The sequence below is a fragment of the Pseudomonas bohemica genome, assembly GCF_002934685.1.
Taxonomy (GTDB): Bacteria; Pseudomonadota; Gammaproteobacteria; order Pseudomonadales; family Pseudomonadaceae; genus Aquipseudomonas; species Aquipseudomonas bohemica.
The window spans coordinates 113,938-156,169 of record NZ_NKHL01000120.1 but is presented as its reverse complement, the minus strand read 5'-3'; the positions used below and the strand labels follow the sequence as shown (position 1 = coordinate 156,169).

Sequence of the window (42,232 nt, the reverse complement as noted above, 5' to 3'; positions counted from 1 at the left end):
TTGCTGATGACAAATCGGCAATCTGCCCTGGGTCAATTTTCAATCGGCAGGGTGGGTCAGTTTTCAATCAGCGCCAACAACTTGAGAAAAAGACGAACGTGTCGAACTCTCGATAATCACCTGGAGCCGCTGCCCGAACGACCTCAGCGGTCTGGCCTCCAATCCCATGCTGTATCCCCTTCACCAGTTCGACTTGATCGCAGCGCAGTGTACCGTTCATCAGCACGGATAAATCTCCGGAATTTTCAGAAAGTGGATCGACTCCACATGCACAAGCAGCCGAGAAAGTTCTAATGATAAAGCACAAAAATACGCAGTCGTTTGCCCTATGTATTATGTCCATGCTGCTCATGCAAGTTGGCCTCGCGTATTCGATTCCCATCATACGTTCAACGGGGGCCATCCATACATCTGCATATCGCTTGACTGTCGCAGCTCTTATTGTCACCGTTGTATGTGCTTCTAAGAAACGCAAGAAGATTCGTCGGTTATTTAATGCCGACACCTTTCTTTTAGGAATAGCCATGGCAGGGATGGCAATCTTTTTTTCGATAGCAATAGCCAATATGCCCTTGGCTCTTGCAACGTGCATAGAATTCATGCCCCCCCTGGCAGTTGTATGCTTATACCAAAAAACGACAAGGTCATTAATGCTAGTGGGTGGAGCATTGCTGGGAATCTACCTCATGCTCGCTAACACTCAAGAACATGAGCCAGCCACGCATATCTGGTCGGCTTTCGCTGCAGCTTCATGCTGGGCAGGTTATATCGTATTCGGTAAGCGAGTAAGCCAAAATAATTCGAGCATGTATGGCATCTGCCCAGCATTGCTAACCGCAGCCTGTACAAGTCTGATATTCAGCGCATGGGAACCAGGTACAACCCTGAGCATTCAGGAAGTCCCGCAAATTCTCCTGATCGCCCTGCTGTATCCTCTTGCCCCGTACATTTTAGACTTGCTAGCGTTGAAAACACTCAAGCATTCTACGTTCGGAATGCTGACTAGCGCAGAACCTGTATTAGCATTGGCTATCGGGGTTATCACGCTGGGTCAGACCCTGACCTACTTCCAGCTAGCCGGCTTATCTCTAGTTGTGTTTGCCAATGCTGCCAGTTTAACTGAACCTAAAAGGGCAGAAGAGGTATAAATGGATTACCTTAACGTTTTGGATCAACTAATACGCAACCAGTACCGGTGACGTGCTACGCCAACTAACAGATACACACCTGATAGCACGGCATCGCGTTGCGGCAGGCAACGAAGTTGATGCCATCCACAGAGCTACCCTCTTAGCGCGCCCAGTCGTAAAACCCCTGCATATACATTTTTAGTGGAAAGAAAAACAGTCAGTCGCAGCACTTCGAAGTCACCGCGTCGGCTGACACTACAACGGTGGGTTAAACCCAGGAAATCAAAAGTCTCCGGCTTTCTCAAACCTCGCTTCCTGCGATTCATCACAGCAAAACGACCGAACTCAATTAGTCGTATTTTCGAGGCGTTGAGCGATAGACCGAACCTGGCCAACCGTTCCTGCAACTGCATCAGAAACTGCTGAGCCTGCACTTTCGTCCTGAACTCCACCACGCTGTCATCTGCGTAGCGCACGATAACCATATCGCCACGGGCGTGGCGCGGGCGCCACTGCCTTGCCCATAAATCCAACGTGTAGTGAAGATAGATATTCGCGGCATCCCGAATTCCTGATTACGCGACTCAATGGCTGGCCAATCGGTTTCCCCTGTCAACGCTTCACCCTGCACCTCGCGGTGCAACATGCATGACTCGGGGCTTGGTTGATTCGCCATTTCTTACCAGTATCGAACTTTCATTGACTATCCTCTGCCAGCTTTAACTGGCGCTCTAAGCGTCCGGCGAAGCCACCTTCTCAATCCTGGACGTAAGGGCGATGGTGTCCGCCTCAAAATACGTGGACATCATCGCCCTTATTGTCAGATCACTCATTTCCTTTCAAAAGCGTCAATTCCGGTAAGTTGAGCAGATAGCGCCCAAAGGCGTTCGGCTTGATCAGGGTCTGCGGCATAGGGCCGGACGCCGACAAAGGATGGTGGTTCGCTTATGTCTAGCGATGCGATCTCACAGTCCTCGCAATACAAACCTCCCATGCCAGTTAACTCCGAAGCTGTTGCGGCCCAAACTTGGGTGGCCGCGCCCTGCTGCGTCGTCTTGAAAGTCGGATCTGCAAGGTGGCCGCTAACGTCTAGCCAGCCGGCGGCAATCATTTCTTTCTGCGCCAGATGACGCTGGAGCGGTGTGAGAATCTTGCCGGGATGAAGGGAGAAAGCACGGACACCCTCGCGTTGACCAAGCAGATCAAGGTGGACAGCAAACAATGCATTGGCCGTCTTCGACTGCCCATAGGCCAACCACTTGTCGTAGCCCTGCGTGAATTGCACATCGTTCCAGCGGATACCCGATTGGTGATGCCCTGCCGATGACACTACTACCACCCTTGCATGACCCTTGAGCGCAGGCCATAGCAAATTCACGAGCGCGTAGTGCCCCAGATGATTGGTAGCGAACTGTGCCTCCCAACCTGCCCCTACGCGGGTTTCCGGGCAAGCCATGATTCCCGCGCTGCCGATCAGGATGTCTATGTGTCGGTCGCTTGCCAGGAAACGCTGTGCGAAGTCATGCACGCTGGTCAGGTCGGAAAGATCCAGTCGCTCGATTTCCACATTGGGGATTCCACTAGTCTTCGCGCGAGCAGCTTCAACATCACGGGCTGCGACAACGACATGCGCGCCCGCATTGATCAGTGCTCGTGTCGTCTCCAGGCCCAGACCGGAATGGCCCCCAGTCACAATGGCGGTGGTGTTGGATAGATCGCGTCCTTGGAGTACCTCCGCTGCGGTGGTTGTCGCTCCAAAGCCGGAGTGAATGGGAGACTGTTTACCGTTCATGGCGTGTCCTTGAAAATCTGACAGGGAATAGGGGAAAAGCCCACGGCGACCATTATCTTGATTAGAATTAGGACCGTGAATGCAGCAAAGTCCAGTTATCTATCGAGATCGTCCTACACCTACGGATCCCCTGTCCGAAGCTCTCTCCCCCATGAATACTCATAGCTCTCTTTTTGCAGGTCTGAACGCTGGTGGAGACTTGCAATCGACTTCCCGCCGCCCGCAGGCGTCAAGTTCAATGCAATACTTGAAGGGACTTGTTGGCTAGCGGTGGAAGTCATGGAGCTACCTATCCTATTGACAGCCGGAGATTGCTTTCTTTTGCAACGCAAGCGGGCGTTTTCCCTGCGCAGCGACTTGTCATTTCCGGCCATCCACTCGGATGCGATCTATCGCCATGCCGTCCATGGCGTTGCCAGTTGTGGGACAGCCGATGCGTTTTTCCTCATTGGGGACCGCTTTGACTTCGGCGAGCAAACCCGCCTTCTATTTGACGGATTATGAATCGCACGGGTTTCGTAGACACAAACCAGCGCAGGTCCCGTTTGCTAGGGCAAGCCCAGCTACAACACCAGCGACTCCTCCCATGATGCGAGCCAAGGGCTACGTTTCTCGAGAGCAAGGTCAGAACTGGTACATGTCCGTGCTCCTCTCCTCCCGCCCGTATCTCACGCACGCCCCATACCCTCGTCGAGCCCACAAGCGTGGCAGCATCACCATAACCTCCTGATGTCCGAACAACGCAAATACTAGTTACTTAGATTTGCATTTGATATACATTCTCGTTCACTCTATTATTTCCTCAACTTGCAGAGCGTGGACGAGGCTTAGACATGACCAATGACACCCCTTATGACTTCATCGCAATAGGGCTGGGGCCTTTCAACTTGGGATTGGCGTGCCTCGCTGAACCGCTCGATGGTGTACGTAGCCTTTTTCTGGAAAAGAAGAATCAGTTCGCGTGGCACAGTGGCATGCTGCTGGAAGGCACTACCCTTCAAAACCCTTTCCTGGCCGACATGGTTTCCATGGCCGACCCCACCAACCCGCTGTCATACCTCAATTATTGCAAGCAGCAGGGCCGGCTTTACACCTATTACATTCGCGAAAACTGGTATCTCACCCGCCAGGAATTCGACCGTTACTGCAAATGGGCCGCCGCGCAACTGAAAAACGTGCGCTACCAACATAACGTGCAGGAAATCTGGCATGACCCCAAACGTGCCTGCTACGTCGTCGCCGGCGCTTGCGGGCCGCACAACACCGCGTTCCAACTACTGACTAAAAAGCTTGTAATCGGCATCGGCGGGGTGCCATACATACCCGCCTGCTTCACCAAGGCCGAGGGGGCTGTCGAGGCCGTACACACTTCGAACTATCTTAGCAACAAGGCCAACCTGCAACGTTGCAAGAACATCACGGTCATCGGCAGTGGGCAAAGTGGCGCCGAGGTCTATCAAGACTTGCTGCTGGAGTCCGAACGCCACCGTTATACGCTCAACTGGGTCACCCGCGCCTCGCGCTTCTTCCAGATGGAGAACGCCAAGCTGACCCTGGAACTGATCACACCCGACTATGGCAACTATTTCTACGGCCTCAAGCCTGAGGTCAAGCATAAGGTGCTGGACGACCAGCGCAGCATCTATAACGGCATCAACCAATCACTGATCGAACGCATCTACGAAACGCTGGACGAACGCAGCCACCGTGAAGCGCCAGCGACTCGCCAGATGACCAACCTGGCACTCAAGCACTGCGAATACGTGAGCGGCAGCGGCCAATGGGCGCTGACCTTCGAGCACACCCAACTGGGCCATCACTACATTCATTTCACCGACGGGCTGGTGTTCGCCACTGGCTATCGCTACCAGTTACCAAGCTTTATCGAAGGCATTCGCGAGCGGATTCGCTGGGACTCGGCTGGCCGCTACGATCCATCAAAAAGCTGGGCGGTAGACCACCAGAACCGCGAAATCTATGTACAAAACGTCGGCTTGCAAAGCCACGGGCTGACCAACCCCGACCTGGGCCTGGCCTGCTATCGAAACAGCCGTCTGTTAGCCGAACTGACCGGCCAGGACCCTTACCCCTGCGAGCCACATACCGCTTTCCAGGACTTCGCACCGGCCGCGGACAGCGGCTTCGAACTTCTCGACGGCCAAGGCACTTTCTCATGACGTTGCGCACTACCATCCTGATCATGTCGGCATTCGGCGTTATCAGTGATTCGATTCTGATCGCGTTTTACCCGCAGTTTTTCGAGGACCGCTACGGCATCACCAGCCCGGTGCATGTGGGTGCCTACATTGCCGCCATTTCCATCGCTGTGATGTGCATGCTGCCTGTGTGGGCACGGGTGGCTCGGCGAGTCGAGACTATGCACCTGCTCGCCTATACACAGCTCGCCGCCGCGCTGTTCTGCGTGATGTCGATCTGGGCACCCAACGCCCCGACCTATTGGCTGCTGACCATGCTCATGTTCATGACCAAGGCCAGCTACCTGTTGATGTTTCCGTATCTGATGCGTCTGCAGAAGCCCGATCAGCACAGCGTTACTATCGGCCTGCTGTCGGTCGTGGTGCACATCGGCGCCATCTTTGGCGCGGCGGTAGGCGGCCTGGTGCTTCAGCAATACGGACCGCGCCTGTGCATCGCCCTGATGGCCGCCGGCGACTTCATCCAGATGGGCCTATGCCTGTATCTGATCCGCAGTGGCAAAGTGGTCAAGGTCCTGACGCACGAAGAAAGGAACCGAAAGGCGCCTCCCTTCAAGCGCGCACCCGGCACCTTGGCACTGCTGCTCAAACTCAGCCTAGTGATGCTGATCTTCGATTTCAGCGCCTACCTGGTGCGGCCATTTTTCACCTTGTACTGGGAAGCCAGCACCGGGGTGCACAACCAGATGCTGACCGGTGTGATCTTTGCCATTCCCGGCATAGTCGCCCTGCTGGCGTTGATGATCAAACACTATGTGAAGAGTCCCCCGGCCTGGCTCGATCACACATTCGGCAACCTGCTGTTGGGCACCGTCGGGCTGTTGTTACAGGCTGCGCCGTCAATGCTGCTGATCATCGTCGGCCGCTGCCTGTATGGCTGGGCCATGTTCCAGGTGATCGTCAAGTTGGAGGTCACCCTGTTCAAGATCAGCACCCCCGACGCCTATGCCCGGGACTTCAGTATCACCAACTTTTTCCAGAACCTGGGCGTGCTGCTGTCGTCATTCGGCGCCGGCTACCTGGTGAGCCTGGTAGGCGTGCAAATGACCTTCGCCATTGCCGCCGCCGGCATGCTGCTCACAGCGGTCATCGACCGTTGGTCTTTGCGTGTTGATCGCTACCACCAGGTGCCCGCCCAGCTCGAAGGCGAAACTAGGGAAGAATGCCATGCGATATGACCTGATAACGCCCGCCGAGGGCCGTCCCGAACTCAGCCCAGACTTGAGCCTTCGACCGCTGGACCTGACAAGCGACATCGCAGTGATTCACCCCTGGTACCAGATGGACTACGCGCACTACTGGAACATGCAGCACATGACTGCCATTGCCACCCGCGACTTTTATGCCGACGGTGCCAGCAGTGGGCATCTGCATGCCTACATGGGCTTCTACCAAAACACCCCGGCGTTCGTGGTGGAGTGTTACGACCCGGCCGATGACGCGCTGGGCAAGCTCTACCCGGTACAAACCGGCGATAGGGGCATGCACTTTTTCGTCGGCCCCTGTGAGCAGCCCATCCGCCATTTCACCCGCGACATTCTGCGCGTGGTCATGGCCTTCGTCTTCGACCACCTGCACGCCCGGCGTGTGGTTGTCGAGCCGGACATCCGCAACACCAAAGTGCATCGACTCAACGCCATGGTCGGCTTCGTCAACCAGGCCGTTATCGAACTTCCCAGCAAAACGGCCCAATTGGCTTTTTGTACCCCAGAAGACTTCACCAACTCTCTGAGAGGATGAATCCACCGATGAACACGCAAATTTCAAATTCTCCCGCTACTGCCGTCGCCCACCTCACCCCGCAGGTGTGGGCCAAAGTCAATCGTTTGCTGGTACGCAAGGCCATCAGCGAATACGCTCACGAACAAGTCTTTAGCCCCACTTCCCTGGGTGCCGCCGAACGTGAAGGCTGGTCGCATTATGAATTGCAGGCCGACACCGAGCAGTGCCGCTATCAATTCCAGGCGCGGAACATGGCCCTGCGCCACTGGGCTATCGATCCGGCCAGCATCGTGCGTGAGCTACAAGGCCAGAAGCAGCCCATCGACGCGCTGACGTTCATCAACGACTTCAAGCACACCCTGGGAATTCCGGCGGACAAGCTGCCTGTGTACCTGGACGAAATCAGTAGCACCCTGTTTGGCGCCGCCTATAAGCACAGCCGCGACTATCTGACCAGCAAGGCGCTGGCCGATGCTGACTATCAGGACTTCGAAAGCGCCATGACCGAAGGCCATCCAGGCTTCGTCGCCAACAACGGCCGCCTGGGCTTCAACGCGCTGGACTATCAGGCCTACACCCCGGAGACCGGCGCGCGTTTTCCGGTTATCTGGCTGGCCGTGCACACCGATAACGCCCATTTCGCCGCTATTCCCGGACTGGACCACGACACGCTGATGCGCCAGGAACTGGGTAACGCGACCGTCGACGCGTATCGCCAGCAACTCACGACCCTGGGCCTGGATAGCAACGCCTATATTTTCATGCCGACCCACCCGTGGCAGTGGTACGAGAAGTTGAGCATCATGTTCGCCGCTGATGTTGCCAACCAGAAGATCATCGCTCTGGGCACCAGCTCAGATGAATACGTCGCTCAACAATCGGTGCGCACCTATTTCAACACCAGCAATCCACACAAATGCTACGTGAAAACCTCGCTGTCGGTCCTCAACATGGGCTTCATGCGCGGCCTCTCCCCGTACTACATGGCCGGTACTCCAGCCATAAACGCTTATCTGCACGAGCTGATTTCCAGCGACCCGGTACTCAACGACTATGGCTTCGGCATCCTGCGTGAAGTGGCCTCGGTGGGGTATCGCAACCGATACTACGAAGCGGCGCAGGAAACCGACAGCCCCTACAAGAAAATGCTGTCGGCACTGTGGCGCGAAAGCCCATTGAAACGCCTGAAGCCAGGCGAGCGCCTGATGACCATGGCCGCTCTGCTGCACATCGACCCTGAAGGCAATGCCTTGCTGCCTGAACTGATGCGCCGCTCGGGTCTGGAACCTGTGGCCTGGATGCGCCAATACCTCAAAGCCTTCCTGCAACCGTTGATTCACTGCTTCTATGCTCACCATCTGGTGTTCATGCCACACGGCGAGAACCTGATTCTGGTACTGGAAGGGTATGTACCGACACGGGTGTTCATGAAGGACATCGCCGAGGAATCGGCCATTCTCGACAAGAACGCCAAGATGCCCGAGGGCCTGGAACGCCTGGCCGTAGATGTACCTGAAGACTATAAGATCCTCGGTATTTTCATCGACGTGTTCGACGGCGTTTTCCGCCACATGAGTCAGATCCTCGAGGAAAACGGCTGCATGGTAGAAGAGACCTACTGGCGCACCGTGGCCGAATCGGTGATTGACTACCAGCAGGCTCATCCCGAATTGCAGCACCGCTTTGATCGGTACGACTTCTTCGCGCCCTCATTCCTGCATTCCTGCCTGAACCGTCTGCAGTTGAAGAACAACCTGCAGATGGTCGATCTGGCCAACCCTGCCGGCAGCCTGATCATGGCCGCCCCCCTGGATAACCCTGTCGCCCCTTTCGCGCCGCTACCCAGCCAATCCGCAGCGGTCATCCGCCGAGACAAACTACAAGCCTAAAAGCCCCACGTTTGGCCTTCACAAGAGGCCAAACGCCCCCACACCACCTGCAATACCGCGCCCCTGGGGCCCGTGCCGAGATGGCCTCAGTGAAATCAGCGCAAGGAGCAATTGAATGGTCAACTTCGGTCGCACAGCCCAAAAGGAAACTCTGCTGGCAGAGCTCCATGAGGAGTTACCTCAGCTACCGATTCACACCTATTGCGATCCTGAGATCTACAAGATAGAACAAGAGTTGATTTTTCAGAACAGTGCTCGGTACATAGGGCACGAAATGATGGTGCCCAATGTAGGCGACTGGTACGCCCTGCCCCACGACGACTATTCGCGAATTTTGGTGCGCAATGAAAATGGGATCGAGTTGCTGTCCAACGTCTGCCGTCACCGACAGGCCTTGATGCTCGGCGACTTCAGCCCCGACGCCCCGAATTCGATGATCCGCCGCGGCAACCTGCGCGCGACGGGGGGGCGCATCATGTGCCCGCTCCACGCATGGACCTACGACAACACCGGCTTGATCGTCGGTGCGCCGAAGTTTCCCGAGCGGCCCTGCCGCAACTTGCCTCGGTACCCCTTGCATAACGTCGGCGGCTTCCTGTTCGAAGGCCCGCGCGACCCTGTCAACGACATCGCCAAACTCTTCAACCACCCGGAAATGGACTTCAGCGGCTACGCCATGGACCACGTGGAAATGCACCCATGCAAGTGCAACTGGAAAACCTTCCTCGAGATATACAACGACGATTATCACATCGCCACCTTTCACCCGGGGCTGCGTAAATACGTGCGCAGTGAGGGTCTGAAATGGGAATACGACGATTGGTACAGCCTGCAACGGATCAATGTCACCAATAACCTGGAGCGCTCCGGCACAGATGCCTACAAAGCCTGGCACGACGGCCTGATAGCTGAATACGGCGATGGGGCGCCTGAGTTCGGGGCGATCTGGGCCAGTTACTACCCCACCCATATGATCGAAGTATTTCCTCAAGCCCTGGTGTTGTCGACGGTATACCCCAAGGGCGTACACGAATCGATCAACGTGGTCGAGTTCTACTACCCGCAGCACTTGATGGAAAACAACCGCGAACTAGTGGAATCCCACCGCGCGGCCTACATGGAAACGGCCATTGAAGATGACGAAATTGCCGAGCGTACCGACGCTGGGCGCCGGGCGCTCTACCAACGTGGGATCGACGACAGCGGCCCTTACCAAATCCCACTAGAAGAAGGCATGCAGCACTTCCACAGCTGGTACCGCGCGGTCATGGGGGGCGCTATTCATTCACGCTCCGCATGATTGCCCTCCAACTACACCGCTTTGCACATCTGCCAACCCACTAATCCATAACATAAATAGAAGCATCCACATGAACAGACACCCCAACCCACACGATCAACTTTCACGGGTACGACCTTTTCAATCGTCTTCAAGCTCTTTTACCCTGGCACTGGCATTAAGCGTGGGCCCGGTCGCTGGTCTGTTGACGCCGCTGTATGTACTGGCTGCCGAAACTGGGCAAACCGAGAACAGTAACGGATTGGTGCTCACACCGGTGAATATAAATGCCGAGCAGGCGCCGGTGCCCAGCATCACCGAACAAAGCGATTCGTACACCATCGGCGCGACCCGCACCGCTACGCGACTTGATCTCTCACCTCGGGAAACACCACAAACCACCACCACGCTCACGCGTCAGCAACTCAAGGACTTCAAACTCAATAGCGCAAACGACGCACTGCAGGCGGGCGGGGTGAGCGTACAACGGGTTGAAACCGACCGCACCTACTTCTCGGTACGCGGCTTTGATGTGTCCAACTTCCAGCTTGATGGCATTGGAATGCCATTCAGCTCCGAAGAACAGATGGGCGACATCGACACTTTTCTATACGACCATATCGAAGTGCTCAAGGGCGCCAACGGGCTGACCTCCAACCCTGGCAACCCGGCCGCGACCATCAACTTTGTGCGCAAACGCCCCACTCACGAATTCCAGGCCGAAGGCTCGATCGGCTATGGCTCCTGGCAGAACCGTCGCAGCGAGTTTGATGTCTCCGGCCCCATGAACGATCAGGGCACGCTCCGCGGGCGCGCGGTGTTTGCCGGCCAGGAAGGCAACTCCTACCTGGACCGCTACTCCACCAGCAAAACGGTGTTTTCCGGGGTACTGGAAGCCGACCTTACCGACAGCACCACCGCCACTCTGGGCTATTCGGAACAACGCAACCGGCCCGATGGCATCATGTGGAGCGCATTGACGCTGTACAACACCGACGGCTCCAAAGTGGACTACAGCCGCTCGCACAACACCGCGCCGGATTGGAGTTACTGGGACACCAACGACAAGCAGACCTTCGGCGAATTGCTAACTGACTGGGGCGGAGGCTGGGAGACCAAAGCCTCCCTCAACTACCGTGAAATCACTTCTGATGCCGAAATGCTCATGGCCGGTGGCGTGCCCGACGCTGTAACTGGCTTGGGGCTGACCACCTACGCTTCGAAATTCAATCGTGCTGAACGGCAAGTGCTGGGCGACATTTACTTGAAGGGCCCATTCGAGCTGTTCGGTCGTTCCCATGAGGTGGTGGTGGGCGCCAACTGGTCCCGTGACGACACCCACTGGACCTCCCGCGACGATGCTCTCAATATCGCCTTGCCGCCAGTATGGGAATACGACGGCGACTACGCGAAACCGGCCTTCGCCGATGTCACCAGCTCCGCAGACTACATAACCTACCGTCACGGCTACTACGCCGCGGGGCACTTCAACGTTACCGACGACTTGAAGCTGATCGCTGGCGCAAACTTTACCAAACTTGAAAGCAGCGGTGAGCGAACGGGTGCGGCCAATGACTACAGCAAGTCGAAAGTAACGCCGTACTACGGCGCCGTTTATGACTTTTTGCCCAACTATTCGGCGTATGTAAGTTACACCGAAATCTTCAATCCTCAGACGCAAATCGACGCCTCGCAAAAACTGTTAGCCCCTGTGGAAGGCAACAGCGTCGAGGGCGGGATCAAAGGCGAGTGGTTCGATAAACGGCTCAATGCCAGCATGTCCCTGTTCCGCACCAAGCAGGACAACACCGCCGAATATAGCGGCTACGACACCACCGGTGGCTTCTCTTACTACACCGCGGTCGATACCATTTCCGAGGGTTACGAGCTGACCGTGGCTGGCGAACTGGCCCCAGGCTGGGAAGTGAACGGTGGCCTGACCCACCTATTTTCATTGAAAAACGATGAGGGCGAAAAAACCCGCACCTACATACCGCAAAACTCGGTCTATTTGAGCACATCCTACAAAGTGCCGCAGGTCAAAGGGCTAAAAGTGGGCGGCAGCGTGAACTGGCAGAGCGATATCTTCCGCGAACAAGGCACCAGCACGAGTGGCGAAACGATCATCAGTCGACAGGGCTCTTATGCGGTAGCCAACGCATTAGCCAGCTACGACATCGACGCGCACTTCAACGTGTCGCTGAACGTTAATAACCTGCTAGATCGAAAGTACCTGACCAGCCTGTACTGGGCGCAGTCCTACTACGCCCCTTCGCGTAACGCGATGGTGACGCTGGCCTGGAAATACTAAAAACGCTAAGCAGCGAGCAGCCGGAAAACCTGACTGCTCGCAACTTAAAACTGCATTGCTTGAGCAATGGCGACCGCCAAGTTTTCTACACAGAATATACCGCCGTGAGTCCAGGTCGAACGAATTGCTGCCACTCGCCCCTCTTCTACAAACGGCATCCGCTGCCACAATCGAGTGCTGAACAAGCGCTCGCGTTGCGCAAACGGCTCGATATACAACACGACACCCTGTTTTATTTGCCCAAGTTCGGTAACAGGAACCTGCACACTCCCCCAACGACTTGCCGGAGTCGGGTAAGCCGGCTGTAACCCGAGTAACTGCATGGCGTGCTCGGGCATGGAGTTAGGCCCCATGATGAACACGGCCGTGGGCGAGGCGAAACGTACTACTGTGACCTTGGGTGGCTGACCGGCGAAACGCTCGGCAATAGAGCGGCGCAATCCGGCAATATGCGCGTCCATGGCGGCCAGCTGTTGTTGCGCGACCTCGACACGACCCAGACGCCAGGCCAGATCGAGAAAGTTACGTCGTTGCAGCAAGCGGTTGTTCTGAGCCTGGGTGAAGTCGCCATACACCACCACCGGTGCGATGCGCTGTAACTGCGGGCGGATGTCCTCAAGCAACGGTGTGATCAGAATGAGATCAGGTTTCAGTTGCGCCAGCAAGTCCATGTTCGGCTCATTGCGGCTACCGGCATCGGGCACCGAATCGGGCAGTTCAGGATGCACCACCCAGGTACGGTAATCTGGCGCTTCTGCTACCGCTACGGGAGTAATACCCAGTTTCAATAAGTGCTCGACCATCTCCCAACTCAGCGCAACCACCCGCGGCGATTCAACTGCTGTGGCCAACAGCGGACAAAGCATCAGCAAGCAACCCAGCCACACCGCGCGCAGCCGCTTCATAGCCAGCGCTGCCGAACTAGCAGGTACACGAAATACAGACCACAAAGCACTGAAGCGACGATGCCCACCGGTACTTGCAAGGGGAAAATCATAGTACGACCCAGCCAATCGGCGATCAGCATCAACAGCCCCCCAAGCACAGCAGCCAGCCACAACTGGGCAACCACCCGGCGGGCGCCAAACAGTGCCGCCATATGCGGTGCCAGCAGACCGACAAAAGCCACCGGCCCGAGCAGGCTGGTGACCAGGGCACACAGCAGCGCGGCCAGCACCAGCAATACCAGACGCACCCGCCGCACCTCCAGACCACGGCTGCGAGCAGTACCTTCGTCCATGGAAATCAGGGTCAAAGCCCTCTGGAACGACAAGCTCAGCACCGATAGCAACGCCACGCCCACAGCCAGCCCAACGGACTGACCAGCAGACACCCGATAGGTCGAACCGGCCAGCCAGCCGAGCAAGGCCAAGGAGTCACCGGATGCCTTGACCAGGCAGAATTGTAGACCTGTGTTGAGCAGCGCCCCCAGAGCAATCCCCACCAGAACCATCACGCCAGGGGCATAATCATGGCGACGGCCCAGCACCAGCAACAAGCCAAGCACGATCATACTGCCGCTGAACGCCGCCAGCGGTGCCTTGAGCCAAAACAGGTTGTTACCCGCCACCAGCAAGATCAGCATCACTGCCAGAGCAGCGCCGGCGGTGATGCCGAGGATGTCCGGACTGGCCAAAGGATTGCGTAACAGCCGTTGCAGCAGTAGCCCAGCCACCGCCAGCCCGCTACCGGCGGCAACCGCAGTCAGCACCCTTGGCCAACGCAGCGACCAGACCAGGGACGACGGCCATTCCAGTAGCCAACCGTCGAGGCTGCGATTGACACAAAGGCTCAGCAGCAACGTCAGGCACACCATTAGCGGCAGCGTCCAGCGCAGCCGCACCGCCAGTCCTCGCGTGGATGTACCCATCAGACTCAGGGAACGCAGGTCTTTGGCCGCCAGTTTTCGGCGCAACAGCCACAGCAAGGCTGGGGCACCGATCAACGCCGCAGTGGCACCGGTCGGTACCAGGTCGCCCAGGAAATTGGTCAAGAGCAAAGCCAGGATATCGCTGCCCAGCAGTACCAGCATGCCCACCAGACTGCTGTATAACAGTTCGTCGCGCGGCGTGCGCGCACCCAGCAGTCGTGCCAGGTTAGGCGCGATCAGGCCGATGAAACCAATCAGTCCCACCGCGGTGATCGACACCGCGCTTAGCCATAGGGCCGACAGAAACAGCCCCAGCAACACCGGCCAGAGATTCAAGCCTCGAGCTTGCGCGGCCCGACTACCCAGTTGCAGCAACGCCAGGGGCCGTGGCGCAAACATGATCAGCAGCGCCCCTACCGCCAATTTGGGCCAAAGCCAGCTCACAAAATACCAGTCTATTTGCCCCAGGTCGCCCGCGCCCCACACGGAAACCCCACGGCTTTGCTGGTGGTCGATCAGCAAAATAGCCGCCGCCACCGCGCCCAGCAGCAAATTCATCGCCATACCGGCCAAGACCATGGGCAAACCAGCAATACCGTCGCGCCCGGCAATCAGCAAAACCACGCCGACCGCCAGCACCGCACCGCACAGTGCAGCCCACTCGCCATGACTGGTGACCAGCGTCGGCGCCACAGCACTCAAGCACAGCAACCCCACCCAGGCGCCCGACGAAACACCGATGGTCATCGGCGATACCAAGCGGTTCTGGGTCAGCTGTTGCAATAAGCTGCCGGATAAGCCCATGGCGGCTCCCACCAACAAGGCCATAAGCAGCCGTGGAAGAACAGCGAGCGAAAAGGTCAGGTTTTCCAGGCTATCGTCACTGGGAGCCAGGGCCTGAGCCAACTGTTGGCTCAGGCTCAATGGCGTGCTGATCTGCAAATAAAGCAGCACCAGCACGGCAAGCAAACTCAGGCTGAGCAGGTAACGTCGCAGCACGGTATAGCCACTCCTGGGGCAAATATCCGGCGCCGCGCACTCGACCGCATCAGCTGACAACGGCAATCCTGTTTCTATGGTCGGGCTGATCCAGTAACTGGATAGCGACACCGTAGAGCTCGCTCAACACCTCAGTGCAAAGCAGTTGCGCGGGGCTGCCATCGAAAAATACCCGGCCCTGCTTCAGCGCGACAATGCGATCGGCATAGCGGGCGGCGAGATTGATGTCATGCAGGATGGCGACGATACCCCGCCCGGCCGAGCGGTTGAGCTGGCGCAATAGCGACATCAGTTCATATTGATGGGCCAGGTCCAATGCGGAGGTCGGTTCGTCCAGCAGAATCAACGGTGCCTGCTGCGCCAGTGACATGGCAATCCAGGCCCGTTGGCGCTCGCCGCCAGACAGGCTATCGGCCATGTGTTCAGCGTAATGGCCGATATCTGTTTGCTGCAGGGCCCGCTCGGTCAAACGGTAGTCCTCGGCTTGCCACCGCCCAAACAGACCACGCCAGGGGTAACGCCCCAACATCACCAACTCACGCACGGTCAGCCCCGGAGCTCCGGGAAAGTGTTGCGGCAAAAAGGCTACATGGCGGGCGAAGTCACGCACGCTGTACTGTTCCAGCGGTTTGTTGTGCAACTCGACATGACCTCTGTCGGCAGTGAACTGCCGGGCCATGAGGTTCATCAACGTCGATTTTCCTGAGCCGTTGTGACCCAGGATTACAGTGAACTGATCGCAGGCGATATGTAGCCGCTCTACGGCTAGAATAGTGCGCGCGTCACGCCTTACAGCAATGCCTTGCAGACTCAGCATTGCAGCGTGAACTCCTCGCGCAGACGCTGTAAACGCTCTTCCTGTTTGTGTTTGGGACATGTGTTGCACAATTCGCCATCGGCTCGGCGAAAATGCTGGCAGCACACCTTTCGGCCTAGCGCCAGACACTGGCGCCCATCATCGGTCTGCACCTCGATCAACGAACTGCCCGGCGACAAGGCCAACGCTTCCATCCATTGTCCCTCCAGGTCGCGTACCTGGGCATTGCCCATGGGTTGGCAGCGGTCGACCCACAATAATGCTGCCCGAGCGCAGTCGGCGGCCAGCAGACGGGCCATCTTCGGGTAAATCTGGCAGACGCTGTTGAAGTCGCTCAGTTGCCGGTCGACAAATTGGCACAACTGCTCGGCCGCAAAGCGGATCAAATCAGCCTGACGGCCTTCGCGCGGCCAGTGAGGGGGCAAGCAGAAGCCACCGACCTGTCCCTCGCTGACGGTCTGCCCCATCTTCGCCAGGCTCGGCACCTGATGGGACAAATGCACCGCCAACAGGCTCAAATAAATTGGCTGCCAGATCACCAGTGACCAACTGTGAATGGCCCAGTAATGCGGCCCGGCCTCGGGGTGCGCAGAAACCCAATGGGCATGCAATGCCGCGATCCTGAATGGGTTGCTGGCACAGCCGTCAACCAGTTGACCACTACGGGCCTCACCCACTCGACCAGCCATTCGGGGTAGCGCCTTGGTAGCAGTGTCGATCAATCGAGCAAGGTCTGTGTTGGCTTGGCACATGTCGTTCAACCTCTTAACCCTGCCGACGCAACGACGGTCAGATCTAGGAAGAAAGAGGCTTAGTAAAACATACAAATCTTAATGCTTCAAATTATCATTTGGTTACAGTTCTCAACTTGAATGCCTCCTCTCAGCCTCAGCTTATCGATGCAGAAGCTTCTGAGGCTTTTCGAGCAGATCAGCCACATGTGGGCGCGCCAACCGAATTGGAGCGATTAGGATCTGAAAAAATCACCTCGCCAATCTGATAGTCTTCGGCAGATACGGCCAATCGCTGGCCGAGTGTTCTCGGTGCGACGGAGCCTGACCGATAACGCGACCCTAACCTCGAAAAGGTGGAAAGCAGACCGACCTCCCGAGCGAGTTTCGGAAGCTACACGGCGCGAGTTATTGATGTGGACGACTTCGATAAGGAAGAGTTGCAACTCCCCATCCACCTTCGGGAACACTTCCCGATCAATCAACTTCGTAACTCGGCCTTGTGCAGGAAGATCTTCTTCACGAACAGGTCATCTACCCCCTGCACCGCGTTGACGTCCGACGTCTCGACCGGCAATAACGACTCGATCCCCCAACCGTGCAGACGCTGGGACACGGGCAGCGGAACGTCGTTGACCCTCGCAAACACCTGCGCGTACTCATCCGGGTGCGTCTTGGCCCACTCGGAGGCCTTGGCCAAACGCTGCAAAACATCGTTGAGCGCTTGGCGTTTGACCTTGTCAGTCAGCACATCATCCGACGCGGTAATGAACGTCAGTCCGGTGTTGATGCTCACGCGCGCCGTTTTCCTGCGACGGCACCTGGCGCAATGCCTCAAAGAGCGGCGCGGAGCCCTGAAAATTCGCCCACTCCACTTGATACGGGATGCCGTCGGATGCTTTCGACGCCTCCACCATGGAACGCGAACCCTCGGCCTGATCACCGAGAATCAACTTGACCTTTGACCAGTCGACTTTCTCCGTAGCGGCGACTGATTGCTTGTTTTCAGCTTCAGCGCCGCAGCCAGCCATCGCTAACACGACGGCCAACAACCCGACTGCGCCATGACACGGGCCAGGTTCAACGAACGAAACAGCATGGTTCAATGCATCCTTGTTACTCGGTTGTAAAAACGCGTGAGGTACGGGCAAAACGTCGACGTTGCTCAGCGGCGGCATGCGCCGGCTCAGCGTCCAGCGGCACCTGCGGCGCATGCCCTGCTGTCGCATCAACCCCCAACAGCCTAAGCAAACGCGTGCGAATAGCCTGAAATCCCGGTTGTGCAGTGCTGCGTTGGCGTGGCAATTCAATGCGCAACTCGTCGGCAATTTTGCCGTCCGCCAGGACGATGACCCGGTCTGCGAGCAATATGGCTTCGTCGACGTCATGAGTGACCAACAGCACCGCCGGCGTGTGCTTACGCCACAGGTCGATGATCAACTGGTGCATGCGAATCCGCGTCAGGGCATCCAATGCCGCGAACGGCTCGTCGAGCAGTAAGAGCTTGGGTTCACGCACCAGCGCACGGGCCAATGCCACACGCTGTGCTTCGCCGCCAGACAGCGTCGCCGGAAATGCAGTAACGCGATGGGCCAGACCAACTTCGGTCAGTGCCTGTTCGGCGTGACGTTTGCCTGCGCCATTGCGCAGGCCCAGCACCACGTTGCGCCAGGCGCTTTTCCAGGGCATCAGGCGCGGCTCCTGAAACACCGCCGCCCGCGCCAAGGGCACGCGCAGTTGCCCACTGTCGATGCTGTCCAGCCCGGCCAACATCCTCAATAACGTGGTCTTGCCCGAACCACTGGCGCCCAGCAATGCGACGAACTCCGCCGGCGCGATGTCCAGGTCCAGCTCATCGATCACGCGTTGTTCACCGAATTGGCGGACCACATTGCGCAATTGAACCGGTGCAGGATTACGTGATGTGTCGGCGCCCGATGCGCCGTTGCTACGATCAATAGCCAGATCAACAGCCATGTTCAAGTCCTCACGAAAGTTGGGCGCCACGCCAGCGCATAACGCTCCAGCGTGCGAATGATGCCGTCGATGACCAGTCCGAGAACGCTATAGATCAGCAGGCAGATCACGATCACGTCAGTGCGCATGAAGTCCCGCGCATCGCTGGCCAGGAAGCCGATGCCTGCGGTGGTATTGATCTGTTCGACGAACACCAGGGCCAGCCAGGAGATCCCCAGCGAATAGCGCAACCCAACAAAAAACGAGGGCAACGAGCCCGGCAGAATGACGTGCCAGATCAGCTCGCGACGATTGAGGCCGAGGGTGTTGGCCGCCTCGATGAGTTTGGGGTCGATGTTGCGAATCCCGGAAAACAGATTGAGGTACACCGGGAAAGTCGTGCCGGTGACGATCAGCGCGATCTTGGTGAATTCGCCGATGCCGAACCACAGAATGAACAGCGGCACCAGGGCCAGCGATGGAATGGTGCGCAGCATTTGCATGGGTGAATCAAGGATCAGCTCACCGCGCTTCGACAGGCCGGTCACCAATGCCGCCACCACGCCAATGGTCACGCCGATGCCTAACCCTAGTAGCGCACGATGCAGTGATACCCACAGGTGCTTGCCGAGTTCGCCCGACACAATCATCGCCCATAACGTGCCGCCAATCTGCGACGGCGCGGCGATGACCCGGCTGGGAATCCACCCGGCCTGCGACGCCAGTTCCCATAAAAGCAGCAAGGCGATGGGACTGAGCAGGCGAAGCACGAAGGCGGGAATGTGCCAGCGGTTGTCGGCACTGTCTTTTTGTACCGTGGGACGTTTGTTGACCGTGAGAAAACCGGCATCAGCCGCCAAAGGTTCGAGGGTGGTTTCGGTCATGGGCATCCTTCCTGAAAGACTTGAACGAGCCGAATGCGCGATCAGTGCGGAGCCCATCGTATTCGTATAAAAAACGCTGGGGAAAGGTCGTTTAAGAATAACCTAATAATCGATATCCTGATTTTGCACATCTAATTACATGCAGTTTTTTTATAGTTAGCTTAGCGCCGAATCGAATTTCACAACCGCGCGCCCTGACCCTATGTTGCTTGTTCGCATGGGCGCGATGCCGACACGGCACGTCTGAAACATGCCTACGATGAGAAGGAGTTGTTCATGAGCGTTGAATTCACCGGTTACATCGCCACGTAGCCGGGGTCGGAAATTCCTCACCGCAGTGGACCGACGATCCAGCCCGACTACGTTGAAAGTTTCCAGAGCCCACGAAGACGCCGGCTTTGACCGGGCGCTGGTGGCCTTTCATTCCAACAGCCCGGACACTGACGCCGGCCGTGAGCAGGCTGTCATTGCGCGGGAGCATCACGCTCTTGTCGCCCAGGTCCGCCACCAGCCGCTCGCGCTCACCCAAGTCCTGCGCCACACCCTCGTAACGGTGATAAGCAATACGCCCGGAAAACGCCAGTGAATGCTGAGAAATCAGCAACAACCCGCCCTTCTGCGCCGACACCGCAATGCCGTCGCGCGTATGGGTGTGCAGCACGGCCTGAAGATCAGGTCGCGCCGCATGAATAGCGCTGTGGATCACATAGCCCGCGTGATTGGTCCCAAGCCCGGCGGGTCATCGATGAGGGTGCCGTCGATGTCCACTACCGGTTCCATCTTGCCGATGGATACACCGACGATGTTTTCCGGAAAAATCTTGCCAGCGGGAAACAACGCCGCTGCGGCGTCCAGTTCGCCGTTCTCGATCTTGCCGATCAGGTGACTGCCCCAACCGGTCACGACCTGCTCCCGCAGACGGGGAATTGCCCGCGCAGGTGCTTGAGCGCGTCGAGTAACACCACGTCGCCAATGGTTTGCGGTACGCCCAAGCGCAGCAAACCGCTGGGCGGCGTGTCGGTGGCAACCAGTTCACGCAATGAGCCCATCCCCTGCAGAATCGCCAGGCACTTCTGATACACCTGAATGCCCATGGGCGTAGGTTTGAGCGGCTTGGTGTTGAGGTCGAACAACTCGACGCCCAGCGCCTGCTCAAAGTTCTGCACCCGGCGCGTGATCGCCGGCTGCGTCAGATCCAGCGATTCAGCGGCATGGCCGATCGACTGACAACGAACAACTGCCACGAAGGCATCGACATCATCAATTTCATTCGGACCGTACATAGAAGATGGGGGACAAGATAGGCAAAAAGCATCATTCCGAATCGGAAATCTGGATAGCCCACAGATTTTCTGTAGGACGAGCTTTCTCAGGAAGCTGGCACCTCAGCGTTACCTGACATCCCCGCGTCGTGAGCTTCGCGGGCAAGCACCGCTCCAACAGGTCTAATCAATCCCAAGCCAAACCCGATCCCTGTAGGAACGAACTTGTTCGCGAGGCGTTTGACCTGACACGCTCCAGAACAGCATCGCCAAGGAGTTGGAGCGGCGCCACGATCGTAAAAAGAAATTAAAGACATTTTGGTTATAACCTAATCATTAAAAAATAGCATATTATCTCGAAACATTATGCTTATATTAATCCATGCCTCAATCAAGCGCTGGAACCGACATGACGCAAACCCGACACCCTGAGCGCCTGCGTGAATTCATCGGCGCGCTCGCTGAATTGATCGACAGCAACCCTCGCAATGGCGACCTGCTGCACCGCGGTGGCAAGCTACTGGGGCAACTGGTCGGCTTCGACGACTGGCTGCCCGATGAGTTCGTCATTGCCGACCCGACCCGTTATCAACAGTTTCTGCTGCACGCGGACTCGCGTCCGCTTTTCTCCATCGTGAGTTTCGTCTTGGGGCAGGTCAGAGCACACCGATTCACGACCACCGGGTCTGGGGCCTGATCGGCATGCTGCGCGGCGCCGAATATTCACAGGGCTATGCCCGTAGCGCCGACGGGCGTCTGGAAAAAGAAGGCTCGGCGATTCGTCTTGAGCCTGGCCAGGTTGAAGCCCTGTCGCCGCGCAGCAACGACATCCATCAAGTGAGCAACGCCTTCGACCAAGTGTTGATCAGCATCAGCGTGTTTGGCGCGAATATCGGGGCAGTCCGCCGCGCGGTGTATCAACCTAACGGTACTGAGAAACTGTTTATTTCCGGCTACGCCAACGCCTATCTCCCGAATATCTGGGACCTATCCAAAGGGGACCAAGCCCAATGACTCAAGCTCGTCATAACGATACCGCGATGCGATCCTTCGCTGACATCCGCAGGGCGTTGCTCGCCAAAGAAGAAGTTGCGTTGCTCGATGTGCGCGAAGAGGCGCCGTTCCCCGAAACTCACCCCCTGTTTGCGGTCAACATCCCGCTGTCGAAGCTGGAGCTGCAAGTGCTGTCGCGCGTTCAGTGTCACGACACGGCCATTACCCTGTACGACAGCGGCGAAGGGCTGGCGCAGATCGCGCAACAACGCTTGCAGGATCTGAGCTACAGCGGTGTGGGATTGCTGCAAGGTAGTCTGCAGGGCTGGCGCGACGCCGGTTACGAGTCTGAAACCGGTGAAAGCCAGCTCGCCTCGCTTCGCATCGACCGCTACCGCCGCCCGTATGAAGGCACCGATGCACCGCGCGAAGCGATGCAGGCGTATCTGGACTGCAAGTTCGGCCTGGTGGAACAGCTTGGCCGCGACGGCACACTCGGCTTTTTCGTGATCTGATGCTTCAAGGCGCGGCCGCCATGGCCGCGCCTTTCCAACGTTCCACACTTCCCTACCCGACCCCTCTCCAGGCGGAGGTTAATGATCAACAACCAAGAGAGGTAGTATCACCATGTCTGTCGTTCTTGAAATCGCAAAAAGCCATGCCCAGTCAAACTCGCAGCCACACACGCAAACGGCCCTGCAGGTCACGCAGCTGGAGCCCACCATCGGTGCAGAAATTTCCGGCCTCGATCTGAACCAGCCGCTGACGCCTGCTGTCCGTGACGAAATTCGCCAGTTGCTGCTCAAGCACAAGGTGATTTTCTTTCGTGACCAGGACATCAATACCGCACAGCAAATCGCCTTCGCCCAAGCGTTCGGCGAGCTGTACGTGCACCCGACCACGCCACAGAACGATCCGGACAAACCCCAGGCGCATCTGATTCAGGCTCAAGACGATCGCAAGCTGTATGGCCCGCGCACCAGCGGCCGTTGGCACACCGACACCAGCTGGATGCTCAAGCCGACACTGGGCGCCGTGCTACGCGCGGTGGATTTGCCGCAGGTTGGTGGCGACACCCTGTGGGCCGACGCTGGCGCGGTGTATCGCGCGCTGCCTGAGGACCTGCGCGAGGAGATCGACACGCTGTACGTGGTGCATGACTTCAAGAAATCGCTGGATCTGGTGGGCGTCGATTATCCGATCCTCGCTCACCCGCTAGTGCGCACCCACCCTGAAACCGGCGAAGAAAGCCTGTTCATCAACTTCTCGCAAAACCCGTCGGTGATCGGCTGGGAACCCGCGCGCAGCAAGGCACTGGTCACTCGGCTGCTGGAAGAATTCAGCAAGCCCGAGCATCAGGTGCGTTTCAAGTGGCGCAAGAACTCCATCGCCTTCTGGGACAACCGCTCGACCCTGCACTATCCGGTTTACAACTACGGCGACTATCCACGGCGCATGGAACGCGTGCTGATCGCCTACGACGACATTCCGCATCGGGTCAGGAAAGCGGCAAGCGCCGACGTCTGAGCGCAGTGATTCACCCACTTCATTTTTCAGCCCTGAACACGACGACGCCTGACACGGCGTCGTTGCGGGCACGTGCGCGCTTGCAGAAACGACCACGTCGTCTGTAGGAGACAACTTGTTGACGAGACATTTTTGTGGGGTGTCATGCCAGACGCTTCGCGAACTAGTTCGCTCCTACAGAGGGAACGCTGGCACGCGCACAATACTTTTCAAGGACGTCGATTCATGCCTGCGATAAACATCCGCTCGAAAAACACCTACATGGCCTACGCCGCGTTCAGCCTGCTGAGCGCCAGCGCTTACACCTACGCCGCCGACAGCGACGACCAGACCCTCAACACCGTGGTGGTCACCGGCAACCGCGGCAGCCAACCGCGCACTGTGGCCGACAGCCCGTCGCCGATCGATGTGATCAGCGCCGAACAGTTGCAGGCCACCGGCAAGGTCGGATTGAAAGAAGTACTCTCGCGCCTCCTGCCGTCGTTCAACCTGCCGGCGATCAATGGCGGCGGCACGTCGTGGTCAGTGCGTGGCGTGACCATGCGCGGCCTGTCCGGCGATCAGGTGCTGGTACTGGTCAATGGCAAACGTCGGCACAACACCGCATTGATCAACAACTTGGCGCGGATCGGCACTGCTGCCGTGCCGGTCAACCTGGATTTGATCCCGGTGTCTGCCGTCGACCACATCGAAGTGCTGCGCGACGGCGCTTCGGCGCAATACGGCTCGGACGCCATTGCCGGGGTGATCAACATCATCCTCAAGGAAAACGACAACGGCGGCAGCGCCGAGACCAGTTTCGGCAAGTACGGCAGCGGCGACGGCGACACTACGCACCAGACCTTCAACTACGGCATGCCGCTGGCCGGCGATGGTTTCCTCAATCTGGCGCTAGACACCAAAGAGCAGGAACCCTACAGCCGCAGCGGCAGCGCCACCGGCCAGTTGTACGGCACGCCGGGCAACCCCGACAGCCGCGATCAAACCGTCAGCCGCCATGGCTGGAACCCGAGCTACGGGCTGGGACGGGAGAAGGTCACCAACGGTAGCTACAACCTAGAAATCCCATTGCAGGACGACCTCAAGCTGTATTCGTTCTCGACAGTCAGCTACATGGAAACCACCAAAGTTACTGGCAACTATCGGCCCAATGAAATCAATTCACTGGCAGGCGACCCCGACACGCCCTACCCCGACGGCATCCACGCCCAACGGCGCAATCGCACCATCGACTTTCAACTCGCGGGCGGCCTCAAAGGCGAAGTCGGCGGCTGGAATTACGACGTCAGTTCGACCTGGGGCGAAGACGATTCAACCCTCAACGCCAACAACACGATCAACCCATCGCTGGGCCCTACCAGCCCGACATCGTTCAACCTGGCCTCACAGATTTTCGATCAGTGGACCAACAACTTGGATTTCAACCGCAGCTTCGACATCGGCCTGAAAAATCCGCTGCAAACCTCGTTCGGCTTCGAGCACCGTTTCGAGCGTTATGAAATCGAAGCGGGGGATTACGCAAGCTACACGTCGGGCAGTTACGTGCTGCCCAGCGGACCCTTTGCCGGCACCACGCCGCTACCGGGACTGGCGTCTTATAACGGCACCAGCAAGGCCGATGCGGGTAGCATCAGCCGCAACAACGTCGCCAGTTACTTCGACCTCGGGCTAGATGTCACGGACAAATGGTTCGTCGGGGTCGCCGGGCGCTACGAGCATTACACCCAGGACATCGGCAGCACCTGGAGCGGAAAGTTTTCGACGCGCTATGAAATCCTGCCGGGGTTCGCGCTGCGCGGCACGGTCAACAATGGCTTTCGCGCGCCGTCACTGGCGCAGACGATTTACTCGTCATCGACGTTTACCTCCGGCGGGATCGTCGATGGCTAGCGCCTGTCGGTGCCGGTCAAGGTACTGCCGGTGGACACGCCAGAGGCCAAGGCACTGGGCGCGGAAAAGCTCAAGCCCGAGAAGTCGCTCAACTACAGCTTTGGCTTCACCTACGAGCCAGTGAACAACTATCGCCTGACCACCGACTTCTATCAGATCGCAATTCGTGACCGCATCGTGTCCACCAGCCTGCTGGGCGGGTCTGCAGTGTCGCAAATCCTCGCCGCCAACGGCCTGTCGCCGTCGCTGTATGCGCAGTACTACACCAATGCGGTGGACACGCGTACCCGAGGTGTCGACGTCGTAAACGAGTTCCGCCAGGACTTGGGGCGATACGGCAACGTGCGCTGGAGCGCGGCGTACAACTGGAACCAGACCAAGATCGAAAAACTGCAGGACAACCCGCAGCAACTGGCGAGTCTGGGGTCGCAATATCAGCTGTTTGACCGGCGCTTGCAGAAGGATCTGACGGTGGCCACGCCGCAGTCCAAACTGATCCTGGCGTCAAACTGGAAGGTCGACGACTACGACGTCAATCTCGCGGTGACCCGTTTTGGCAGTTACATCGAGGGCGACAACGACCCGGTCAACGACCGCAAGTTCTCGGCCAAGTGGATCACCGATCTGGATGTGGCCTACAGCCTGACCAAACAGCTGACCGTGGCATTGGGGGCCAACAACCTGTTCGATGTGTACCCGGACAAGAAAGGTATCAAGGATTGGGCCGGCGCCTACGAATACGGACAGTTCTCTCCGTTCGGGTTTGGCGGCGCGTACTACTACACGCGGCTGGCGTACAACTTCTAAAAGCAGATGCGTAGCCGTGGGAGCGGACTCGTCCGCGAAAGCAATGCGTCAGGCCCCGGAGATTTGTCGGATTCACTGGCCTCTTCGCGGAAAGGTCCGCTCCCACATGGAATTGATATATCCCGGCAGATCCTCGCCTTATGCACAACCTGTAGGAGCCAACTTGTTCGCGAAGCGATTCAACGAGCACGACGCGATGGCCTCTCGCCAACCAGTTGGCGCCTACAGGTTCGTGCATGAGCCGGGAAAATTTAATACCAACTATTTATATTAACCACGCCAAAAAATCACCAAAATACATAATTAGCATATAACCAAACGATACTTCCCAAGAATTTCTTATAGGCATAAGGTCAAACCGTCACCGACCCCTTTTCAGGCGGAGGCTGCCAACGCTCATCCCAATTGCCTGGAGATACGCCACATGGCTGTTCGCCTCAACGCCAGATCGACGCTTAAACATGTGCTGCTTGGCACCCTGCTGAGTCTTTCTCTCGGTCAGTTCGCCCACGCTGCGGCGCTGCAACCACTGCTGGTTGCCAATCAGAAATCATCGATCAAGGTGCTGCTGGAAGTGTCGGGCGAGCTCAAAAACGTCCCCTACGAGATCCAGTTTTCCGAATTCCCCGCCGCCTCTCCCTTGGGAGAAGCGCTGAACGCCGGCGCTGTGGACATCGGCGGCTTGGGCGATGCGCCGTACGTGTTTGCCTTGGGCGCCGGCACGCCGCTGAAGGTGGTGAGCATCACTCACGCCGCTGGGCGCTACACCACAGCCCTGCTGGTTAACAACAACTCCCCGGTCAAGACCGTGGCCGACCTCAAGGGCAAGCGCATCGTCACCGGGCGCGGTTCCATCGGCCATTATCTGGCCATCCGCGCGCTGCGTGAAGCTGGTCTGAAAACCACCGACGTGCAGTGGGTTTACCTGCTGCCGAGTGAGTCGCGCATCTTGCTGAACAACGGTGACGCGGACGCCTGGGCCACTTGGGCGCCCTATACCACCATCGCCACACAGCACGACGCACGTCCTGTTGCCACGGGTGAAAAGCTGCTGACCAACCATCTCTATCTCGCCGCCACCAGCAAAGCCATCGCGGAGAAACGCGCGCAACTGGACGATTTTGTGGCCCGGATCGACCGCGCCTACCAGTGGACCAACACCCACCCGGATGAATACGCCGCCGCGCAAGCCAAGGTCACCGGCCTGCCGCTTGAGGTGCATCTGGCCATTGCCCGCGACACCAAAATGGACCGCGTCAACATCAATGACAGCGTGATCAAGGGCCTGCAACAGACCGCAGACATCTATCAGCAGGAAGGCATCCTCACGCGCCACGTCGATGTGTCTCAAGGCTTCGACGCCAGCTTCAACGCAGTCCGTACGGCAGCCGCCGCAGCCGCTCAACAGGTAGCTCGATAAACAAACAGCCCGATAACAGCTCGGGCGCCAGGCGACTGACCGTTCAGGAGCATGATCATGAGCAACACACGTCAATTGAAACTCGCCGCCATGGTCCACGGCGTCGGTCACGGCTGGGGCGAGTGGCGGCACCCGAACGCGCAGGCTGATGCCAGCGTCAATTCTGGCTGGTACAAGGGCCAAGCGAAGCTGGCGGAAGCGGCGAAATTCGGCTTCGTATTCATCGCCGACAGCCTGCACATTCATGGGAAATCCAGCCCGCATTACCTAAATCGCTTCGAGCCGCTGACCATTCTTTCAGCACTGGCGGCCACAACCGAAAACATCGGTCTGGCTGTGCCAGCCAATCGTTACAGCGCTGAACGCGCCTCTTCATCGCCTGTTGAATCGCAGGCTGCGACCAGCGCAAAACCCACCGTACGGGAGGCCTTGGCATGAGCGATTCCCTGAACCATTTGCTGGCCGACCTGCACGCCGAGCGTGTGGCGAGCTGGGCACCGCAAGCCCTGAAAATCAACGTCGATCAGCGCCAGACGCTGGTGGACAACGCCGATCACGAGCGCTTTGTCAGGGCTGGTGATTACCTCGAGCCGTTTGAATTGCTGGAAGTCGACGGCGCCACACTGACACGCGACGCCTTGATCGCGAAAGGCCCGGCGGTGCTGATTTTCTTCCGCTTCGCCGGTTGCCCTGCCTGCAACATCGCGCTGCCGTATTACCAGCGCCGACTGTTCCCCGAGTTGTCTGCGTTGGGCGTGCCGTTAGTGGCGGTCAGCCCGCAAGTGCCGGAGAAACTGGTCGAGATCAAGCGACGACACGAACTGCAATTGCAGGTGGCGACTGACAAGGACAACGCCCTGGGTCGTCGCTTGGGGATTCTCTACAGCTACGACGAGGCGTCGAAACGAGCATCGCTCAGCCGCGGCAACGGCATCGGTGAAATCACCGGCACCGGGACCTGGGAATTGCCGCAACCGACGGTGCTGGTGATCGATGGCGCGGGCCGGGTGGCGTTTGCTGAAGTCAGCCCGGACTGGCTGGTGCGCACCGAGGCGGACCCGATTATTGGCGTGGTCAAGGCGCTAAAAACCTTGACGCCAAGGCCGCAGGTTTCATTAGCCGTATGACCTATGAAGCTACCACCGTGTTGCGAGAGACAGGCGGTCTCATGTTAGAAAATTCCCTTGTGGGAGCGGACCCGTCCGCGAATGCAATGTGTCAGACGCCGAATATATTTCGGATTCACAGTCCTCTTCGCGGACAGGTCCGCCCCCACCGGGGGGCCTGCCCTGGACACATTTTTCAATTGAGAAGGAACCACCCGATGGGTCTTTTCACCCTTCGTTCAGCCCCGGTGCGGCCGTCCCATGCCGCGCCAGAATCCCAGCCTGAGTTCCTCGCTCGCCTGGAGACGCTGAACGCGACGCTGACCGACAGCGCCGAACGTTATGACGAAAGCGGCGAGCTCCCTCATCGAGCTCCCTCATGCCAACTTCAGCCTGCTGCATGAGCATCGCTTGTTGGGTTTTACCGTGCCGAAGACCTAGGGCGGTGGCGGCGCGAACCTGGTTCAGGCGCGGAATTTCATCAGCGCCGTGGCCCGTGGCGAGCCGTCCACCGCCTTGATTCTGGTGATGCAGTACATCCAGCACGCACGCCTGCAAGACAGCAAAAGCTGGCCCGAACATCTGCACACTCAAGTCGCCCAGGAGGCCGTACACCAGGGCGCGTCAATCAATTCGCTACGGGGCGAGCCTGACCTCGGCACACCGGCACGCGGTGGCTTGCCGGGCACCATCGCGCGCAGAACCGAGGACGGCTGGCGCATCAGTGGCCGCAAAATCTACTCCACCGGCAGCCATGGCTTGACCTGGTTCAACGTCAGGGGCCGCAGCGATGACGAAGATCCGCTGGTCGGCGGTTGGCTGGTGTACAAGGACAGCCTTGGCATTCGCATCGTCGAGGATTGGAACCATCTGGGCATGCGCGCGACGTGCAGCCATGAAATGATTTTCGAGGAAGTTTGGCTGCCGTTGGAGCACGCCGTCAGTGTCAATCGCTGGAGCGCGCCTCAGCCGGAACTCGATGCTTCGGGGATGCTGTGGATATAGGTGTTGCTGTCGTCGGTGTACGACGGCATCGCACAATCGGCCCGCCAGTGGCTGGTGCAATGGCTGGAAGAACGCGCGCCGTCCAACCTCGGAGCGTCGCTGTGGACGATGCCGCGTTCTCAGGAAGTGGTCGGTCACATTGATACATTGCTGTTTAACAACCGCACGCTCCTGGACTCCGCCGCTCAAGGGCTGACCCCGGCGACGCATGCCGCGCAGATCGCATACCTGATGACCAACAATGCGATTCGCGCCGTGGAACTGGCCATTGAAGCGGCGGGCAATCCGGGCTTGGCACGCAAGAATCCGCTGCAAAGCCGATACCGCAACGTGGTCTGCGAGCGTGTGCATACGCCGCAGAATGATGTGGTGTTGTTGAATGAGGGCAAGGCGCCATTTACGCAGCACTGGGGGTAAGTGAAACCAGGCCTTTTAGAACGGTCGCCGCAGACCCGTTGAAGCGAGGCTTGCGCGCGAAGTTAACCACACGGAGTGTCAGGTAAAACCGAGGTGCCAACTTCTTCGCGCGCAAGCCTCGTTCCAACAGATTTGTGTTTGATCAAGGTTTTTTACAGGCTGCTCCTTTGGCAGGGGGCGGCCTGTTTTTTTATGCGCACCAAACATAAATCCGCTCCCACGGGTCCTAAAAAAACCGCGATCCGGTCACAGAAGAAAGAGTCTCCCAAGGACCAGTATCAAGCCGTCGCCAACGGCTCCTGCACCTCAACCTGCACCTGACGCGCATGCCGATTGACCGGCACCGGCAAGCCCAAATGCCCACGCAGGGTGTCGTGGCTGTATTCGCTGCGGAACAGCCCGCGCTCGCGCAGGATCGGCAGGACTTGATTGGTAAAACGCGCAAACTCACTCGGCGCACTCAGACGAATGTTGAAGCCATCCACCGCCCCCCCGACAAACCAGCGCTCGATCTCGTCCGCCACGGTTTTCGGCGAACCGACAAAACTGGAATAGCGCGTGGCGAAACGCAAGGCCGCTTCACGCAATGTCAGGCCTTTTTCCCGAGCGGTGTTTTTGATGTGCTCGGCGTGACCGCGATAGCTGTTTGAGCCTAGATCACCCAGTTCAGGGAACGGCTCGTCCAACGGATACTGACTGAAATCGTGGTAGTTGAACGGCCGCCCCAAGGCCACCAAGGCCTTGCCCAGATCGAGTTCTCCGCGCAACTCGCGCTCAATCTCGCGCGCCTGTTCGTCAGTGTCGGCAATGATCGGTGAGATGCCAGGCAGGATGGTGATGTGATCTGGATTGCGGCCCGCCGCCACTGCGCGTTGCTTGACGTCCTGGTAATACGCCTGCGCGTCCTCGAAGTTATCCACGCCAGCAAAAATACCCTCGGCCAGATCCCCCGCCAGTGCACGCCCGGACTCAGAAATCCCGGCCTGGAAAATCACCGGCTGCCCCTGAGCCGAGCGGGCAATGTTCAGCGGTCCTGTGACCGAGAAAAACTCGCCCTTGTGGTTCAGCCGATGCTGACGGCTTGGGTCCAGAAACGTCCGACGCTGCTTGTCACGCGGGAAGGCGTCGTCTTCGTAGCTGTCCCACAAACCTTGCACCACTTGCACGTGCTCGCGGGCGCGACGGTAGCGGTCGGTGTGGTCAATGTGTTCTTCACGGCCGTAGTTGCCTGCCGCGCCTTCAAGGCCGGTAGTGACTACGTTCCAGCCTGCGCGGCCCTTGCTGATCAGGTCCAGCGAAGCGAACTGGCGTGCGACGTTGTACGGCTCGGTGTAGGACGTGGTCAGCGTTGCCACTAGGCCGATTTTCGAAGTGGCGCCCGCTAACGCCGACAGCAGCGTCAACGGCTCCAGACGGTTGAGGTAGTGCGGCGCTGAATCGGTGGTGATGTAGGGGCTGTCGACGATGAACACCAGATCGAACTTGGCCGCCTCGGCTTGCTGCGCCAATTGGCGATACCAGTCGATGTCGACACTGGCATCACCGGGAATCTCAGGATGCAGCCATTCATTCTGGGCCGTGCCGACCCCGGTCAGGATTGCGCCGAATTTAAGCTGTCGCGGGTGTGCCATGCGCGTTTTCTCCCTGCTGATTGGCGGCTCTTTTGGCCGGTATGCGCAAGACCTTAAGCGCTGCTATCGTCCTTGTGAAATGCCTTCGAGCGCTAAGCTAATATGTTTTTAATTTATCAACTGAAATCCTATACATCATACAATCGCATAGTAACGCGCCCTGTTGTTATTTCTTATGGACGTTAAAAACTGTTCTGAAGGACGTTTTCGCTGACGCGCTTGCTAAGGTCGCTTCGGTGCGCAGATAAGTAACGTTGCGCGGGGACAACCTGACCAAGCATATACCGCACTATCTCCAGCGCCTGAACCGACAGCGGGACGATGTAGGGCGGTACATTTGGGCAAAGCCGGATTGTGTTCCAGCCCATGGATTTTCACCCGCGCATAGCGAAACAATTGATTGAATCAGGTTCGGCATTTCCGGCTGTCGTTAAGACCTTGCGCTGTTCGATCCTGCTCAGTAAATCCAGCAGATCGTGACGATTGATATCGTGGATAGACCTACCACTCAGTACGGGCAAGACGTCTTTGTTGAAGATTCGCAAGATCTGCGAGAGCGTACTCTGGCGTCCTTCTTTCAGGCTCAGCCTTCGGAACTCCACCCACTGATTGAACACGGCCTCGACGGTATGCTCTGTCGCAAAACGTACAGCAAGCCGCAGTTGTTTACGATACTCATAGGGATTGATGCCTTGGGCGACCAAAGCGCGTGCCTCGTCACGTAGTGCACGGGCTTCTTTGAGGCTGATTTGCGGATAACTGCCCAAACCGGGCTTGCCGAACGGTCGTATCCGCGAGTGCCATAGAGAGCTCCTGAACTGAGTCGGGGCCAAATGCTCGTCTTGCTATCCAAGGTGCTCCAGCAAAAATCCGATTCAGTGCACATCCAAATCCAGGATCCTCATTCGGGACCCAAATCGGGATTTAAATGCACCGAATAGTGCTGGATTTCAGCGGTTGACGCCGGAACGAAAAAAGGACCCGAAGGTCCTTTTTTCAATGGCTTACAGACATCAGTGGAAGTCTGTAGATCGTAAACTGGAGCGGGAAACGAGACTCGAACTCGCGACCCCGACCTTGGCAAGGTCGTGCTCTACCAACTGAGCTATTCCCGCTTGGTGTGGGCGCCATTCTATAGATTCAGATGATCGCGTCAACCCCTTGATTTAAAAAAACTTATTTTTCCTCTGTGGTGGTCCGCAGGTGCGGCCAGGCCGCTCTGAGGTATTGCACCATCGACCACAGGGTCAGCCCCGCCGCTATCATCAGCAGCACGTAACCCAGCACGACCCAGAAGGTGAAGGCCGGAGGGTTGGCCAGCAGAATGACCAGCGCGAGCATCTGTGCTGCTGTCTTCCATTTGCCCAGATTCGACACCGCTACCTGAGCGCGCGCGCCCAGTTCGGCCATCCATTCGCGCAACGCCGATATCACGATCTCGCGTCCGATGATGACCGCAGCCGGCAAGGTCAACCAGAAATTGGCGTGGGCCTGCACCAGCAACACCAAAGCCACGGCGACCATCAGCTTGTCGGCGACCGGATCGAGAAACGCACCGAACGGTGTGCTCTGCTCCAGCCGACGGGCCAGGTAACCGTCCAGCCAGTCGGTGGCGGCTGCAAGAGCGAAGACCGAACTGGCGGCCATGTAGCTCCAGTGATACGGCAGATAAAACAACAGAATGAAGATCGGAATCAGCAGGACACGTAATACGGTAATCAGATTAGGGATATTCATCGGCACAACTGGCTACGAGGTGAGCGGGCATTCTACTCGCTGTGCAGGCTCGCATAAATCAACTCTGCGAGCTTTTTACTGATTCCGGGTGCCTTGGCGATTTCTTCGATGCTCGCGCGGGACAATTCCTGCAGGCCACCGAAGTGCTTGAGCAGGTCACGACGCCGCGTCGGCCCGACGCCTGCCACCCCTTCGAGAGTCGATGTACGCCGGGTCTTGCCCCGACGCGCTCGGTGCCCGGTGATTGCAAAACGGTGGGCTTCGTCGCGGATCTGCTGAATCAGATGCAGCGCCGGCGAGTCGCCGCGCAGGGTGAACTCATTGGCGGCATCATTGAGGTACAGCGTCTCGAAGCCGGCCTTGCGCGTCGTGCCCTTGGCCACCCCCAGCAGGATCAGGTCCGGCACAGCCAATTCATTCATGACGTCACGAGCCATGTTCAACTGCCCCTTGCCGCCGTCGACCAACAGAATATCCGGCAATTTGCCCTCACCGTCCTTGATCTTGCCGAAGCGCCGGGTCAAGGCTTGGTGCATCGCCGCATAGTCGTCGCCCGCTGTCACGCCTTCAATGTTGTAGCGGCGGTAATCGGACTTGATCGGCCCTTCCGGCCCGAATACCACACACGACGCCACTGTTGCTTCACCGCTGGAATGGCTGATGTCATAGCATTCCAACCGTTGCGGCGGTTCATCCAGTTTGAGAACTTCGGCCAAGGCCTCGAAACGCGCTGCGACGTGCTGACGATTGGCCAGACGTGCTGCAAGCGCCTGCTCGGCGTTGGTCACCGCCAACTGCTGCCAGCGCGCCCGGGTGCCGCGCACCCGATGGCTGATGGTGATTTCCTTGCCGCGAGAGGCGTCGATGGCCTCGATCAGCGCAGGGAAGTCTTCGTTGACCACGTTGACGATCACCTCGCTCGGTAGTTCGCGCTCGCCGCCGCCAAGGAAATACTGCGCCAGGAATGCCGACATGACTTCCCCGACCTCTTCCTCGATACCCACTTGGGGGAAGAAGTTCTTGCTGCCCAAGACCCGGCCGCCGCGCACACTGATCAGATGCACGCAGGCGCCGCCCGGATTAACGAAAGCGGCGACCACGTCGACGTCGCCACTGCCGCTTTCCATGCTCTGTTGATCCTGAACCCGACGCAGCAGGCCGATCTGGTCACGCAACTCGGCAGCCTGTTCGAAATTGAGCGCCATGGCGGCCTTCTCCATGAGCATGTTCAACTCGTCGGTCAGAGCATTGCTACGCCCTTCAAGGAACATCACAGAGTGGCGAACGTCTTCGGCGTACACCTGCGGCTCTACGAAGTTGACGCAAGGGGCCTTGCAGCGCTTGATCTGGTATTGCAGGCAGGGCCGCGTTCGATTCTTGTAGAAACTGTCTTCGCACTGTCGGACATGAAAGGTTTTTTGCAGGATGCTCAGGCTTTCACGTATCGCCCCCGCGCTCGGGTATGGCCCGAAGTAACGCCCCTTGGCCTTTTTCGCGCCACGGTGGATGCTCAGGCGGGGGAATTCGCCATCGGACAAATGCACATAGGGATAGGATTTGTCGTCACGCAGCAGGATGTTGTAAGGCGGACGTGATTCCTTGATCAACGTCTGCTCCAGCAACAACGCCTCGGTTTCGTTGGCGGTGATGGTGGTTTCGATCTGAGAGATACGCGCCACCAGTGCACCGGTTTTCGGCGCATGACCGGTTTTGCGGAAATAGCTGGCGAGGCGCTTTTTCAGGTTCTTGGCCTTGCCCACATAAAGAAGCCGGCCCTCGGTATCGAACATGCGATATACACCGGGGCGGCCACTGCAGGTCGCAAGAAAGGCGCTGGGATCGAACGGTTGGGTCATTTCAGGCGCTGGCATCGACCATGCCGTGACGCACGGCCAGCAAGGCGAGCTCGACGTCACTGCCGATCGAAAGCTTCTCGAAGATGCGGTATCGGTAGGTATTCACGGTTTTCGGGGAGAGGCAGAGCTTGTCGGAAATGGTCTGCACTTTCTGGCAGCCGACGATCATCAGAGCGATCTGGATTTCCCGCTCGGACAGCAGGTCGAACGGCGAATTGCTGGTTTGTGGCTGGAAAGACTTGAGCGCGAGCTGCTGGGCAATCTGCGGGCTGATATAGCGCTGACCGGCAAACACCAGGCGAATGGCCTGGACCATCTCCGCCAGACCCGCGCCCTTGGTCATATAGCCTGCCGCTCCGGCCTGCAACAAACGGGTTGGAAACGGATCTTCTTCGCATACCGTCACCGCGACCACTTTGATTTCCGGGTGACTGCGCAACAATTTGCGCGTGGCCTCAAGACCGCCGATGCCAGGCATTTTCACATCCATCAGCACGACATCCGGCTTGAGCTCGCGGGCTTTCTTCAATGCTTCCTCACCGGAGTCGGCCTGCCCGACGACCTGCAGACCATCGATGTCGGCGAGCATGCGTGTGATACCTGTCCGAACCAGATCATGGTCATCGACAACCAGCACCCTAATCAAGCAGACACCTCACGGAGCAATCCAAATGACGACAGCTCGTCACCTTAGCAAAAAAGAAAGTGCAAGACCTAGCGCGAAGCAACGTCGGGCTGGCCTTGACAGATGATCTACAACGATACCGACAACCTATCATCATCGACCATAAAACCTGCAAAAAATCTTCAAACGCACGCATGCATCCGCAACGAAATGTCGGTCTCCCCCTGCTATTGATTTCTTTCCGTTGCATAGGTCGCCTTATATTCCGCCAGCGTGGTCGTCAGGCGAAGAATGGCGTCCTGATCTTCTTTGACCAGCGTTCTGTAGCTCCCCAACACCCACTCCTCGACCTCAGTCAGATGCTCGATAGGCGAAGGCGTACGCACGCCGGTCAACACATACAGCACATCAACACCTTTGGCAGCCACGGCCGCCAGATAATCGGCCTTGGGGGTACGGTCACCGCTTTCGTACTTGCCTTGCGCATTAGGCTCAACACCACCAATTTCGCCAAACGCTCGCTGTGAAAGCCCCAAGCGCTCGCGCTCCTGCCTAATTCGGGCACCAATTCCACTCATTTGAATGCATAACCTTGTTGACCCCATCCTTACGAATGGTAGAATCCAGATAAATTTGAACAAACTTGAACGGTTTTGAACTATGCCCGGAATACGCACGGCAGCACAAGCCAAGGCCTGGCTGGATGAGCAGGGTAAATCTGTTCAAGAGTTTGCCCGGGAAAACAGCGTAGACCCGGCCACGACTTATCAGATTCTCTCTGGCCGAAAAAAAGGTCGACGTGGTGAGTCACATAAAGTAGCGGTGCTGTTGGGCATGAAAGTAGGCGTCATACCGGCGGCACCGGCCACTAAAACCGATGCATCGACCGATTAGTTAGTTGGCCAGTCTTGTGTAAGACCTGAAGTAAAGTTCTTCGCTGAGCATAAATAGACATGGCCTTGTTAACCCCAGGGTTGGTAAGACTATGCCGCCGCTCTTTCTTTGTTCCCGCGGTCACTGATTCACTGGCCGCTCCATCCAGAACAGGGCAGGCTCTTCACCCACATAAAAGTAGCCAAGCCTGAGATAGAGATCCGCTGCCGGGTTACTCTTGAACACCTTGAGCCGAACACTTTCACATCCCCTGTCCCTGGCCATCTGCACCACGCAGGTCATGATCCACTGCCCTACACCTTCGCCGCGATAAGCCTCAACCAACTGCACATCCCGCACATAGAGGTAGTGGCTTTCAGTGGTCAGCCCGAGAAACCCGATCACCCTGCCAGCCTGTTCAACCAGATAGCTTTCGCGTCTGGGCCACTCGGCATCGAACGCTTCGGGCTGCCACACCAGACCGTAGCGAATGTAATAGTCGCGCATGTTGACGCGGGTCAGTTCCCGGGCGAAGGTCAGGTCCTGATCGGTTGCAGGCCGCAGTCGAAGCGCCTTGCCTTTGCTGTCGGTCAGCGCCGGCATCTAGAGCGCGACCGCAACGGTGGTGGCCGACCAGCCATCGTCGGTGCGTTGCGCGAACAGCAACCCCTCCTGCGCCCCCGGCATTTCAGCGACAAGCTCGCCGTTTTCGTCCCAGAGTGCGCTGCGCCCACCAGACGTCCAGCCGCCGGTCACGCCCGCATAGTTGGCCATCAGTACCGACATCCCATGAGTTCGCGCATAGCCGCTGAGCAAACCTGCGTCATGTTCATAACCTCCACCGGAGATCAGCACGCTTGCGGCGTAGAGTGTGGCGCCTGCTTCGGCCGCTTTTCGTGCATGGCTGGCCAGACTGAAATCGGCACACACCGCCAACCCCAGTCACTCGCCTCCAATATCCACTGGCGCACCACCGGTTCCCGCACTGAAAACCGACTCTTCCCCGCTGTGCAGGTGCTGCTTGGAGTACAGTTCGCCCCCACCATCGGGCCTACAAACGAGTGCGGCGATCAATACCTCGCCAGGGATTGCCGAACGCAGTGGCGCGCCCACCACCGTTACCATTTTCAGTTCCCGCGCCATATCCCGTATGGGCTGCAGCCGAGGGTCATGAATCGTGAGTGCAAGGTCGCGCGCTACAGTGGGTTCGTAGCCGGTAAGCGACAGTTCGGGAAACATCAGGAAATCTGCCCCATGTCCAGCGGCAGTCTCCATGAAACGAAGGTGACGCTGCACATTCGCCTCGATATCCCCTGCCACCGAGCGTGACTGAGCCACTGCAAATACCATCGCGCCGGGCCTTATACTCATCCGCATCGCAGATCTCCCAATCGTCCGAACCTGGCAGCCTTCGCCACGCGAAGCCCCAGCGCGCCATTCTACCGGCGTCCGAGGGGTTGACCAGACTCGCGGCCAATTTGCGTCTTCACCCCCCTGAAAAGCGCTATTCGTCACGTCGATTGAATTTCCAATTGAATAACTTCGTGCCCCTGAAGTAAGCTCGCCGACATTCCACGGAGACCGCTCATGTTGCTTTCCATCCTTCACCAGCTTCAGCGCCCTGCCGACGCCTCGCGTCCGGTGGCGGAAACTGCTGCGTGGGAAGCAATGACAAGCGCCTCCCCTGCTTCTTATTTTTATGGGTATTGGTTTAGCCACTGGCGCGCCTGATACCCAACCGGCGCCCACGAATCACGGGACGCCAACCAGAGATAACTCTACCCCCGGTCGGCCTCCCGATCGGGGGTTTTGTTTTTCCGGGCCCCGTAAATACCGCGACTAACGCTTCGAATCGAGGAACACGACATGAACTACAGCACCTATTACCGCAACGACATCGACTTCGCATGGCGATTTAGCACCCTCCGTTCGGGCCAGCCTGCCGCCTCCGATCGGTCACTGACAGGTGGCAAATCAACACCCACAGCCCTCACGGCAAATTGTCGAACACCCCAGTAGGTCCGCGCGCGACATTGCCCGCCGACCAGGAAGCCCTGCCCATGAACTCGTCCGTCGTTGCAAAAAACCTGTCTGACCTGCCGTCCAGCCTTGTGACCCTGATCGACAGCCACCCTGCCCCACAACGCTTGCCGAGCACCCTGGCGCTGAAAAGCCAGCTGCCGCTGGACCTCGCACTTTCTGCGCAAGTCGCAGCCCACCGCCAATCGGTGCGCGCCATTCTCAACGGTGAAGACTCGCGCCTGCTGGTGGTCGTTGGCCCTTGCTCCATCCATGATCCGAAATCCGCCCTCGGATATGCCGAACGCCTGTCCAGCCTCGCCACCGAAGTCAGCGATCAGATGCTGCTGGTGATGCGCGCCTATGTCGAAAAACCGCGCACCACCGTGGGCTGGAAAGGCCTGGCGTACGATCCACATCTGGATGGCAGTGACGACATGGCCGCAGGCCTGACGCTGTCTCGCCATCTGATGCGCGAGATGATCGGCCTCGGTCTACCGATTGCGACCGAGCTGCTGCAGCCAATGGTTGCTGGCTATTTCGACGACCTGCTCAGCTGGGTCGCCATCGGCGCACGGACCACCGAATCGCAGATTCACCGGGAAATGGCCAGCGGACTGCAAATGCCGGTCGGCTTCAAGAACGGTACTGACGGCGGCGTGTCCGTGGCCTGCGACGCGATTCGTTCCGCGGCCCATGCTCACCGTCACTTCGGCATCGATCGGCAGGGGCATCCGTCGATCATCGAAACCCAAGGCAATCCGGACACCCATATCGTGCTGCGCGGCGGGCACAACGGGCCGAACTACGACGCAGCCAGCGTGACCAGGGTCAACGCCAGCCTGGAAAAGAACCGTACCGCCGCGCGCATCATGGTGGACTGCAGTCACGCCAACAGCGGCAAGGACCCGCTGCGCCAGCCCCACGTGTTCAATGATGTCCTGCGCCAGCGCCTGGCGGGTGACCACACCCTGATCGGCATGATGCTGGAAAGTCATCTGTTCGAGGGCTGCCAGCCCTTGAGTGACTCGTTACGCTATGGCGTTTCGGTCACCGACGGCTGCCTGGGCTGGGACGCTACTGAACGCTTGCTGCGTGAGGCCGTGCACAAACTGCGTTACAGGTAACATGCGCACATGGGAAGTTGGCCGGATTCATGCGGCCTGCTTCCCCGGCGCTTGTCACTCATGACAGCGCGACTCTCTCGACTTGTGGATCGACGCTGTAAGACATCCAGCAGATGTCCTTCAGACCCATCGCCAGCTCTGGTCGATCCACCGGCGCAGCCAGCGAAATCCGGGCTGCTCACTCGACATCGCAGCTTTGTAACAGAAGCCCGAAGTCCACCTTCACTGAAGGTTACCCCTCAACACGACCTCATCACGCTGGTTAACCTCGCCCGCTCAGATCAAGCGAGGGACTGCTCACCATGAATGACCTATCTGTCACCACCAAATACCCGATCCTGCTGGTGCACGGACTGTTCGGATTCGACCGTATCGGCACATTCGACATGTTTTATGGGATTGTTCAGGCGCTGGAGAAAGCCGGGTGTCGCGTCCATGTGCCGGTGCTATCGGGAGTACACGACAACGAGACTCGCGGCGAGCAATTGCTGGTGCAGATCGAGCGTTTTCTGAAGCGCACAGGCTACCTCAAGGTCAATCTCATCGGTCACAGCCAAGGGGCGCTGACCTCCCGCTACGCCGCGGCCGTTCGTCCGGACCGGGTCGCTTCCGTGACGTCAGTCAGCGGTCCGAACCATGGTTCGGAGGTGGCCGATCGCGTCCGACAGGCGTTTACCCCTGGCGAGATGCCTGAGCGACAGGCAACAAGACTGGTGAGCGGCTTCGCCCGTTTCCTGGCAATGCTCAGTGCAAACCCCGAATTGCCGCAGGATCCTCGGCGCGCGCTGGACGCTCTAACGACTGAGGGCGTCGCGAAATTCAATCGCAGCTACCCGCAGGGCCTACCTGAAGAATGGGGCGGCGAAGGGGCGGAACGGGTAGACGGTGTGCATTATTACTCCTGGAGCGGCTGCATCCAGAGTTCGCTGTACGTCGAAGGGCAAAACGCGCTGGACCCACTACACTTGGCACTGCGCAGTTGCGCACTGCTATTCGAGCGGGAAGCCGCTCACAACGACGGTCTCGTCGGGCGCTACAGCTCACACCTAGGCAAGGTCATTCGCTCTGATTATCCCCTCGATCACGTCGATGCGGTGAACCAGACGGCCGGGGTGGTGCGCAAAGATATCGATCCAGTGAAGCTGTATGTCGAGCATGCAGCCTTGCTGCTCGGAAAAGGCCTGTAGCACCCAACAGGATCACCCCACTCAGCCCGCGAGCTGGAACTTTCTCGAGAAATGCCTTCCTTAATCCGGTAGGCTCTTTCCTTTTTTTCACAGGAGTACCCCCACATGGCCAAAGCCACTGCCCGCCACATCCTTGTTTCCAGCGAAGAGAAATGCAACGAACTCAAAGCTCAGATCCAAGGCGGCGCTGATTTTGCCGAAGTCGCGAAATCCAACTCCAGCTGCCCTTCCAGCCGCCAGGGCGGCGACCTGGGTTCGTTCGGTCCAGGCCAGATGGTCAAGGAGTTCGACACTGTCGTGTTCAGCGCACCTGTGAATGTCGTGCAGGGTCCGGTGAAAACCCAGTTCGGTTATCACCTGCTGGAAGTGACCAGCCGCCAGGACTGATCCTGCAGAATGCTCGCCTCGAACGGCCCGCCCTGAAAAGCGGGCCGTTTGCATTTGCAACGCGGGAAATTGCCGCGCAATCCATTGCGGCAAAGAAATTGCTTCGTTTTATCCGGTTCACCGGGGCGCAGGTGCTTGAGCGCCAGCGTGCTTGGGCATCACGGCAAGAAGTCATCACCCAGAGATAGTGTGCGGTTACAAAGATCACGGGGTTGCGGTACCTTGCCACCGGAGGTAACGAATAAGAAACCACCAGGTAGTCAACCTACAGGACAGGCCGCAACCGCCCGTCCACGCCCTTCAACCCTGATGTTGCGCTACAACGTCAGTCAGGATTCGTGTAATGCGTTTTGTTTTTTCATCGCTGATCGTTGCAACACTCGTCCTTGTCTCAGGTTTTCAATCCCTGTCCGCAGCACCTCAACACGCGTTGACCGTTTATGGCGAAGCGCCCCGCTATCCGGCCGACTTCAAGCATTTCGATTACGTGAACCCGGACGCCCCAAAAGGCGGCAGCATGCGGCGCTCGGCACAGGAAATCGGTCAGTACGACCACATCATGCCGTACCTGGACAAAGGCACAGGCGTGTCCCAGGTCAATGGTCTGCTCTACTCGCCGCTGGCGGTGAAGTCGCTGGATGAGCCTTACACCGTGTACGGACTCATCGCCGAAAAGATGGAGCGCGCCAGTGATGGCATGTCACTGCGTTTCTTCCTCAATCCCAAGGCTCGGTTCTCCGATGGCACCCCGATCACCGCCGAGGATG

The 42,232-nt window shown here is 58.1% G+C and carries 32 protein-coding genes, 1 tRNA gene and 10 pseudogenes (1 of these 43 cut by a window edge); 22 read left to right on the top strand and 21 right to left on the bottom strand.

From position 1 onward, the window contains the following. Positions 1-293 precede the first annotated feature (293 nt). On the top strand, positions 294-1,148 hold the full coding sequence (locus CE491_RS26345; protein WP_110951256.1) for an EamA family transporter: 855 nt from the start codon (positions 294-296) through the stop codon (positions 1,146-1,148). Positions 1,149-1,282: 134 nt separating this feature from the next. Here the strand turns inward: CE491_RS26345 and CE491_RS26340 are convergent, their stop codons facing one another. Beyond that, on the bottom strand, positions 1,283-1,681 hold the full coding sequence (locus CE491_RS26340; protein ID WP_267894499.1) for a reverse transcriptase domain-containing protein: 399 nt from the start codon (positions 1,679-1,681) through the stop codon (positions 1,283-1,285). Between the two features lie 278 nt (positions 1,682-1,959). Further along, positions 1,960-2,922, bottom strand: coding sequence for an SDR family NAD(P)-dependent oxidoreductase (locus tag CE491_RS26335; RefSeq protein ID WP_110951255.1), 963 nt, complete (start codon positions 2,920-2,922; stop codon positions 1,960-1,962). A 204-nt stretch (positions 2,923-3,126) separates the two neighbouring features. Between CE491_RS26335 and CE491_RS26330 the strand changes: the two genes are divergently transcribed. From CE491_RS26330 to CE491_RS26300, 7 genes are all read left to right on the top strand, one after another. Then, positions 3,127-3,426, top strand: a complete 300-nt coding sequence (locus CE491_RS26330; RefSeq protein ID WP_110951254.1) for a cupin domain-containing protein — start codon at positions 3,127-3,129, stop codon at positions 3,424-3,426. 329 nt (positions 3,427-3,755) lie between these two features. Continuing rightward, positions 3,756-5,099, top strand: coding sequence for a lysine N(6)-hydroxylase/L-ornithine N(5)-oxygenase family protein (locus CE491_RS26325; protein ID WP_110951253.1), 1,344 nt, complete (start codon positions 3,756-3,758; stop codon positions 5,097-5,099). Then, positions 5,096-6,316, top strand: a complete 1,221-nt coding sequence (locus CE491_RS26320; RefSeq protein ID WP_110951252.1) for an MFS transporter — start codon at positions 5,096-5,098, stop codon at positions 6,314-6,316. The genes CE491_RS26325 and CE491_RS26320 overlap by 4 nt, the downstream gene beginning before the upstream one ends. Beyond that, complete coding sequence (locus CE491_RS26315) at positions 6,306-6,878, top strand: GNAT family N-acetyltransferase (RefSeq protein WP_110951251.1); 573 nt, start codon at positions 6,306-6,308, stop codon at positions 6,876-6,878. Before CE491_RS26320 ends, CE491_RS26315 begins: the two co-directional genes overlap by 11 nt. 8 nt (positions 6,879-6,886) lie before the next feature. Then, the gene (locus CE491_RS26310) at positions 6,887-8,749 is read left to right on the top strand and encodes an IucA/IucC family protein (protein WP_234407683.1); all 1,863 of its coding nucleotides are present in this window, start codon (positions 6,887-6,889) and stop codon (positions 8,747-8,749) included. A 115-nt stretch (positions 8,750-8,864) separates the two neighbouring features. Continuing rightward, positions 8,865-10,049 carry an aromatic ring-hydroxylating oxygenase subunit alpha gene (locus CE491_RS26305; protein ID WP_110951249.1) on the top strand — a complete coding sequence of 395 codons (1,185 nt, stop codon included), beginning with the start codon at positions 8,865-8,867 and terminating at the stop codon, positions 10,047-10,049. A 163-nt stretch (positions 10,050-10,212) separates the two neighbouring features. Continuing rightward, a complete protein-coding gene (locus tag CE491_RS26300) occupies positions 10,213-12,339 on the top strand; it encodes a TonB-dependent siderophore receptor (protein WP_199885258.1) in 2,127 nt (708 codons plus the stop codon). 44 nt (positions 12,340-12,383) lie between these two features. Here CE491_RS26300 and CE491_RS26295 read toward each other — a convergent pair whose 3' ends face one another. The 8 genes from CE491_RS26295 to CE491_RS26265 all read right to left on the bottom strand — a co-directional run bounded on the left by CE491_RS26295 (position 12,384) and on the right by CE491_RS26265 (position 19,596). Next, on the bottom strand, positions 12,384-13,244 hold the full coding sequence (locus tag CE491_RS26295; RefSeq protein ID WP_110951247.1) for an iron-siderophore ABC transporter substrate-binding protein: 861 nt from the start codon (positions 13,242-13,244) through the stop codon (positions 12,384-12,386). After that, entirely contained in the window at positions 13,241-15,208 is a 1,968-nt protein-coding gene (fhuB, locus tag CE491_RS26290) for a Fe(3+)-hydroxamate ABC transporter permease FhuB (protein ID WP_110951246.1), read from the bottom strand. Before fhuB ends, CE491_RS26295 begins: the two co-directional genes overlap by 4 nt. Before the next feature lie 49 nt (positions 15,209-15,257). Beyond that, on the bottom strand, positions 15,258-16,025 hold the full coding sequence (locus CE491_RS26285) for an ABC transporter ATP-binding protein (protein ID WP_110951245.1): 768 nt from the start codon (positions 16,023-16,025) through the stop codon (positions 15,258-15,260). Further along, a complete protein-coding gene (locus CE491_RS26280; RefSeq protein WP_110951244.1) occupies positions 16,019-16,777 on the bottom strand; it encodes a siderophore ferric iron reductase in 759 nt (252 codons plus the stop codon). The genes CE491_RS26285 and CE491_RS26280 overlap by 7 nt, the downstream gene beginning before the upstream one ends. Positions 16,778-17,237: 460 nt before the next feature. Continuing rightward, positions 17,238-17,552: a type 2 periplasmic-binding domain-containing protein gene (locus CE491_RS31390; RefSeq protein ID WP_407681373.1), complete on the bottom strand. Its 315-nt coding sequence runs from the start codon at positions 17,550-17,552 to the stop codon at positions 17,238-17,240. Further along, a complete protein-coding gene (locus tag CE491_RS31385; protein WP_407681372.1) occupies positions 17,509-17,808 on the bottom strand; it encodes a hypothetical protein in 300 nt (99 codons plus the stop codon). The genes CE491_RS31390 and CE491_RS31385 overlap by 44 nt, the downstream gene beginning before the upstream one ends. A 64-nt stretch (positions 17,809-17,872) precedes the next feature. Beyond that, positions 17,873-18,733: an ABC transporter ATP-binding protein gene (locus tag CE491_RS26270; RefSeq protein WP_110951243.1), complete on the bottom strand. Its 861-nt coding sequence runs from the start codon at positions 18,731-18,733 to the stop codon at positions 17,873-17,875. Between the two features lie 2 nt (positions 18,734-18,735). Continuing rightward, positions 18,736-19,596: an ABC transporter permease gene (locus tag CE491_RS26265; RefSeq protein WP_110951242.1), complete on the bottom strand. Its 861-nt coding sequence runs from the start codon at positions 19,594-19,596 to the stop codon at positions 18,736-18,738. 324 nt (positions 19,597-19,920) lie between these two features. On the opposite strand from CE491_RS26265, the pseudogene CE491_RS30895 reads away from it, so the two are divergent. Then, positions 19,921-20,038: pseudogene (locus CE491_RS30895) on the top strand (LLM class flavin-dependent oxidoreductase); the annotation flags it as partial. Here the strand turns inward: CE491_RS30895 and CE491_RS31085 are convergent. Next, positions 20,033-20,367 (bottom strand): annotated as a pseudogene (locus tag CE491_RS31085) (class II aldolase/adducin family protein); the annotation flags it as partial. The pseudogenes CE491_RS30895 and CE491_RS31085 overlap by 6 nt on opposite strands. Further along, positions 20,362-20,879 (bottom strand): annotated as a pseudogene (locus tag CE491_RS26260) (LysR family transcriptional regulator); the annotation flags it as partial. The pseudogenes CE491_RS26260 and CE491_RS31085, both read right to left, overlap by 6 nt. 388 nt (positions 20,880-21,267) lie before the next feature. Between CE491_RS26260 and CE491_RS26255 the strand changes: the two are divergent. From CE491_RS26255 to CE491_RS26220, 8 genes and pseudogenes are all read left to right on the top strand, one after another. Beyond that, positions 21,268-21,872: pseudogene (locus CE491_RS26255) on the top strand (cysteine dioxygenase). Beyond that, positions 21,869-22,198: pseudogene (locus CE491_RS26250) on the top strand (rhodanese-like domain-containing protein); the annotation flags it as partial. The pseudogenes CE491_RS26255 and CE491_RS26250, both read left to right, overlap by 4 nt. Before the next feature lie 280 nt (positions 22,199-22,478). Beyond that, the gene (locus CE491_RS26245) at positions 22,479-23,378 is read left to right on the top strand and encodes a TauD/TfdA dioxygenase family protein (RefSeq protein WP_110951240.1); all 900 of its coding nucleotides are present in this window, start codon (positions 22,479-22,481) and stop codon (positions 23,376-23,378) included. A gap of 144 nt (positions 23,379-23,522) precedes the next feature. Next, positions 23,523-26,075, top strand: a pseudogene (locus CE491_RS26240) (TonB-dependent receptor plug domain-containing protein). Positions 26,076-26,499: 424 nt separating this feature from the next. Continuing rightward, positions 26,500-27,495: an ABC transporter substrate-binding protein gene (locus CE491_RS26235; protein WP_110951239.1), complete on the top strand. Its 996-nt coding sequence runs from the start codon at positions 26,500-26,502 to the stop codon at positions 27,493-27,495. Between the two features lie 57 nt (positions 27,496-27,552). Continuing rightward, positions 27,553-27,828 (top strand): annotated as a pseudogene (locus tag CE491_RS26230) (LLM class flavin-dependent oxidoreductase); the annotation flags it as partial. Between the two features lie 101 nt (positions 27,829-27,929). Next, a complete protein-coding gene (locus CE491_RS26225) occupies positions 27,930-28,622 on the top strand; it encodes a peroxiredoxin-like family protein (protein WP_110951238.1) in 693 nt (230 codons plus the stop codon). A 197-nt stretch (positions 28,623-28,819) separates the two neighbouring features. Beyond that, positions 28,820-30,023: pseudogene (locus CE491_RS26220) on the top strand (acyl-CoA dehydrogenase family protein). A 278-nt stretch (positions 30,024-30,301) separates the two neighbouring features. Here the strand turns inward: CE491_RS26220 and CE491_RS26215 are convergent. The 7 genes and pseudogenes from CE491_RS26215 to CE491_RS26185 all read right to left on the bottom strand — a co-directional run bounded on the left by CE491_RS26215 (position 30,302) and on the right by CE491_RS26185 (position 36,450). Continuing rightward, positions 30,302-31,654 carry an LLM class flavin-dependent oxidoreductase gene (locus CE491_RS26215; protein WP_110951237.1) on the bottom strand — a complete coding sequence of 451 codons (1,353 nt, stop codon included), beginning with the start codon at positions 31,652-31,654 and terminating at the stop codon, positions 30,302-30,304. A gap of 188 nt (positions 31,655-31,842) precedes the next feature. Next, positions 31,843-32,457, bottom strand: a pseudogene (locus CE491_RS26210) (phage integrase central domain-containing protein); the annotation flags it as partial. 236 nt (positions 32,458-32,693) lie between these two features. Next, positions 32,694-32,769: transfer RNA gene (locus CE491_RS26205), tRNA-Gly, on the bottom strand. 61 nt (positions 32,770-32,830) lie between these two features. After that, positions 32,831-33,391: a CDP-diacylglycerol--glycerol-3-phosphate 3-phosphatidyltransferase gene (gene pgsA, locus CE491_RS26200; protein WP_110951236.1), complete on the bottom strand. Its 561-nt coding sequence runs from the start codon at positions 33,389-33,391 to the stop codon at positions 32,831-32,833. Positions 33,392-33,423: 32 nt separating this feature from the next. Further along, positions 33,424-35,247 carry an excinuclease ABC subunit UvrC gene (gene uvrC, locus CE491_RS26195; RefSeq protein WP_110951474.1) on the bottom strand — a complete coding sequence of 608 codons (1,824 nt, stop codon included), beginning with the start codon at positions 35,245-35,247 and terminating at the stop codon, positions 33,424-33,426. A gap of 1 nt (position 35,248) precedes the next feature. Next, positions 35,249-35,893: a response regulator transcription factor GacA gene (gene gacA, locus CE491_RS26190; protein WP_110951235.1), complete on the bottom strand. Its 645-nt coding sequence runs from the start codon at positions 35,891-35,893 to the stop codon at positions 35,249-35,251. 206 nt (positions 35,894-36,099) lie between these two features. After that, positions 36,100-36,450, bottom strand: a complete 351-nt coding sequence (locus CE491_RS26185) for a helix-turn-helix domain-containing protein (protein ID WP_110951234.1) — start codon at positions 36,448-36,450, stop codon at positions 36,100-36,102. Between the two features lie 82 nt (positions 36,451-36,532). Between CE491_RS26185 and CE491_RS26180 the strand changes: the two genes are divergently transcribed. Then, positions 36,533-36,766 carry a DNA-binding protein gene (locus CE491_RS26180; RefSeq protein ID WP_110951233.1) on the top strand — a complete coding sequence of 78 codons (234 nt, stop codon included), beginning with the start codon at positions 36,533-36,535 and terminating at the stop codon, positions 36,764-36,766. A gap of 120 nt (positions 36,767-36,886) precedes the next feature. Here CE491_RS26180 and CE491_RS26175 read toward each other — a convergent pair whose 3' ends face one another. Continuing rightward, positions 36,887-37,348: a GNAT family N-acetyltransferase gene (locus CE491_RS26175; RefSeq protein ID WP_110951232.1), complete on the bottom strand. Its 462-nt coding sequence runs from the start codon at positions 37,346-37,348 to the stop codon at positions 36,887-36,889. Further along, a pseudogene (locus CE491_RS26170) lies at positions 37,349-38,116 on the bottom strand (carbon-nitrogen hydrolase family protein). Positions 38,117-38,805: 689 nt separating this feature from the next. On the opposite strand from CE491_RS26170, the gene CE491_RS26165 reads away from it, so the two are divergent. The 4 genes from CE491_RS26165 to CE491_RS26150 form a co-directional block, all read left to right on the top strand. Then, a complete protein-coding gene (locus CE491_RS26165) occupies positions 38,806-39,891 on the top strand; it encodes a 3-deoxy-7-phosphoheptulonate synthase (protein WP_110951231.1) in 1,086 nt (361 codons plus the stop codon). A 302-nt stretch (positions 39,892-40,193) separates the two neighbouring features. Beyond that, positions 40,194-41,078 carry a triacylglycerol lipase gene (locus CE491_RS26160; RefSeq protein WP_110951230.1) on the top strand — a complete coding sequence of 295 codons (885 nt, stop codon included), beginning with the start codon at positions 40,194-40,196 and terminating at the stop codon, positions 41,076-41,078. Positions 41,079-41,183: 105 nt separating this feature from the next. After that, a complete protein-coding gene (locus CE491_RS26155; protein WP_110951229.1) occupies positions 41,184-41,465 on the top strand; it encodes a peptidylprolyl isomerase in 282 nt (93 codons plus the stop codon). Positions 41,466-41,808: 343 nt separating this feature from the next. Further along, a protein-coding gene (locus CE491_RS26150; protein WP_110951228.1) for an extracellular solute-binding protein crosses the window boundary here: on the top strand, positions 41,809-42,232 show its 5' end (the start). The gene runs 1,445 nt beyond the window's last position; the window shows 424 of its 1,869 coding nt (coding positions 1-424); it begins with the start codon at positions 41,809-41,811; its stop codon lies off the right edge, out of view.

What these genes read in the sequence shown, in the direction of transcription:
- CE491_RS26345 (WP_110951256.1), top strand. Translation starts at nt 294, where the DNA reads ATGATAAAGCACAAAAATACGCAGTCGTTTGCCCTATGTATTATGTCC.
- CE491_RS26335 (WP_110951255.1), bottom strand. Translation starts at nt 2,922, where the DNA reads ATGAACGGTAAACAGTCTCCCATTCACTCCGGCTTTGGAGCGACAACC.
- CE491_RS26325 (WP_110951253.1), top strand. Translation starts at nt 3,756, where the DNA reads ATGACCAATGACACCCCTTATGACTTCATCGCAATAGGGCTGGGGCCT.
- CE491_RS26320 (WP_110951252.1), top strand. Translation starts at nt 5,096, where the DNA reads ATGACGTTGCGCACTACCATCCTGATCATGTCGGCATTCGGCGTTATC.
- CE491_RS26315 (WP_110951251.1), top strand. Translation starts at nt 6,306, where the DNA reads ATGCGATATGACCTGATAACGCCCGCCGAGGGCCGTCCCGAACTCAGC.
- CE491_RS26310 (WP_234407683.1), top strand. Translation starts at nt 6,887, where the DNA reads ATGAACACGCAAATTTCAAATTCTCCCGCTACTGCCGTCGCCCACCTC.
- CE491_RS26305 (WP_110951249.1), top strand. Translation starts at nt 8,865, where the DNA reads ATGGTCAACTTCGGTCGCACAGCCCAAAAGGAAACTCTGCTGGCAGAG.
- CE491_RS26295 (WP_110951247.1), bottom strand. Translation starts at nt 13,244, where the DNA reads ATGAAGCGGCTGCGCGCGGTGTGGCTGGGTTGCTTGCTGATGCTTTGT.
- CE491_RS26285 (WP_110951245.1), bottom strand. Translation starts at nt 16,025, where the DNA reads ATGCTGAGTCTGCAAGGCATTGCTGTAAGGCGTGACGCGCGCACTATT.
- CE491_RS26280 (WP_110951244.1), bottom strand. Translation starts at nt 16,777, where the DNA reads ATGTGCCAAGCCAACACAGACCTTGCTCGATTGATCGACACTGCTACC.
- CE491_RS26270 (WP_110951243.1), bottom strand. Translation starts at nt 18,733, where the DNA reads ATGGCTGTTGATCTGGCTATTGATCGTAGCAACGGCGCATCGGGCGCC.
- CE491_RS26265 (WP_110951242.1), bottom strand. Translation starts at nt 19,596, where the DNA reads ATGACCGAAACCACCCTCGAACCTTTGGCGGCTGATGCCGGTTTTCTC.
- CE491_RS26245 (WP_110951240.1), top strand. Translation starts at nt 22,479, where the DNA reads ATGTCTGTCGTTCTTGAAATCGCAAAAAGCCATGCCCAGTCAAACTCG.
- CE491_RS26235 (WP_110951239.1), top strand. Translation starts at nt 26,500, where the DNA reads ATGGCTGTTCGCCTCAACGCCAGATCGACGCTTAAACATGTGCTGCTT.
- CE491_RS26225 (WP_110951238.1), top strand. Translation starts at nt 27,930, where the DNA reads ATGAGCGATTCCCTGAACCATTTGCTGGCCGACCTGCACGCCGAGCGT.
- CE491_RS26215 (WP_110951237.1), bottom strand. Translation starts at nt 31,654, where the DNA reads ATGGCACACCCGCGACAGCTTAAATTCGGCGCAATCCTGACCGGGGTC.
- pgsA (WP_110951236.1), bottom strand. Translation starts at nt 33,391, where the DNA reads ATGAATATCCCTAATCTGATTACCGTATTACGTGTCCTGCTGATTCCG.
- uvrC (WP_110951474.1), bottom strand. Translation starts at nt 35,247, where the DNA reads ATGACCCAACCGTTCGATCCCAGCGCCTTTCTTGCGACCTGCAGTGGC.
- CE491_RS26185 (WP_110951234.1), bottom strand. Translation starts at nt 36,450, where the DNA reads ATGAGTGGAATTGGTGCCCGAATTAGGCAGGAGCGCGAGCGCTTGGGG.
- CE491_RS26180 (WP_110951233.1), top strand. Translation starts at nt 36,533, where the DNA reads ATGCCCGGAATACGCACGGCAGCACAAGCCAAGGCCTGGCTGGATGAG.
- CE491_RS26175 (WP_110951232.1), bottom strand. Translation starts at nt 37,348, where the DNA reads ATGCCGGCGCTGACCGACAGCAAAGGCAAGGCGCTTCGACTGCGGCCT.
- CE491_RS26165 (WP_110951231.1), top strand. Translation starts at nt 38,806, where the DNA reads ATGAACTCGTCCGTCGTTGCAAAAAACCTGTCTGACCTGCCGTCCAGC.
- CE491_RS26160 (WP_110951230.1), top strand. Translation starts at nt 40,194, where the DNA reads ATGAATGACCTATCTGTCACCACCAAATACCCGATCCTGCTGGTGCAC.
- CE491_RS26155 (WP_110951229.1), top strand. Translation starts at nt 41,184, where the DNA reads ATGGCCAAAGCCACTGCCCGCCACATCCTTGTTTCCAGCGAAGAGAAA.